This is a genomic window from Bdellovibrionota bacterium, assembly GCA_040386775.1.
Taxonomy (GTDB): domain Bacteria; phylum Bdellovibrionota; class Bdellovibrionia; order Bdellovibrionales; family JAEYZS01; genus JAEYZS01.
In genome coordinates this window covers 214,886-272,556 of sequence record JAZKEU010000008.1, presented here as the reverse complement: position 1 = coordinate 272,556, position 57,671 = coordinate 214,886, and the positions used below count along the sequence as shown (strand labels likewise).

Annotated in this window: 60 protein-coding genes and 1 tRNA gene (2 of these 61 running past the window's edge); 30 read left to right on the top strand and 31 right to left on the bottom strand. The window is 37.4% G+C overall.

The window, feature by feature from the left end:
* From guaA to V4596_04240, 4 genes are all read left to right on the top strand, one after another.
* Positions 1-186 carry the 3' end of a glutamine-hydrolyzing GMP synthase gene (guaA, locus tag V4596_04255; protein MES2768336.1) on the top strand. Its footprint begins 1,344 nt before the window's first position, so the window shows 186 of its 1,530 coding nt (coding positions 1,345-1,530); its start codon lies off the left edge, out of view; the stop codon is at positions 184-186.
* A 12-nt stretch (positions 187-198) separates the two neighbouring features.
* The gene (dnaE, locus tag V4596_04250) at positions 199-3,708 is read left to right on the top strand and encodes a DNA polymerase III subunit alpha (GenBank protein ID MES2768335.1); all 3,510 of its coding nucleotides are present in this window, start codon (positions 199-201) and stop codon (positions 3,706-3,708) included.
* A gap of 5 nt (positions 3,709-3,713) precedes the next feature.
* Entirely contained in the window at positions 3,714-4,397 is a 684-nt protein-coding gene (locus V4596_04245) for a pseudouridine synthase (protein MES2768334.1), read from the top strand.
* A gap of 103 nt (positions 4,398-4,500) precedes the next feature.
* Entirely contained in the window at positions 4,501-5,679 is a 1,179-nt protein-coding gene (locus V4596_04240) for a hypothetical protein (protein MES2768333.1), read from the top strand.
* Here the strand turns inward: V4596_04240 and V4596_04235 are convergent.
* Positions 5,669-6,709: a metal-dependent hydrolase gene (locus tag V4596_04235; GenBank protein ID MES2768332.1), complete on the bottom strand. Its 1,041-nt coding sequence runs from the start codon at positions 6,707-6,709 to the stop codon at positions 5,669-5,671. The genes V4596_04240 and V4596_04235 overlap by 11 nt on opposite strands.
* A gap of 123 nt (positions 6,710-6,832) precedes the next feature.
* Here V4596_04235 and V4596_04230 point away from each other — a divergent pair, with 123 nt between their 5' ends.
* The 3 genes from V4596_04230 (at position 6,833) to corA (ending at position 11,296) form a co-directional block, all read left to right on the top strand.
* Positions 6,833-9,424, top strand: a complete 2,592-nt coding sequence (locus tag V4596_04230; protein MES2768331.1) for an ATP-binding protein — start codon at positions 6,833-6,835, stop codon at positions 9,422-9,424.
* Positions 9,425-9,615: 191 nt separating this feature from the next.
* Positions 9,616-10,074: a response regulator gene (locus tag V4596_04225; GenBank protein ID MES2768330.1), complete on the top strand. Its 459-nt coding sequence runs from the start codon at positions 9,616-9,618 to the stop codon at positions 10,072-10,074.
* Positions 10,075-10,222: 148 nt separating this feature from the next.
* Positions 10,223-11,296: a magnesium/cobalt transporter CorA gene (gene corA, locus V4596_04220; protein ID MES2768329.1), complete on the top strand. Its 1,074-nt coding sequence runs from the start codon at positions 10,223-10,225 to the stop codon at positions 11,294-11,296.
* A gap of 46 nt (positions 11,297-11,342) precedes the next feature.
* On the opposite strand, the gene V4596_04215 is transcribed toward corA, so the two are convergent.
* On the bottom strand, positions 11,343-11,996 hold the full coding sequence (locus V4596_04215; GenBank protein ID MES2768328.1) for a hypothetical protein: 654 nt from the start codon (positions 11,994-11,996) through the stop codon (positions 11,343-11,345).
* Positions 11,997-12,387: 391 nt separating this feature from the next.
* Positions 12,388-12,792, bottom strand: a complete 405-nt coding sequence (locus tag V4596_04210) for an acyl-CoA thioesterase (GenBank protein ID MES2768327.1) — start codon at positions 12,790-12,792, stop codon at positions 12,388-12,390.
* Positions 12,793-12,866: 74 nt separating this feature from the next.
* On the opposite strand from V4596_04210, the gene V4596_04205 reads away from it, so the two are divergent.
* Positions 12,867-13,454, top strand: coding sequence for a peptidoglycan DD-metalloendopeptidase family protein (locus V4596_04205; protein ID MES2768326.1), 588 nt, complete (start codon positions 12,867-12,869; stop codon positions 13,452-13,454).
* Here V4596_04205 and V4596_04200 read toward each other — a convergent pair.
* Entirely contained in the window at positions 13,432-13,986 is a 555-nt protein-coding gene (locus tag V4596_04200) for a hypothetical protein (protein ID MES2768325.1), read from the bottom strand. The two genes, V4596_04205 and V4596_04200, sit on opposite strands and share 23 nt — an antisense overlap.
* Positions 13,983-14,504 carry a sigma-70 family RNA polymerase sigma factor gene (locus tag V4596_04195; protein MES2768324.1) on the bottom strand — a complete coding sequence of 174 codons (522 nt, stop codon included), beginning with the start codon at positions 14,502-14,504 and terminating at the stop codon, positions 13,983-13,985. Before V4596_04195 ends, V4596_04200 begins: the two co-directional genes overlap by 4 nt.
* A 142-nt stretch (positions 14,505-14,646) precedes the next feature.
* On the opposite strand from V4596_04195, the gene V4596_04190 reads away from it, so the two are divergent.
* The 3 genes from V4596_04190 to V4596_04180 are packed head-to-tail and all read left to right on the top strand — an operon-like array spanning position 14,647 to position 15,986.
* Positions 14,647-15,303 carry a hypothetical protein gene (locus tag V4596_04190; GenBank protein ID MES2768323.1) on the top strand — a complete coding sequence of 219 codons (657 nt, stop codon included), beginning with the start codon at positions 14,647-14,649 and terminating at the stop codon, positions 15,301-15,303.
* A gap of 32 nt (positions 15,304-15,335) precedes the next feature.
* Positions 15,336-15,611, top strand: coding sequence for a cation transporter (locus V4596_04185; protein MES2768322.1), 276 nt, complete (start codon positions 15,336-15,338; stop codon positions 15,609-15,611).
* A 6-nt stretch (positions 15,612-15,617) separates the two neighbouring features.
* Positions 15,618-15,986, top strand: coding sequence for a hypothetical protein (locus V4596_04180; GenBank protein ID MES2768321.1), 369 nt, complete (start codon positions 15,618-15,620; stop codon positions 15,984-15,986).
* Here the strand turns inward: V4596_04180 and V4596_04175 are convergent.
* From V4596_04175 to V4596_04155, 5 genes are all read right to left on the bottom strand, one after another.
* On the bottom strand, positions 15,983-17,941 hold the full coding sequence (locus V4596_04175) for a hypothetical protein (protein ID MES2768320.1): 1,959 nt from the start codon (positions 17,939-17,941) through the stop codon (positions 15,983-15,985). The genes V4596_04180 and V4596_04175 overlap by 4 nt on opposite strands.
* Before the next feature lie 139 nt (positions 17,942-18,080).
* Complete coding sequence (locus V4596_04170) at positions 18,081-20,375, bottom strand: hypothetical protein (GenBank protein ID MES2768319.1); 2,295 nt, start codon at positions 20,373-20,375, stop codon at positions 18,081-18,083.
* A 283-nt stretch (positions 20,376-20,658) separates the two neighbouring features.
* The gene (locus tag V4596_04165; GenBank protein ID MES2768318.1) at positions 20,659-21,417 is read right to left on the bottom strand and encodes a lytic transglycosylase domain-containing protein; all 759 of its coding nucleotides are present in this window, start codon (positions 21,415-21,417) and stop codon (positions 20,659-20,661) included.
* 235 nt (positions 21,418-21,652) lie between these two features.
* The gene (locus V4596_04160) at positions 21,653-22,945 is read right to left on the bottom strand and encodes a DNA polymerase (protein MES2768317.1); all 1,293 of its coding nucleotides are present in this window, start codon (positions 22,943-22,945) and stop codon (positions 21,653-21,655) included.
* A gap of 36 nt (positions 22,946-22,981) precedes the next feature.
* Entirely contained in the window at positions 22,982-23,428 is a 447-nt protein-coding gene (locus tag V4596_04155) for an AgmX/PglI C-terminal domain-containing protein (protein ID MES2768316.1), read from the bottom strand.
* 421 nt (positions 23,429-23,849) lie between these two features.
* On the opposite strand from V4596_04155, the gene V4596_04150 reads away from it, so the two are divergent.
* Together V4596_04150 and V4596_04145 are read left to right on the top strand one after the other, a co-directional pair.
* A complete protein-coding gene (locus V4596_04150; protein MES2768315.1) occupies positions 23,850-24,218 on the top strand; it encodes a BON domain-containing protein in 369 nt (122 codons plus the stop codon).
* 62 nt (positions 24,219-24,280) lie between these two features.
* Positions 24,281-24,865 carry a DUF3341 domain-containing protein gene (locus V4596_04145; GenBank protein MES2768314.1) on the top strand — a complete coding sequence of 195 codons (585 nt, stop codon included), beginning with the start codon at positions 24,281-24,283 and terminating at the stop codon, positions 24,863-24,865.
* 82 nt (positions 24,866-24,947) lie between these two features.
* On the opposite strand, the gene V4596_04140 is transcribed toward V4596_04145, so the two are convergent.
* Positions 24,948-25,184: a hypothetical protein gene (locus V4596_04140; protein MES2768313.1), complete on the bottom strand. Its 237-nt coding sequence runs from the start codon at positions 25,182-25,184 to the stop codon at positions 24,948-24,950.
* Positions 25,185-25,360: 176 nt separating this feature from the next.
* Here V4596_04140 and V4596_04135 point away from each other — a divergent pair, with 176 nt between their 5' ends.
* The 4 genes from V4596_04135 to V4596_04120 all read left to right on the top strand — a co-directional run bounded on the left by V4596_04135 (position 25,361) and on the right by V4596_04120 (position 28,833).
* The gene (locus V4596_04135) at positions 25,361-26,605 is read left to right on the top strand and encodes a M64 family metallopeptidase (GenBank protein MES2768312.1); all 1,245 of its coding nucleotides are present in this window, start codon (positions 25,361-25,363) and stop codon (positions 26,603-26,605) included.
* 111 nt (positions 26,606-26,716) lie between these two features.
* Complete coding sequence (locus V4596_04130; protein ID MES2768311.1) at positions 26,717-27,643, top strand: hypothetical protein; 927 nt, start codon at positions 26,717-26,719, stop codon at positions 27,641-27,643.
* Between the two features lie 103 nt (positions 27,644-27,746).
* Positions 27,747-28,274 carry a lipoyl(octanoyl) transferase LipB gene (gene lipB, locus V4596_04125; protein ID MES2768310.1) on the top strand — a complete coding sequence of 176 codons (528 nt, stop codon included), beginning with the start codon at positions 27,747-27,749 and terminating at the stop codon, positions 28,272-28,274.
* Positions 28,275-28,287: 13 nt separating this feature from the next.
* Complete coding sequence (locus V4596_04120) at positions 28,288-28,833, top strand: YdcF family protein (protein ID MES2768309.1); 546 nt, start codon at positions 28,288-28,290, stop codon at positions 28,831-28,833.
* Positions 28,834-28,852: 19 nt separating this feature from the next.
* Here V4596_04120 and V4596_04115 read toward each other — a convergent pair.
* Positions 28,853-28,929, bottom strand: a tRNA-Val gene (locus tag V4596_04115).
* Positions 28,930-28,997: 68 nt separating this feature from the next.
* Between V4596_04115 and V4596_04110 the strand changes: the two genes are divergently transcribed.
* A complete protein-coding gene (locus V4596_04110) occupies positions 28,998-29,468 on the top strand; it encodes an OmpA family protein (protein ID MES2768308.1) in 471 nt (156 codons plus the stop codon).
* A gap of 395 nt (positions 29,469-29,863) precedes the next feature.
* Here V4596_04110 and grxC read toward each other — a convergent pair whose 3' ends face one another.
* Together grxC and V4596_04100 are read right to left on the bottom strand one after the other, a co-directional pair.
* Positions 29,864-30,115: a glutaredoxin 3 gene (gene grxC / locus V4596_04105; GenBank protein MES2768307.1), complete on the bottom strand. Its 252-nt coding sequence runs from the start codon at positions 30,113-30,115 to the stop codon at positions 29,864-29,866.
* A gap of 50 nt (positions 30,116-30,165) precedes the next feature.
* Entirely contained in the window at positions 30,166-30,621 is a 456-nt protein-coding gene (locus V4596_04100) for an EVE domain-containing protein (protein ID MES2768306.1), read from the bottom strand.
* A gap of 92 nt (positions 30,622-30,713) precedes the next feature.
* Here V4596_04100 and fumC point away from each other — a divergent pair, with 92 nt between their 5' ends.
* The 5 genes from fumC (at position 30,714) to V4596_04075 (ending at position 36,638) form a co-directional block, all read left to right on the top strand.
* Positions 30,714-32,123 (top strand): class II fumarate hydratase, encoded by a 1,410-nt coding sequence (gene fumC / locus V4596_04095; GenBank protein MES2768305.1) that lies wholly within the window; start codon positions 30,714-30,716, stop codon positions 32,121-32,123.
* Complete coding sequence (locus V4596_04090; protein ID MES2768304.1) at positions 32,123-33,031, top strand: hypothetical protein; 909 nt, start codon at positions 32,123-32,125, stop codon at positions 33,029-33,031. The genes fumC and V4596_04090 overlap by 1 nt, the downstream gene beginning before the upstream one ends.
* 36 nt (positions 33,032-33,067) lie before the next feature.
* Positions 33,068-35,086, top strand: coding sequence for a UvrD-helicase domain-containing protein (locus tag V4596_04085; GenBank protein MES2768303.1), 2,019 nt, complete (start codon positions 33,068-33,070; stop codon positions 35,084-35,086).
* 286 nt (positions 35,087-35,372) lie between these two features.
* The gene (locus tag V4596_04080) at positions 35,373-35,693 is read left to right on the top strand and encodes a BolA family protein (GenBank protein ID MES2768302.1); all 321 of its coding nucleotides are present in this window, start codon (positions 35,373-35,375) and stop codon (positions 35,691-35,693) included.
* Positions 35,694-35,723: 30 nt separating this feature from the next.
* A complete protein-coding gene (locus V4596_04075; protein ID MES2768301.1) occupies positions 35,724-36,638 on the top strand; it encodes a serine protease in 915 nt (304 codons plus the stop codon).
* A 24-nt stretch (positions 36,639-36,662) separates the two neighbouring features.
* Here V4596_04075 and V4596_04070 read toward each other — a convergent pair whose 3' ends face one another.
* The 3 genes from V4596_04070 to V4596_04060 are packed head-to-tail and all read right to left on the bottom strand — an operon-like array spanning position 36,663 to position 38,775.
* The gene (locus V4596_04070; GenBank protein ID MES2768300.1) at positions 36,663-37,502 is read right to left on the bottom strand and encodes a hypothetical protein; all 840 of its coding nucleotides are present in this window, start codon (positions 37,500-37,502) and stop codon (positions 36,663-36,665) included.
* Entirely contained in the window at positions 37,502-38,509 is a 1,008-nt protein-coding gene (hemH, locus tag V4596_04065; protein MES2768299.1) for a ferrochelatase, read from the bottom strand. The genes V4596_04070 and hemH overlap by 1 nt, the downstream gene beginning before the upstream one ends.
* Positions 38,510-38,520: 11 nt before the next feature.
* Positions 38,521-38,775 (bottom strand): hypothetical protein, encoded by a 255-nt coding sequence (locus tag V4596_04060; protein MES2768298.1) that lies wholly within the window; start codon positions 38,773-38,775, stop codon positions 38,521-38,523.
* Positions 38,776-38,870: 95 nt separating this feature from the next.
* Between V4596_04060 and V4596_04055 the strand changes: the two genes are divergently transcribed.
* The 4 genes from V4596_04055 to ahcY all read left to right on the top strand — a co-directional run bounded on the left by V4596_04055 (position 38,871) and on the right by ahcY (position 42,297).
* Positions 38,871-39,407, top strand: a complete 537-nt coding sequence (locus V4596_04055; GenBank protein MES2768297.1) for a DnaJ domain-containing protein — start codon at positions 38,871-38,873, stop codon at positions 39,405-39,407.
* Positions 39,408-39,676: 269 nt separating this feature from the next.
* Positions 39,677-39,976 (top strand): SWIB/MDM2 domain-containing protein, encoded by a 300-nt coding sequence (locus V4596_04050; protein ID MES2768296.1) that lies wholly within the window; start codon positions 39,677-39,679, stop codon positions 39,974-39,976.
* 125 nt (positions 39,977-40,101) lie between these two features.
* Complete coding sequence (gene map, locus V4596_04045; GenBank protein MES2768295.1) at positions 40,102-40,875, top strand: type I methionyl aminopeptidase; 774 nt, start codon at positions 40,102-40,104, stop codon at positions 40,873-40,875.
* Between the two features lie 129 nt (positions 40,876-41,004).
* Positions 41,005-42,297, top strand: coding sequence for an adenosylhomocysteinase (ahcY, locus tag V4596_04040; protein MES2768294.1), 1,293 nt, complete (start codon positions 41,005-41,007; stop codon positions 42,295-42,297).
* Positions 42,298-42,351: 54 nt separating this feature from the next.
* Here ahcY and V4596_04035 read toward each other — a convergent pair whose 3' ends face one another.
* The 5 genes from V4596_04035 to V4596_04015 form a co-directional block, all read right to left on the bottom strand.
* Complete coding sequence (locus tag V4596_04035) at positions 42,352-43,038, bottom strand: hypothetical protein (GenBank protein ID MES2768293.1); 687 nt, start codon at positions 43,036-43,038, stop codon at positions 42,352-42,354.
* Between the two features lie 4 nt (positions 43,039-43,042).
* On the bottom strand, positions 43,043-43,570 hold the full coding sequence (gene orn, locus V4596_04030; protein MES2768292.1) for an oligoribonuclease: 528 nt from the start codon (positions 43,568-43,570) through the stop codon (positions 43,043-43,045).
* Positions 43,571-43,639: 69 nt separating this feature from the next.
* Positions 43,640-44,524, bottom strand: a complete 885-nt coding sequence (locus tag V4596_04025; GenBank protein ID MES2768291.1) for an alpha/beta fold hydrolase — start codon at positions 44,522-44,524, stop codon at positions 43,640-43,642.
* Positions 44,525-44,586: 62 nt separating this feature from the next.
* On the bottom strand, positions 44,587-45,165 hold the full coding sequence (locus tag V4596_04020) for a hypothetical protein (protein ID MES2768290.1): 579 nt from the start codon (positions 45,163-45,165) through the stop codon (positions 44,587-44,589).
* Between the two features lies 1 nt (position 45,166).
* Positions 45,167-46,114, bottom strand: coding sequence for a hypothetical protein (locus V4596_04015; GenBank protein MES2768289.1), 948 nt, complete (start codon positions 46,112-46,114; stop codon positions 45,167-45,169).
* Between the two features lie 207 nt (positions 46,115-46,321).
* Between V4596_04015 and V4596_04010 the strand changes: the two genes are divergently transcribed.
* Positions 46,322-47,728: a hypothetical protein gene (locus V4596_04010; GenBank protein MES2768288.1), complete on the top strand. Its 1,407-nt coding sequence runs from the start codon at positions 46,322-46,324 to the stop codon at positions 47,726-47,728.
* An 11-nt stretch (positions 47,729-47,739) separates the two neighbouring features.
* Here the strand turns inward: V4596_04010 and V4596_04005 are convergent, their stop codons facing one another.
* The 7 genes from V4596_04005 to V4596_03975 all read right to left on the bottom strand — a co-directional run bounded on the left by V4596_04005 (position 47,740) and on the right by V4596_03975 (position 53,992).
* Complete coding sequence (locus V4596_04005) at positions 47,740-48,540, bottom strand: helical backbone metal receptor (protein MES2768287.1); 801 nt, start codon at positions 48,538-48,540, stop codon at positions 47,740-47,742.
* Positions 48,540-48,746 (bottom strand): hypothetical protein, encoded by a 207-nt coding sequence (locus V4596_04000; GenBank protein ID MES2768286.1) that lies wholly within the window; start codon positions 48,744-48,746, stop codon positions 48,540-48,542. Before V4596_04000 ends, V4596_04005 begins: the two co-directional genes overlap by 1 nt.
* 122 nt (positions 48,747-48,868) lie before the next feature.
* On the bottom strand, positions 48,869-50,746 hold the full coding sequence (locus V4596_03995) for an acetyl-CoA hydrolase/transferase C-terminal domain-containing protein (GenBank protein ID MES2768285.1): 1,878 nt from the start codon (positions 50,744-50,746) through the stop codon (positions 48,869-48,871).
* Entirely contained in the window at positions 50,736-51,716 is a 981-nt protein-coding gene (locus V4596_03990) for a succinylglutamate desuccinylase/aspartoacylase family protein (protein ID MES2768284.1), read from the bottom strand. Before V4596_03990 ends, V4596_03995 begins: the two co-directional genes overlap by 11 nt.
* Before the next feature lie 23 nt (positions 51,717-51,739).
* The gene (locus tag V4596_03985; protein ID MES2768283.1) at positions 51,740-52,105 is read right to left on the bottom strand and encodes a hypothetical protein; all 366 of its coding nucleotides are present in this window, start codon (positions 52,103-52,105) and stop codon (positions 51,740-51,742) included.
* Positions 52,105-53,259 (bottom strand): PQQ-binding-like beta-propeller repeat protein, encoded by a 1,155-nt coding sequence (locus V4596_03980; GenBank protein MES2768282.1) that lies wholly within the window; start codon positions 53,257-53,259, stop codon positions 52,105-52,107. Before V4596_03980 ends, V4596_03985 begins: the two co-directional genes overlap by 1 nt.
* A 46-nt stretch (positions 53,260-53,305) precedes the next feature.
* Positions 53,306-53,992: a tetratricopeptide repeat protein gene (locus tag V4596_03975; GenBank protein ID MES2768281.1), complete on the bottom strand. Its 687-nt coding sequence runs from the start codon at positions 53,990-53,992 to the stop codon at positions 53,306-53,308.
* Between the two features lie 114 nt (positions 53,993-54,106).
* On the opposite strand from V4596_03975, the gene V4596_03970 reads away from it, so the two are divergent.
* Together V4596_03970 and V4596_03965 are read left to right on the top strand one after the other, a co-directional pair.
* Positions 54,107-54,856 carry a pseudouridine synthase gene (locus V4596_03970; protein MES2768280.1) on the top strand — a complete coding sequence of 250 codons (750 nt, stop codon included), beginning with the start codon at positions 54,107-54,109 and terminating at the stop codon, positions 54,854-54,856.
* 42 nt (positions 54,857-54,898) lie between these two features.
* A complete protein-coding gene (locus V4596_03965; protein MES2768279.1) occupies positions 54,899-55,672 on the top strand; it encodes an enoyl-ACP reductase in 774 nt (257 codons plus the stop codon).
* A 13-nt stretch (positions 55,673-55,685) separates the two neighbouring features.
* On the opposite strand, the gene V4596_03960 is transcribed toward V4596_03965, so the two are convergent.
* Together V4596_03960 and V4596_03955 are read right to left on the bottom strand one after the other, a co-directional pair.
* Entirely contained in the window at positions 55,686-56,810 is a 1,125-nt protein-coding gene (locus tag V4596_03960; protein MES2768278.1) for a glycosyltransferase family 4 protein, read from the bottom strand.
* A gap of 15 nt (positions 56,811-56,825) precedes the next feature.
* A protein-coding gene (locus tag V4596_03955) for a serine protease (protein MES2768277.1) crosses the window boundary here: on the bottom strand, positions 56,826-57,671 show its 3' portion. 141 nt of this gene lie beyond the right edge of the window; only the last 846 of its 987 coding nucleotides appear in the window; its start codon lies off the right edge, out of view; the stop codon is at positions 56,826-56,828.

Here is a 57,671-nt window from a genome sequence, read left to right as displayed (position 1 = left end):
TCCTATGAAAAATCAGTTGCACTGAGAGCTGTGACATCACGGGATGGCATGACGGCAGATTGGTTTGATTTTCCTCATGACTTTTTAAAGAAGGTTTCTGGGAGAATCACGAACGAAGTAAGAAAAGTGAACCGAGTGGTTTATGATATTACATCAAAGCCTCCGGGCACTATTGAGTGGGAATAGAGGGAAAATATTTTGGGTAACTCATTTGTACATTTGCATGTTCACACAGAATATTCTTTGCTCGAGGCTAGCACGAGAGTGAAGTCGCTCATTCAAAAAGTTTCTGATTTTCAGATGCCTGCAGCTGCGATAACGGATAACGGAAATATGTTCGGTGCTGTGGATTTTTATCTTGGCGCAAAAGCTAAAGGCATCAATGGAATCATTGGTCTTGATGCTTATATTGCTCCTGCAGGAAGGTTGGTTAAGCAAGAAGAATCCAGGAACGCAGGGCGAGCGCAAAATAAAAGGATTGTTCTGCTAGCGCAAAATTATGAAGGTTATCAAAATCTCTGTCAGATCTCTTCGATCGGTTATCAGGAAGGTTTTTACTATAAACCCAGAATCGACTATGAAGTTTTAGAAAAGTTTAATAAAAATCTTATAGCGCTTTCTGGCGGCCTTCGTGGTGATATCGCGATAACCTATTTTGATCATGGTCCTGAAAAAGCGATAGAACAAATCAAATTCTATCAAAAAATATATCCAGAAAGTTTCTATCTTGAAATGCAAAGACCGGGAATTGAAAAGTGGAAAGAATATAATGCATTTTTGCAGGAAGCTTCTAAAATCACAGGTGCTCCACTTGTTGCTACAAATGAAGTGTTTTACTTAGAGAACTCTGATGCCTTCTCTCAAGAAGTTTTAATGTGCATTGGAAGTAACAAAACTCTTCAGGATGAATCTAGACTAAAACTTGGAAGTGATCAGCTTTATCTCAAGCCTCCCGAGCAAATGAGAGCGCTTTTTAAGGACATTCCGGAAGCTTGTGACAATACATTGGTGATTGCTGATCGCTGCAAAGTAAATTTCAAATTGAAAGATGAAAATGGAAAACCGATTTATCATCTTCCAAGTTTCCCAACTGAAAATGGAAAAACTCTTAAGCAAGAAATCAAAGATAAATCTTTGATTGGACTCGAGGGCAGGTTCCAAGAACAAAAAGCCCGTAATGAAACGGTCTTAGAAGAAAATAAACCGGAATACTTTGCAAGATTGGATTTCGAGTTGGATGTCATCGACAAGATGGGATTCAGCGGTTACTTCATGATCGTACAAGATTTTATCAACTGGGCCAAAGAAAATGGAATACCCGTTGGACCAGGAAGGGGATCGGGAGCGGGAAGCTTGGTCGCTTACTCTCTTAACATTACTGATCTTGATCCTATTAAAAATAAATTAATTTTCGAGAGATTCTTAAATCCTGAGCGTGTATCTATGCCGGATTTTGATATCGACTTCTGTCAAGATCGTCGTGGTGAAGTGATTAATTATGTAACCAATAAATATGGTGCAGCTTCAGTTTCTCAGATCATTACTTTCGGTAAACTTCAGGCTCGTGCTGCAATCAGAGATGTCGGGCGCGTGATGGGAATGAGTTTCCAGGAAGTGGATGTACTTTCCAAGCTCATGCCAGATAAGCTAGGTGTCACTTTAGAGGATGCATTGACTCTAGAACCAAGAATCCAAGAATTGATGGATCAAGACTCTAGAATGGCAAATCTTTTTGAGCTTGCGCGCAAGATCGAAGGCATTCATAGACATGCCTCGATCCATGCTGCGGGTGTTGTTATCTCTAATTTACCTCTTGTAAGTTACGCACCTCTTTACAAAGGCGCTGAGGGCGAAAACGTTGTTCAGTATGATATGAAGGTGTCTGAGAAAATCGGATTGATCAAGTTCGACTTTTTGGGATTAAAAACTCTTACACTTATTGATAATGCTTTAAAACTCATTGAAAAAAATAGAAGCAAGAAGTTTAAAGCGAGTGAAATCTCTATGACGGATGCAGGGATTTATGACCTGATGACTAGAGGAGATACGGCTGGAGTGTTCCAGTTTGAAGGTGGCGGTATGACCGAAACCTTAAAGCGTGTGAAGCCAACTTGCTTTGAAGATATCGTTGCTGTGAACTCACTCTATCGTCCAGGTCCTATGGATATGATTCCTGAGTACATTGCGCGTAAACATGGTCAAGTGAAGGTGACTTATATCTTTGAAGAACTCGAAGAGATTTTAAAAGAAACTTACGGGATTATTGTTTACCAAGAGCAGGTACAGCTGATTGCTTCGAAGATTGCCAGTTACTCTCTGGGTGAAGCGGATTTACTCCGTCGTGCGATGGGTAAAAAGATCAAAGAAGAAATGGATCAGCAAAGACAACGATTCATGGATGGTGCGAATAAGAATGGTCACGATGTTAAAAAATCGGGAGAACTCTTTGATTTGATGGCAAAGTTTGCCGAGTATGGTTTTAACAAATCCCATGCTGCTGCTTATTGTGTGGTTGCTGGACAAACTGCTTGGCTTAAGAACTACTACACTGTGGAATTCTACGCAGCTCTGCTCAACACCGAACTTTCAGATACAGATAAAATCGTTAAGTACATTAAAGATGCAAGAAAACACAATATCATTGTAAAACCACCAGATGTGAATTTCTCTGAGCATGGATTTACAGTGAGAGAAAGCGATGTTTTCTTCGGTCTTGGTGCGATCAAAGGTGTCGGGCAGTCTGCTGTGGAAGCTATTTTAGAAGCTCGTGGGCTCAAAGAAAATCAAAAATTTGAATCTATATCAGACTTCTTTATGAGCGTGGATTTAAGACGCGTAAATAAAAAAGTGATCGAGAGTTTAACTAAAGCCGGAGCCTTTGATAATTTTGGTGTACACAGAGCAAAACTCTTTGCAGGATTTGAAAAATTCATTGAGCGTGCGGAAGTGGAAAGAAACGATCGTGAATTGGGCCAATCTAGTCTTTTTGGCATGATCGAGGAAGAATCCTCTGAGAAAGAAATTGATTTGCCTGAAGTGCCCACATGGACAAAATCTGCAAAACTCAACTGTGAAAAAGAAGTTTTGGGATTTTACTTGAGCGAACATCCTCTCAATGGACTAGAAAATGTGTTCAGTAAAGTAGTGACTCACGATATCGTAGATCTAGATAAAGTGGAGCATAAGAAAAGAGCTATCATCGGCGGAATCGTTTCTTCTCATAGAGAAATCATTACAAGAAAAGGAACGAGAATGGCGATTTTGGTTCTCGAAGACCTCACTTCCTCAGTTGAAGTGGTAGTGTTTCCAGATGCTTATTCTGAAGCAGAAACACTTACAAAGTCCGATCAACCTTTGATCATTGAAGCTGTTGTAGAAAAAAATGAAGATAATGTTAAAACAATTGCTGAAAAAGTATTCACGCTAGAAGAAAGAATAAAAAAAGCATCACAAATAAAAATTGCAATGAAATCTCAGGGCATGGATATCGAGCCACTCAAAGACATTTTCAAAAGATATCCAGGAAAATCAAAAGTCTTTTTTGAATGTCAGCTGGATGATTTAAAGAAAAAAGTGATGTTTGAAGTGGAAGACGTGGCGGGTGTTTCTTTGTCTCAAGGATTTTTTGAAGAAGTTCAGTCTCAGTATAATGACACTAGCTTTATTCACATCATGTCGGGTCATAGTGCTCAATCGAACGAGCGCTAACAAATATGAATATTAAAATTCTTAAGAAAGCAAAAACATACATCATAGTCCACAAGCCTGCAGGCTACGTGGTCTATTCGGACTCTAAAGAAGACAATAAAATCAGTTGCCAGGTTTTGTTAGAAAAGCAACTTTCACAAAAAATTTATCCCGTTCATAGAATTGATAAGCCTACTTGTGGAGTTTTAATCTATGCACTCACTCAACAAAAAGCAAATCAGCTCTCGACACTTTTTAAAACAAAAAGGGTAGATAAAACTTATTTGGCATTTTGCCACGGAGAAATGGTTGCAAAAGCTCGGGCAGATTTTCCTTTAAAAAAACACAAAGAAAAATTAACGGAACTAGCTGCTACAAATCTTCTAAATTTAGAGACCATTGAGATTGATGCTAAGAATGAAAAGCGCAAGTATTCATTGGTGGAGGCTATCCCCGAAACTGGACGTTATCACCAGATTAGAAGGCATTTAAAAATGATGAAGTGCCCCATAGTTGGAGATCCAGTTTATGGGAACAGTTGGAATAACGATTTCTTTAAAGAAAAATACAATATAAACCGCACACTTCTCTCCGCTGTGTCTATTTCGTTTGTAGATCCAGAGACAAAAGAGAAGGTTTTTGTGAAGACAGCGCCCGATCAAGACTTTTCAAACCTCTTGAACAAACTGGGTATCAAAGTTAACATTTAAATATTCGGAACAGAACATCCTGTTCTGAAAGTTTGAAAATTCGCCCATCCATGGGTTCACCCCTTTGGGGCTAGTTTTCAATCTTCTAAATTGTGGAGAGAATATGAAGCAGCTTTTGTTTTTTGCCTTGGTAGCGTTACATAATATTTCTGCTCTTTCTACGGCGCATGCACAGTATACTGATTTTGCGGATATCAAAGAAGAAATGACAATCCAGGCAGAAAGCGCATCTGCGGCTCGCGAAAAAGCTATTCAGGAATCTCTCGAAAAAGTTGTCGCAAGATTTACGGTAGATCTCGTTGGCGAAAAAAAATATGAAGCCAGTAAAAATATTTTAAACGCTCAAACAGCAAAAGAAGCAGGGAAATTTGCTCCTGTAATAAAAGCTGATATTTTAGAGCAGAACGGAAATAAATTTAAAGTTTCAGTAGATATGAAAGTCTCTCCACAAAATTTAAGGCAAATGTTAGAAAAAACGGGAATTCTTACCTCGCAGTTTGATTCTGGAGTTGTTCTTCCTTTTGTAACTTATGTGGATCAAGTTCGAGCAAAAACTTACAAGTGGTGGGTGAGTGAACCTCTGAATGACGATACTTTGAGAAACGTAAATAAATATTTTAATACGGAGCTTAGAAAATCTTTAAAATCTCTTAATTTCTATGTGTTAGATCCTATAGATTGGAATTTTAGAAATTCTTTACCCATGCAATTCCAAAAAGATTACTTTAAAAAAGAAGATTATCAATCTATGGAGTCTTACTTTAAGTTTCCTTTGGCCATCAAAGGACAAGTAGATATTGCTCCTTCACAAAGAGTTTCGACAAGCTACAAAATTCAGGTGAAGCTTGAAGCTATTCTTACGTCTCAAGGTAAGGTGGTTGCGGAGAGTTCACGACAGCTTGAAACCGAATCCGGTGATCTTTCTTCGATTCTTCAAAAGAATGCTCCAAAGATTTTCTCTGAGGTTTCAAACGACCTTAAAGATCAATTAGAAGGTGCTTTAAGAAAAGGAATTCTAGAGTCATCAATGATTCAGATCGCAGTACGCGGGGATATGAGTTTTAAAAATCTTGAGAATTTTAAATCAACACTTCTTAAATCCATTGGAAGTATTAGATATCTTTCGGAAAGATCTATCGAAAGTGACAAAAGAATTTTTGATGTTGATTACGCGGGATCTATTCTGGATTTAACGAAAAGAATTCAAGCGCTGAAATTTCAAGGTTTCAATGTTACGACCAGTGGTGCCGCTCGAACTATCGACGTGACTATTAAAGACTGACCTGAGCTGGGTGAGTTCCTACAATCATTGACCAGTAGGTGGTCCAGTCCCTTTCTCCAATAGCTCTAAAACCTAAAAAGTTTGCGTGTTCGTCAGGTTTTGTAATGTCAATAGATATACCCCAAAGAGGCTTGATTTGGTTCGGCAAAAGTGAGTATCTCACATCACCAATGACATTCGGATTATCCGCCATAAGGATGACCATGCCTGATGAGAAATCTTCGAATCTGAAAATATCTTTGTATAAAGTTGATTGCGGATTCAAGTCAGCAAAGTGTTTTCTAGAATCTAGCACTGGAGCTGTTTCACCAGGATAGATTTTTGTATCAAATAAGAAAGGTATTCCTAAGCGTACTGCATTTACATTATAAAAAAGTTCTGCTTTGTTATTTTCAGTAACATAAATAGTTTTCCAGAGAACCAATTGTCCAATTGTAGGCTTGGCTTGTACTTTCATTGGAACTTGGCCATTACTTTGAGCAAAATTTTGAATCGTTTCAATGGCCCGGTTTCTCTGTATAATTCCTAAATACAGATAAACTACGCAAACTGCAAAAACTCCACGAACAGCAAGAGTATTTTTTGTTTTCAGTCCCCAAATCATTGCGATAAGCAGAGGTATTGTGAAAAATGGATCGATAATAGCAACGTTATCCCAAGCGATACGCTCGTTACTAAAAGGCCAAAAGAGTCTTGTCCCGTAACTTGTACAGGCATCAAGAATTCCGTGCGTGGCGTAACCGAGAAACGCAAAAAGATAGACCTGCTTAAAGTCCTCTTTGCGTCTAAGAAATAGCCAGATAATTAGGCTTACAATCAAAGCGCCAAAAGGAATAAAAAGGATAGAGTGAGTAAAGTGCCTATGGTATTCGATAGAAAGTAGCGAGTCTTTAGAAGACCGAATAAAACCATCGGAGTCTGCAGCAAGGCCCCCTAAAAAACCTGCAACAGTTGCGATCTTAATCGACTTTTTATTGCTAAAACTCTGGGCAAATGTTGCTCCGATTAGGCCTTGGGTAATAATATCCATGATTTCCTCTGCTATTCTAGAGTAACTCTAGATTCACTTTAACGCGCATTGATGTTAATTTATCTACATAATTTACTTTAACGCTTATGCTTACAACAATAAGTAGATAAAATTAACACAATAATGACAAAACAAAGAATAGCACTTTTAAAGGCTTTAGATAGAAAAGTACAGAAATACTTTGATCAAATTTTTCCTTTAAATTTGACGGTAAGATATATCCTTGGGCTAACAATCATTGGGTTACTATCATTAGCAGGACACCTTTTGATTCAAGTTTCTTTGGTTAAACTTTCTGCAGACGAAAGAACAATACGTATTCTAGAAAGCCAAGTTGATGATTCAGAGAGTTTTTATCGTGAAATCATCAGGCTTCAAACTATAGGAAGAGAAGCTGATTTCAAGAGACAGCTTGAGACCATAGACAAAGACATTATCCATCTCATTGAAAATCATAAAAATATAATTACAAGAATCAATCAAACAAGCGTTTTTGGTTTGGGTTTTCCAAAAAAACTTGAGCCTTACAAAAAGAGTGTATCTGACGCTTTTGATCAGCTCAGTAATGTTTTTGGTCGTTTAGGAAATATAAAGTATCTAGATGATCCTACGCTCAGATTGAATGATCCTATAGTGGTAAACTTTATTAAGTCAGAAAATCATTATAGGGATATCATATCTCAACTTGTAAAAAATTATGAGCAAGATAGTAGAGATACTATCCAATATTTTAAACATCTCGAGATAGCACTGTTACTTTTTACATTATTGATTTTGGTGATAGAAGGGTTATATGTATTTAGACCTGCGGTACATCGAGTAAATACCGCGATTCAGTCTCGATCGGATTTTTTAAGTCGATTGAGCCATGAAATTAGGAATCCAATGAATTCCATTTTGGGCATGACTCAATTATTATCCAAAACTAAACCGACGCCCCAGCAGAAAAATTATATTAAAATTTTAGAAAATTCCAGTGTGGGATTGCTAGAAATGTTGAATAATCTTTTGGATTATTCAACATTGGAGTCTTCAAAATTAAAATTAGAAAATATCAGAACGGATCTCTATAACGTAGTAGAGAAAACTTTAGATTTAGTAACTACAAAAATTCAAGAAAAAGGTTTGGAGTTAACACTGGATATCGCTTCCGATGTTCCTCTTAAGGTTTTGTCTGACCCTATTCGGTTTCAGCAAGTCTTGGTGAATCTTCTTTCGAATGCAGCTAAATTCACTGAGCATGGATTTATAAGTTGTAAAATTCGTTTGGTTCCAAATTCTGAAGGAAAAAGAATTCAATTTTCTATTATAGATTCTGGGGTTGGAATTGAGCAGTCTAAAATTGATTCTATTTTTGAGAGTTTCGTACAAGAAAACTCTTCGGTAAGAAGAAAATATGGAGGAACAGGTCTTGGTTTAACTATTGCTAAAGAAATTGTAAATCTCATGGGTGGAGAATTGACATTGGAAACGAAAAAAGGTGTGGGGAGTACTTTTAGTTTTTCAATTCCGCTTGAGATAGATGGAGAAGTTAAAACAATCAACGACTACATTCCAATAAAATTGACGGGTGGCCAATATCTTTTAATTGATAAGAATGACAAAGCCAGTACTCACATCCAATCGATCATCGAAGAGCAGGGTGGTGCGTGTGATAGAATCAAGAACTATAATAACTTCGAAGAGCTTTATGGATGTATGGTTAAAACCAAATACAGTAAAGTATTGTTGGATGCTTCTACACTCGGGGCAAATCTTGAGGATTTTTTTATTTTCTTGCGCGAAAAAAAATTCGATATGGATAGTATTTGTATCTTGTTCAGATACATCCATGCGAATTATCTCTTTGATCTGCTGCATACTTATGGAATTCATAGTTTCTTCCCTAAGCCAATTAAGCCCATTGAATTTGCAAATTATTTGAGTGGATACAATGTGGAAAGTGACACTCCTCTGGTGGTTGAGGACACATTATTAACTTCTAAACGTAGATATAAACTCTTGATTGCTGAGGATTCTGCGGACAATAGGACTTTGCTGCATGTCTATTTAGAAAAATATCCTCTGGATCTTTATTTTGCAGAAAATGGTAAAAGAGCTGTTGAGCTATTTGAACAGCAAAAATTTGACATGGTATTTATGGATATACAAATGCCAGAGATGGATGGTATAACGGCAACAACGTTAATTCGAGAATATGAAAATAAACAAAAAATAAATGCAACACCAATTCTGGCATTTTCAGCGCACAAGCGTCAGGATATTTTTCATCCTGGTAAAGAGAAAAATATATTTACTGATTTTGTATTGAAGCCAATCAACGCTAATATTGTAAGATCTAAATTGAAACAGTATTTAGAATTTACAGAAGAAATAAAAAAAGAGGATCTAAAAATGGAAATTTCGCTTAAGAAAAATATACCCACTAAAAAAGATGATTTTGATGTAACAGACCTTATTCCTTCGTATTTGGAAAGACGTACTAAGGAGATTGACCAAATGAAAGAATGCATCGAAAAGAATGATTTAAAAAACCTTATTCGTATCGGGCATCAATTAAAAGGCTCTGCAAAGAGTTATGGTTTTGAAGAACTAGGTCAATTGGGCGATGAATTAGAACAATTAGCAGGAGTAGAAAACATGGCAGAAATTAAGCTAGTTGTTGCAAAGATCGTCAATAGAATCACTGAATACAGAAAAATTTACCTGAATTAATTCTCAAAAAAGCTCAACTTACGTCTTATTTGGTGTCTCCTATCCAGACCAATATGTTCTCCTATATTCACATTTGCGCGACAAAGTTTTAGATATATTCACATCTCAGAATGAGGCTAAGCAGTTAATAAGAATCATGAGATACTCTCTATATAGACAGCAATCGAGATAATGTATGGAGGAGGTAACTAATGAGTGAACAGGAAGCAGTATCAACTTCTGAGTTAACACAGCATTTGGAAAACATTCTTAACGTAAAGGAATACAGACCAAAAGTTTTGATCGTAGAAGATGATCTAGACATGGTAGAAATTGTTGAAAAGATTTTAATGTCCATCAACCCATCGACAGAGGTGAGTTGGGCAAGTAGTGCAGAGGAAGCGCACTTTAGATTGCATAGTCAAAAAATACATAATTGGGATAGCCCATATGATTTAATTATTGCCGATATTTTCTTAGAAGGTGAGGAGACAGGTCTTGATCTTTTTAGAAAGTGTCAGGGATTGTATCCAGATATTCCTTTCATTGCGACATCAAGTACTTCTATTGACAAGTTCTATAGTAAGTATGGCTTTAGCAAGATTCCTTTATTCTTAGCTAAACCTGTGCAATACAGTGAATGGAAATCAATCCTACAGGATTTACTTTAACTTAGGTATCCTTACCCGCTAACACAACCCACGTACCTCATACCCCATTAATACGGATCCTACCCAAGGTCCAGTTAATACCCCAGAGAGGTCTCAAAATATGAGACCTCTCTTTTTATTTTATTGAAAGGATCCGATAACTTAATCAATGACGTCATCTAAGAGTCCGCAAAAAAATAAAGAACGAAATTGGCTCCCTCCGGGATCCCTTGTTTATGTTGGTTCGCATGTCGACACAAAAGTAAAAATCAACATTATAGATTACAGTGAAAATTTTTATTCGGAATTAGAAGTTCAAAATATCGAGCAATGCAAAAGCAATACGGAAGAAAAAGAAAATGTCACTTGGGTGGATATTAAAGGATTAAGCGATACTAAAACTATTGAAGCCGTCGGAAAGTATTTTGGCATTCATCGTATGTGGTTGGAAGACGTTTTAAATACTGAACATCAGCCCAAGGCCGAAGAAGTGGATGATTTATTATTCACTATTATTAAAGCGGCAAGATTTGATGATCAATTAAAGTATATTGAATACGATCAAGTGAGTTTGTTTTTGGGTCCAAATTTTGTAATTTCATTTACGGAAAATCCAAATGATATCTTAGAGCCAGTAAAAAATAGAATCAGGCAAGCCAAAGGAAAGATCCGTCAAGCAAAGGCAGATTATCTGTTTTACGCTTTAGTGGATTCCTTAGTAGATCAGTATCTGCATGTTGTAAAAATTCTGGGTCACAAAATTGAAGACCTGGATACAAAGATGAATGTCGAAGTGGACGACAAAGATGCCCAAGAAATTCGACATCTAAAAAACGAATTGATTTACATAAGGAAGGCTGCGCTTCCAATCAGAGATTCAATTGGACTCATCACGAGAAGCGAAACGGAAGATATTGAGCCTCGAACAAAAATGTATTTCAAAGATTCTTATGAACACGCGCTGCAAGTGGTTGCACACTTGGATTTTTATCGAGAAATGTTAAGTGGTTTATCAGAATCCTATGCACAAAACATGAATAGAAAATTGAACGAAGTACTAAGACTCTTAACGGTTTTCACATCCGTATTCAGTCCTCTCACATTCATTGTGGGAGTGTATGGCATGAACTTCAAAAATTTTCCGGAACTCCAATGGGAAAACGGATATTACATGATTTGGGCGATCATGCTTGCGATCACTACAATCATGCTAACTTTCTTCAAAAGAAAAAAATGGATCTAGTCTGGTCAACACTAGTCGCTGTGGCGACTAGTGGGCACCTTTTGGATTATTTGTAGCTAATGGCTAGGTTGGCTAGCTTTTTTAGGTATTCTTTTGAATCTTCTTTTTTAGCTATTTCGATCATTTCATTTCTGAATAGAATTTCCATTTCAAGCTCCGAAGCTCTTTCAAATAAAAGTTCATCGTCTCGGATTGGCCACCATTCATATAGGGCATATGAAATTGGGTGAAACATCGAATACCAACCTAGAATGTGAATCCCTTCATTGATGTACTTTAGAAATAATCCCTTGTCTGGATCAATAAATGAAGAGGCATAAATCGACAAAAATAAAAAAGTAAGACCAATAAACAGTGATCTAAAAGCCACTTTAAATATATGGCGTCTTTCTAATCTCTTCATATCAGATTCATATTCGAAAAATTTTCTAATCGCTTCTTTAATAGAAGAATCATTTTCAGAAACGCCTCGCGGTTGGGTGATATAAATCTTAAGTTGTGCAGGCTGATCGTCCGGCAATTCTCTTAAAGAAGTGATAATGTACTTCGCAGCATCTTCATCAAGATCTTTTTCTCTAAAAGGCGCTGGATCTCGGCCATCAAACAGATGGTCGGTAGTTTTAATATTCATCTCAATAGTATTTCTACCATTGATTTTTTTATAGCGCTTGCTGCGCGTGGGTTTATTGTTGAAAAACATAAAAGCTCCGTTTTTGAGGACGAGAGTTGAGCGCTAAGTAAACCTGTCTTATATGTAAGGTAAACCTATAACTCTAAATCTTATCGTTTATTATTTTTTTTGAAAATTCGAAATATACTTCAGAGGGGTAAGCTAACCACCAGAGTATATTTTAAGCATTAGAATGGATAACTTCATATAACACCATCCTGTTAAGGTTAAGGAGATCATAGAGTGATCACCTTGAGATACTACCAGTATATCATAATGAACTGCTTTTGGTAAAGCTATGTCTCAGTCTAGAAAATATAATGGTGAGACAGTTATAGTGACTTTTAGATCGTCAATATGAGATTGAAAATTTGATTTAAAAACGCGTTTATGAGTCTTGGAATTCATTCTAAAAGTGAACCTAGTATCCAATAGCTTTAAGCCACTCTGGCGTAGGATCAATGATTTTTCGTTGTGCTAAATCAAAAAGTGCGTAGGTAAAAACGGCAATTGCAGATTCTTCGCCTTTTTCATTTATTATTTTTTGCTCAATAGTTCCGATTTTTCCTTCATGTTTTTTGCAAGAAGTAAGAACTTTTATTTTTTCACGTAATTTTAATTCCTTTCTAAACTTTAAATTTACTTCTAAAATTACAGGTCCAATTTTTTTAGCCATAACTTCTTTTAAGCCATAGCTATTTTGTGTGATTAGATCCCAGCGAGCTTCTTCCAAAAGCTCGAGATATTTAGCGTTATTCACGTGACCGAAAGTGTCTAAGTGAGCTTCTTTTATAAGTAAATTGTATTCAAAAATTTTAGGTGTCATTCATAAAGGATATAGCTAAGATGTGTTCAAAGGCAAAGCCCTTTAGAGAAAAATTAAGGAAAAATGAAGCAAAAATGATAAATTTTAAAAACTTTAAATTTCATTCAGTTATAGATTTGCCTAAAGATTATGAAATATTCGATTTTACTCAAGGCTATGATGAAAATCGCAATCTTAAGTTTCCTTATGGAATAGGGAAGTACAATGAGAAAAGAAAAAACATGTACACGGGGCCACTTTATGTGGATCAAAGGGATATACATGTTGGAATAGATATTGGAGCTCCTGTAGGGACCCCCGTGCATGCCTTTTATGATGGTGAGATCTATATGGTAGGTTATAATTCTCAGCCTTTAGATTACGGTTATACTGTCATTACAAAGCATGTCCTTGAGAAAACAGATCTCTATGTTCTTCACGGTCACTTGAACAAAAAGTCCATTGAAACCAAAAAGCCTGGCCTAAAATTTAAAGCAGGTGAGGTCATTGCATGGCTAGGAGATAGAACTGAGAACGGTGGATGGAATCCTCATCTTCATTTTCAACTGTCTTACGAAAAACCAGAAACATGTGATATGCCAGGAGTTGTTCACGAAAAGAATTTAAAAGAATCTTTAGAAAAGTACCCTGACCCAAGACTTATCTTAGGGCCACTTTACTGATACCTCTGAATCTAAACGAAACTAAATTGAATAAGACTTGAGTGACAATGATTCCCGCCAAGATCCAGATCGCTTGAAATTCTGGTTCAAAAACCATCTTGTGCCCATCTGAGCTCAAAGAATTTCCAAGCATTGACAGAGCTATAAAGGAAGCAATCACCAATCCTGGTAAAACAGAATACCTGTTGCGAGCGATCCACCGGATTTCTTGATTAGATAAAATAATGAGAGAAAGAGTTTGTGCAATTGCAAAATAAAAAGTAGCACAGAAAATCGCACAAGCCCAAGTTCCAATGCTCATAAAATAGTGAGTAATATCATGCCCCCCTAGAGCCGGACCCAATCCAAACTGAGGACAGATTGCCAAAGTGAATACTCCGGCTGAAAGATTCAAAGCTGCAAATTTTAAAAGCAAATTTAAGGGTTTTGTTGGAGATAGATCTTTTTCTATATTTATATAAATATGATTCTCTAGCTCTTTGGGAACGGGAGTTTCTTTTGTGTTTAAAAAATCTATAAATTCTTTTTTCATCTTTCATCCTTTAAAAATTTATTTTTAAGTTCTGAAACTGCGCGGCTCACTATTTTTCTAATATTCTGTGGTGTTGTGTTTAAACTTTTCGCTATCACTTCAAAATCCAAATCTTCGGTGTATCTCATTTCGAGTACTTTCTGATAACGTGGATTCAATTCTCTTACAGCGTTGTCGAGATCAATGTGAATTTGTGGCTCTGGATCTTCCATAATCATCTCTTCTTTGAGTTCAAGATGTTCTTTCTTTTTTCGAAGCTCATCGGTCATCGTGTTTTTTATCAATACGAAAAACCAGGGTAAAAAAGGCTGCTCAGTATTGAATTTTTCTTTATTCACATGAAGTTTCATAAAGACAATTTGGAGGACATCCTTTGAAACCTCTTCATTTTTTAACTTCTTGAGTAGGTAACCATAAACCAATCCCGAGTGTCTTTTGAATAGAGTATTAAAGGCACTCTTGTCAGAGGCTTGGTAAAGCTCCATCAGTTTTTCATCCGTCATATTGTCGTAATTCACGATCGCTTTCCTTATTGCTATTACGGCTGCGCTCTTTATTTTGTGACAGCCACCAGATTTTTGTCACATAGGGACGGCTGAGTTCGTATATAGACTGTAATAAGCTGAAACATAATAAGTAGCTTAGATAAAATGAGGTAAAATGAAAATCTATTTATTCATTTTAATATTAGCAGTCATAGGATTTGTTCCTCGCCTGGTTGTTGCCCATCCCACCAGCTCCCAAGGCACTTTGAGTCTTATGGGAGAGCATTCTGAGGATATGTCTCATTACGATGTTATATACTCATTAAAGTATTGGTTGGGTTTAGGAGCTCGCATGCACCAACAAAGATATCTCTTGGGAAAAACGGATGTGGCCCTCGGAACTATGGGCTTCCTTTTGTACAGGTCCAACGGTGAAGAGCATCAGGGGAATGTTTACTTGGTGGGTGGGGCAGGGAATGCGTGGTTTAAAGATTTAGACAACAATACATTGAATGATGATTTTGCTTACTCCACAGGGATTCAGGCTGATTATGAAACTCGAAAAATATATACTCTCGCAAAGTACGAAAATATAAAAACCAAAAACGATATCATCAGTGAGTATTATGAATTGCGAGCTGGGTTTGCTCCCTTTGTAGCAGGTTACTATGATCTCAATGCCTGGTTTATTCTTCAAGCAACAATGGATAGAGCGGAAAGTGAGAGCATCGATCTCGCTCCGGTTATTAGGCTCTTCTACAAAAACGTATTAACAGAATTTGGTTCTACAATTGATGGAAATTTTATTTTTAATTTTATGGTTCATTACTGAGTACATTTTTAATTAACAAAATAGGAGAATTTATGAAAAAATTATTTTTAGTAGCTGCACTAGCACTATTGCCTCTTTCTGGTTTTGCGGGAGAAGCCAATGTAAAAGTGAATGGAATGGTTTGCAGCTTCTGCACAAGCAAGTTAGAGAAATCTTTTAAGGCCAAAGACGAAGTGAATGTTGTGCACGTGGACCTAGATAAAAAGAATGTGCATTTGGTATTTAAAGATCAAAAGAATCTTTCTGACGATGAAATCAAAAAAATTATAACCGAAGCGGGTTATAATGTTGTGAGGGTTGAAAGATAATTCAATATGAAAAAGTTTGTAAATTTTCTTACGCTCTTTACGTCCTTTTCCACATTGATCTGCTGTGCTCTGCCAGCCTTGGTAGTGACACTTGGGTTTGGCGCAGCGTTGGCGGGTTTTTTAGGCGACAATCCACAGCTTATTTTTATTTCTGAAAATAAGTCTGTGATATTTGCTTTAGGAGCAATCTTACTGAGCTTAGGCGGTTATTTGCAGTATAGGGTTAGATTTGAACCCTGTCCTCTGGACCCCGAACTTGCCCGTGCTTGCACAAGCTCGAGGGTATTTTCATTCAGAGTATACGTTGTTTCAGTGATCATTTATTTAGTGGGCTTTGTATTTGCCTATCTAGCTCCATATTTTCTAAATGATTAGTTAGAAAAAAGTCCTACGCACAGAGATCCACGTTGTGGTGAAGAGATTTTAGTAGTCTCTAAAGTAGTTCTTTCGCTTCTTGATGGATTTGTTTCAGCCATTACTTTTTGGCTAAGGCTATTGAGAGTATTAACAATCTTTTTTGTGCCGGCAGTGATCGTATTAAAAACAACTTTTCCTGGCCAATAAATAATTGAGGTTGCATTTCTGCCCACCATTCCCATTTCTTTTATAAATGAGATAAATGCTCCAGCGTAGAGTACTGGAATTTTATGTCCTTTGTAAGTTGGGAATTTTCCATTCCAGCTGAGGTACATCGCTTTATTCCATTCTTCCCTTAATTCTTTACTGGCCTTGAAGTCTTTTTTCTCTGCATATCTCATAATTGTATAGTGAAGAACCGGAATGGTTGCGATCATGGCTAGGCGAGATGCAGAAAAATCTAAATACATAATGCTAAATAAAACATCCATTGCCAACAGATCGGCAGTTCTAAATATATTGCTACCCAAATACCAAGTCTGTTGCTCAAGCATTGATTGGTCGATCTTAGTTCTTAATTTTAAAGTATTAATTTCTTTTAGATTTAAGCCAGCGTTCTCCCTCATTTGAGGAACTTTATACCACCAAGTTTTTCCAAAGTTGTTGATCATAGCATTTGCGATATTCAACATTGAAAGTTTAAAAGCAACTTCATTCAAAGAAAACACCGTATCAAATCCATGAACAGCTACAAGTAAGATATAGTTAAAGACAACGCTATTTAAAAAAGATTTAAATAATATGGAGGATTTGCTGGAGTTCACGTTGATCCAATTCCTAGCCGTTGAAGTAATACTGAATGCAAAAGCCCAGCCTGCGACCAAGAGGACTGAGAAAGGATCTACGCTATCGCCTTGAAGTTGTTTAAGAGATACGAAGATTCCTGTTTGTATCCCAGTTGAAAATAAACTGATTAGAGCATCACCAGTTAAAAAAGTTAAAGGCTTCTGAAAAATATTTCCATTGTCCCAGTACTCCCAATTAAGGCGAGTTCCTTTTTTAATACTTGTCCAGTAAAGTGCAGCTTTTTGAAGAGGAGAATAGCTTTCGTATCTTGGATATTCTTTAACAAATCGTAGGGCATTTGCACGACCACTGTAACCAATCACTTTAACTAGTCTTCCGGTTTTAATTTTTCCGTATTTGTCATACTTCTTTTCTGGCTTACCTTGTTTGGCTGCATTGACAAGTGCATCCACATATTCCTTTGCATCTGCGGGATTGATTTCTTCTAAGTTAGGAAAAGGGTTGTATTCTTCTGGATGAACTTTTGTATGCATCTGTTGTAGAGCGATGTATCTTTCATATTCTGAGAGAACTTCTTTTCGAGTTCTTGCCTCATTGTTTGCTGCAATTTCACCCAATTCCAATCGTTCTTCAGGAGTTAAGCTTTCAAGAGGAACAAGGTCTGTGTCGATAAAAACATAAGACGTGTCTGTTCCATAGTGTACAAATCGAGTAAAGATTCTTCCGCTATCCTTAAATCCAAAACTATTGAATTCTGCTTTTCCTAAACCTTTGATTTCGACAGCAACTTCGCGCTCTTTTTGGCGAGATCTTACATCATCGGCTAAGTTGACGCTCTTTTCTGCTTTTTCTGCAAGTGCTCTTGCAAGTACAATCAAATCCATTTGAACTTTTGCAGGCTCATTGAATAGATTTTCGATAAGTAACTTTGAATCTTCACTGAATTGAGATGCGTCTTTTAGAAAATTTTCTTCTGCAAGTTTCTTAAATTCTTCAGGTAAGAAAACAGAGTATTCTTTTTTTGTGCGCGGTGCTTCACCAGAATCTGCTGTAAAACCTAATGTTGATCCGAAACTAATTTGAAAGATGATCGCGAACGCTAGAACCTGTCTAAAAAGACTTACCCAAAGTAAACTATTACCTGCCCCAAGGAATCGTTTAACCACTATTTACCCCACGTAAAAAGATGAAGCCCATATGTAAACGAATTATGTATTTTTATTAACAACTTGCTGGAAATTGGAAAACATTACAGCTTGCGGGCCGAGTTATGATTAATGATTAAGCGACACGGAAAGAATACTTTTATTGAAAGAGGCGAGCACACATAGCGTGCTGTGCTCTTTGGTGTTTTTTAGAGGCTTGAATGATCTGGACCGGATGTGGCTTTCCACCTTCAGTTTGTACGGTCATGGCCAGTGCGAAGCGATCTTGAGTTTCTCTAACTCGCTCTCTAGTGTCTTCTTGATTTTTAAAGTCTTTCAGAATTCCTTGGTAAGTTTCGAATGTATAATAAGCCACTTTTCGACTCAGCCATGCAGAAAATTGCTTTGCACTATCCCAAACTTCAAGTGGAACTTTTTTAACCGCATAACCTACGAACTGAGAACCAGGAATACCGAATATTCTTAATCTATTCCAGCGCTTAATTTCATCTTGAACATATTCGTTGTATCTTGAAATTAAAGTGGGATTTTCACCAATTTCAGCAAGCTTTTGGCCATATTTTATTTTGTAACGGATTTGTCTTACTTCGCTAATAGGTCCCAGGACCAAATAAAGTAAATGTCCTAAAGGAACTCCTGCGACCATGTAACCAAATCGTGAGAGAAGTCCTACAGGAGTTGTAATAAATTGTACAGCTTGGTTCTCATAGTTTTGTCTTGGGATGTAGGTTTCGTGCTCTGTAGGAACAAGCCATGGTAATGTCATCTTGATGTCTTTATGGAACTTAAGAATAAAATTCTGTTCCCAGGCTTTAGGATCACGTTGTTGAATCGTAAATTGTTCTCTGATCCATCTAAAAACTTTAAGAGTATCGATCTCTGTTTCCACGACTTCGAACTCCATAAATTTCATATTGTGTTTCCACGGCAGCACAATATTGAAATCTTTGACCTTCATTGTGCCTTCTGCTTCACCAGTTCTTTGTCTTTCTCTAGCAACTTCTGTAGTTGAAGTTTTGGTTACGCTCTTAACCCCAATATTTACCGCGTTGTCTGCTGTATTTCTAAAACCTTCGCCGGTATTTAAAGCTAAGGATTCTGATGAAAGTCCTAGGAATGAATAAGTTTGAGTGACACCAGGAAGAGCGGCTTTCATAAACCTTGAGAAGTCATTTCCGGTATAAGCAATATTTGCCCAAGTTTTACCGAAGATTCCAAAAAACAAACTCCATGCAAATGAAACTTGCGCCACTTTGCCAGCAGTGAGCCCTGTAGGTAGTGCGTCTGAAAAAACCCATCCTGTGCCTAAAGCTAACGTTGCTAAAACAGTTGCAAAGAAACCACCCAATAAATAGTCTCCAGTTCTTAAAACTCTTAATTTTCCTAAACCTTTATTTTCATCCCATACCGGAGCACCATAAACAGGGGGTTCCCATTTCGATCTCCAAAAAGATTTCCAATAATCCAAAGTGAATTTTTTTGGTTTATGAATCATGGTTTTGCTTTCAACTTCCCCCGTGGATCCGTCGTAAAGAATAACCATGACATCTTCATTGCCTTCTCGAGTCTTTGCAATTTCAGTTTCTTGTTTTGCGAGATCAACCCAAGCATCATATTTTCTGTCGACCAATTGTCTAAACCAACCTTTGGTTTTCAATTCGCTGAAAGGTTTATTTAATACATCATCAATGCGAGATTTAATTTCTTCAGGAGGAGTTTCGATAGTGTCCGTTTCTTTAGGTCTTTCAAACGCTTCGCTCAAAGGTTGGTATTGGAATTTTGGATTCCATGCGGAGTGAAGCATTCTTGCGTACAGAGTTCTAAAATGCCTGAGGATAAATTTACGATGATCGAGTTCGAGTTGGAGTTCTTTTTTCGAAAGACCTTGCAGTGTAGGATCTAAATATTCCATGCCTAGCTTTACACGCTTTTCAGATTCTTCTAGAAATTCTATATCAATTTGACTTTTGTCTAAGAAGAGAATTGGTATTTTCAGTTCGTTGTGCCTCACTTTTGTAAAGTAATAGGGACCACGTTTTGTATTGATAACTAAAGGTTCTGCTTTTCCAACATTCTTAAACTCGTACTGGATGCTTTCGGAGTCTTTTCTTTTAGAAATAATTTTACCAACCGCTTCTGCACCTAAAGTCTGTTCATTCATTTTTACTTTATGATATAAGTTTTTTAATAGGAACAAGACTTCTTGCATATTTCTTGTTGGGATATCGATGATTTTTTTGAGTTCTTTTTTTTCTTCTTCAGTAAGTTCTTTTTCATTTTGAGTGAACTTATCTGGATCCATTTGGGTGAAGATAGAAGGATCAAGTGCGATGGGGGTTGGATCGAATTCTTGACCAAACGCAGGAGATACATCCGTTATTAAAAAACAGATTAATAGGAGCGACGTTACAACTTTTTTACCAGCATTGCTCACTTAGAAACTACCTCAGCTCTTGACCCTAGAGTGCATTCGTTTTGTATGTTTGGATAATACGACAATTGTGTATAAAATTACACTCATACAATCATTCGTTACTTTTTTACTTGATATGTATAAAGTTTGAACGACGATTGTTAGAAATGGGTTTGTTTTTGATGATTCATTTGATTTTGATTAGTCCAAATGGTTTATATCAAAGACTCGGCCTGAGGGATGACCATACAAAAAAGCCCCTGTTTTTAGCAGAGGCTTTCCAAATAATTCGATAAGATATAAATCAGTTGTAAGCTAAGTGTTTCGCCGGGATTCCGTTACAGAGTTGAGCTGTTCTGATCATCATTTCTGCTTCTGACAACTGAAGTGATTTTTCTGCCGCAACTTCTAGGCGTTCCATATATTTCACATAGTGTTTCATCACATGGCCTACGTATTCCTTAGGTTTTACGTTTTCTTTTAACTTCTGTCTTAATTTTGCTGCTCCCATATTGTATGCAGACATGTAGTAACGGCTATTGTTGTCAAACTTTCCTCTTAATTTGTTCAAGAAGAAAGCGCCCAATTTGATATTTGTAATTGGATTCTTAAGATTCACTTTTTTTACGATTTTATATTTATCGTTCAACCATTTTGCGGTAGTTGGGCGGATTTGCATAAGACCAATTTCACCAACTAATCCAATGGATTTTGGATTGAAAGCAGATTCATGCTTGATGATGGACGTTAAAAATAATGGGTCCATTTCATATTTATTGGCTTCTTCAATGATGGTTTTTGCTACTTTCTCAGACTGATTTTTATAATTTTTTGGAAGTGACTCGCGCACAATTTCCAATACCAATTGAGAAACGATTTGTTCTGCATTTTTGTTTTCTTGAAATGCACTCGGCAGTCTCTTTGAACCAACAAGTTCTTTTTGATGTTCAAATACTGAAGCGAGATCAACTGAAGGCATTGCTAAAATAGTTTGGTATGACGTGCTAGGTACGTGAAATAAACCAATCACAATCGCTGTAATATATAGTTTATTGAATTTCATAACTAGTAACTCCCTTTTGGTTCCATTTAAATTACATCCAGTAACTCTACGTCCCGTTGTGTTACATAATATAAAAGCAAGGGTGATGCCAAAATCGAAGTGCTTAGAATCACTAGTTAATCTATTTATGAGAATGTAAAAAGCGTTATATCCCAGATGAGGAGAACAGGTGTAAAGAAGTTTGCATACATGTATAACGCGTGAATATCAGAGTGAGATTTTAGACAGTTCTCCTCTAGTCTTTTTCTTCGTCTATTGAGAAATCTGGAATATTAGAGAAGGCAATGCGTGTAGGGGCGCCTTTTTTGGTTTCATGCATTCCAGCGAGGTATATGAGGTTTTTACCGTACTTTAAATTGAGGGCATCCATGGCGTGGGAGAGCTTGGTGCGATTGGTATTCTCAAAAAAAGACAATGTCCTCTCTTCGTTTGTGATGAGATTGGAAAGCGTTATAGAAACTTTTAAAGGTGTTCCTCGTTGTTTTCTTCTCGACCACATATCTTGTAGGATGTGATTTAGACCATGTACATCTTGGCAATCATCCATGCGAGTTTCTTCCGACCATTTTGTGCGATCGGTATAGCGTATAGAAACATACATGGCGCGAGCCCAATAGTTGTCTCGCCTCATAGCAAGACCTGCTTTATGAAGCAGTTTTTGAGCAATACCAAAAGCACTGGCCTGAGTTCTCAACTCTGGTGAAAGCACATGGGATCGATTGAGGGATTTGGTATTTTCAGTTTTTGCATCCCCAAGATCTTCGCCGCGAATCCAATGATAATATCTTTGGCCCACGATTCCGCCCCAAATGTTTTTCATCGATTTCTCATCTTGATTGAACATATCTTGAACGGTGCGAATGCCTTTGAGATTCAAGCGCTCTTCCATGCCGCCACCAATTCCTGGGAAATCACGAAGTTTTAAGGATAGAAGTTTCTTGGGAATGTCCTCTTTCAAAATGACGGTAAGTCCATTAGGTTTTTGCATATCACTTGCGACTTTAGAAAGAAGTTTATTTGTCGAAAGGCCAATGGAGCATTTGAGTTGTGATCCTACAGAAAAAATCTTGGCACGGATTTCTTCTGCTAATTTTAAAGCATTTTCTAATTTTTGATCGCGGCCGCCCAATTTCAACGCCACTTCATCAATAGACATAACGGCATGAACCGGATGGCAACTCTCTACGGCTTCCACAATACGATTATGATAATCTACATAATGCCTGTGGTTTGCTTCTACAAAAATAATTCCAGGACACATTCTTCTGGCGTCACTGACACGAACATTGGTTTTAACGCCAAATTTTTTAGCCTCAATACTTGCAGCGATAACACTTGTGGTTTCTGCCATAGTTGGAAGCACAGCTAATGGCTTTCCACGATATTTTGGGTTGAGTTCTTGTTCAACGGCAGCAAAGTAAGAATTAAGATCTACAAAGATCCACTGAACTGTAGATTGAGAGGCTGTCGGTTGAGAGTTCATTTCAGGCATAAAACTAGATTTATCAGTTTCGAAAACAGTTGTCATGAGACATTTTTAGGTAGCAGTTCAGGTATGTCTAAACTACTCTACAGTGGAGGCAGTTTGACGATCGCCTTTTTCTTTTTGTTTTAACTTAAAGGTATAATTAATTTTAAAATATATTCCTTCAGGGAAACGCCACTTGCTGATGGCGTGAGAACTACAGTCATAAAGCTCTGTATCATTCAATTCATTGTCAGATTCATTGAAATTTGAGGCGATACCGATTTCATTGATATCCCAAGAAATTTTGAGCTTACCATTTTTATCCAATCCATCTTCTAAGCGTTGATTATAACAATCTTGAATGTCCTTAAGGTTTTTCTTGATAATATTTCTAATTTTATCTTCCTGTGAAAGCTTTGGAATTTTAGAAACAATCTTTCCGCCACGTTTTTCAAAGTGGTCATAATAGTACTTCATTCCGTATGCTGATCCTGCAACTGCAAATACAGATAGAGACAATAAAATTATCTTTTTCTTATTCATATACCCTCTAGAAAAAACCGTAGACAATCAAATAGACAGTAATAGGAAGATAAATTTTGGTTTTTTGATTATTATTTAGATATTTTATAGAACTTTTCATGAAAGGTAAATTCTCTAAAAGAATACGGAAATGCTAAGGAGGGGTTCTTGTTCAGGAATACGAATTTTTCTTAAAATGATACATCCCAATCTGATTTTTCAATTTTAAGGAGTTGCCTCAAAATGAGATGGGGTAAAAATTCATTAGAGTGTGGAATTTGTCCGCACGATATTCACTCAAATCTAAATCCTTTAGTGCAGACCTAGGTACAAAATTTGCGAATAGGAACTGAAGAAGCAGATAGGCACTCACAATCAATTTCTTAAGATTCTTTAGGGTAGATAAAAGCTCAAAAGTACTTAAGGTAAACAGGAGAGAATTATGAATAGAACATCACTTAAATTATCAGCAATTGTGCTATTGGGTTTTTCAATAGGCGGCTTTAGAGTAGGCGCACAAGCATACACAACTGCACCGACAGAAGCATCTAATCCCAGCGTTTTGGATCAAAGCTCAGGAACTACTCAAGATGTTGAGGTTACTCGCTTGATTCGTGAAGAACTTGGTAAAAACGATAGTTTTTCAACGTCAGCTAAAAATATTGAGGTTATTACACTTAATAATACAGTAACTTTAAAAGGTAGTGTTGCAACTCAAAATGAGAGAACTCAATTGATTAATGTAGCACAAAGAGTTGCAGGGAACAGAGCTGTTCGTAATGAGATCACGGTAGATACAACTAGAAGATAACTTACTGAGAACAGAAGTTTTCAGCACAATAATTACAGCGCAACAAGCGGAGGAGGATTTTAATGACAACATCTCAATACCAAAAAGCAAAAGCAGTATTCGGTGTTTTTGAAACTCGAATGGAGTTGGAAAAAACGGTAGATAACCTCAAAGCCCAAGGATATAGAAATTCAGATATTTCTGTTTTGATTCCCGGCGAAAGCGATGAATTTTTTGAAAAGGATCAAAAAGAAACTAAGGCTTCGGAAGGTGCTGCAACAGGTGCCGTTGGAGGACTTGCATTTGGCGGAGCTTTAGGATGGTTGGCAGGTGCAGGTGCACTAGCTATTCCAGGAATTGGCCCTTTTGTAGCAGCAGGTCCTATTATGGCAGCCATTGCTGGAGCAGGGATTGCCGGTACAGTAGGAGGAGTTGCAGGAGCACTCGTAGGGTCAGGCATCCCGGAGGATGAAGCAAAAAAATACGAGAGCTATGTTAAAGAAGGGGCCATGCTTCTCTCTGTTCATGCTGATGACATGAATTGGATGAATAAGGCGAGATTGATTCTTCAATCAGGCGGAGCCAAAGACGTAACCGCAGTATCAGAGAAAGACAGTAAAATAATTAGAAAAGAAATTAACAGGGGAGAGATGGAATCTCGTTTCTAGTTATTTCTTAATTCTCTAATTATTTTAGAAAAGCGCATGGGATTTTTTCCATGCGCTTTTTTTATTATTAAATTGAATGAGTTCAATTGAATTTATTAGATGCAGGAGCATCACTTGCCGGAAAGGATTGCCAAGACGTTTCGTCTATAATATCTCTTTTGCCTTTGGCATATTTTCTTCCTGAATCAGGTTTATCAAAATTATTACTATTTTTGTCTTTTGATTTTTTATAAGCTTCCCATACAGCAGCGGCAATCGTTATTGCTTGCAGAGTGACTACACCTATTTTAAAGAATCGAATAGCTTTAGTTATAATCATAAATACCTCTTTTCAAATCAATAAATTGCAACCCACATTCCAGTTCATATGAATTAAAAGCTGCTCCGAGCCTAGCACTTTGTCTGTTTTGCCCCAAGGCATGGGAAATATGCGACATTTTTCTAACCTACTTACCGATATAAAAAGTCATAACTCATCGGTGAAGTGGAGGCTGTTTGAAGGGTCTAGTTTGCTTATTATTAAGCGCATTTATCCTTACGGGATGCGGATTACAAAAAACAAAAACTAAAAATATTTTAGAAGTAACAGACGATGGAGATGTTCATTACGAAGGAACAAATGAGTTTGGTGAATTCAATGATCATCAAATTTTTTTAGATCCTTTAGCTCAAGAATATGAAAAAGGTATTGTGATTGCCAACCAATTAAGCTCAGTAAAAACAATTTTAAATAATGGTTTAGAAAACAGAGTCAATGTAGTGTTGATCGGTGATGGTTACACGAAATCTCAACTCTCACAATATGCAGAAGACGCTCAAAACATTTCTAATAAGTTTTTAGATCAAGAACCTTTAAAATCCTATAAATCTTATTTTAATGTTCATAGGGTAGATGTGATTTCTTCTCAGTCAGGTGTGGATAATGATCTTTCTAATGGTCGTAAGAGAGACACCGCTCTAGATATGAATTATTGGTGCAGTGGAATAGAGAGACTTCTTTGTGTAAATATTCAAAAGGCAAAGCAATATGCAGCGAACGCCCCGAAGGTAGATCAGATTCTTGCCATTGCAAATTCCACGAAGCATGGGGGTGCAGGATACTGGGGAGATGGCGTAGGAACGTTGGCTTCAAGAAATCCAAGTTCTATAGAAACCGCAATTCATGAATTTGGACATACTTTTGGAAAGCTGGGAGATGAGTACAACTATGTAGGATCGAATTCTTCTGAATGTCTAGCCAAAGCCAATGGATCAAGCCTGACATCCTTACAAATGCTAGCTAATAAAACCAAATGGTTTCGCTGGCTGGATCTGAATCATATAAAAACTTTTGAAGGAACTTGCTATACAAATTCTGGATACAGACCTACGGAAAACTCCAAGATGAGGACTTTGGGTTTGCCTTTTTATGAAGTGAACTCAGAGCAATTGATTTTTTCAATTTACAAAAAAGTAAAACCGATTGAAGCAGCGACTGCTCCAGGAACTTATCCAAAAGATCGAATTCTGAGAGTCACACCAATGCAACCTATAGGGCACACTTTGGATGTAAGATGGTATCTCAATGGAAATGAAATTCTGAATGCTGCTCAGAAACTGAATTTCTCGGTTGCTAGTTTAAGGCTAACTTCAGGAACCCATAAAATAACTGTGAAAGTAATAGATAAAACCTCCAAAGTCCGCGATGAGGTTCAAAGAGCCCAGCTTATGACTGATTCTAGAACATGGACGATTCAATAGTGTTTTATTGCTTTAGTGGATTCCATGAAGAAGTCCTTTTCCTAGACCAAGGTTGGCTACATAGTAGTTTTGGTCTTCATTTTATCTATATAACTTTGTTATCCTAAGAGTATGAAAATACTCTCAAAACTTCTATTGATTCCAGTACTTGTTTTAACTTCGTGCACATTGCCTCAGAGAGGTCCAACAGAAAGAAACGTTCCCATCAAAGCTAGAAATTCTAATGAGCCGATGAAGCGTGTTTTTGTTTTGCCTTTCGTCGATGTCGCAAATCAAAAATCAAAAAATGTTTTAGATGGTGCACGTAGAGTTTTTGTTACAGAGCTTTTAAGAACAGGAGAGTTTATTGTTCTTAAGAACTCGGATTTTCCGAAAGATTTTGAAACTTTTAAAAAAGGCCCTGAAAGTGGCTACGAATATGATCTCGGAAAAGTGAGTGAGCTTTCTCAGGGGCAAGGTGTTACTGGAGTTATTGAAGGTCAGATCTTAGAAGTGAAAACGAAAAGAGTTGGTGATGACGTTGGAATCGTTAGGAAAATCAAAGTTATCGTGGAAGCAAAAGTTAGAATCAGAGCTTTTGCTGTGGACGGTAAGAAAGAGATTTTCAACGAAATTAGATCTGCAACAGTAGAGGCGACGACAACAAGATTTGCAGAGCGTGGATATAGTAATTTGGATTTAGAAGATGATCCGGTTCTTGTTAACGAAGTTGTTCAAAAAGCTTTTGAAAGTTTGATTCCCGGTTTAACTGCGGCAATGAGAAAGCTCTCCTGGGCAGGTCGCATAGCCATGGTTCGTGGTGAAAAAATCTACATCAACGCAGGTAGAGTATCTGGAATCCAAGTTGGGGACCTTTTAAAGGTGATGGATCAGGGGCAAGATATCTTTGACCCACAAACAGGAACTTTTTTAGGACGCGCAGAAGGTCGAATGAAAGGAACTATTGAAATTGTTAGCTATTTTGGTAAAGATGGCGCCATAGGAGTAGTTCATTCTGGAGCCGATTTTAGAGAAAACGACAAAGTCGAACTGTACTGAGTATCCGGCTCCATCAATACGATGGCTAGGAATGCTGTCTTATTCCATAGCCCTTGAACTCCAGCATCAATTTGTTAATCAAGTCGAATTCAATCCAAAATCCATGACTATATTAGGAGTGGAACATCCTTCTGTGATCACCTTAGGAAAACGTGCCGAGCCCTCAGAAGAAATTAAAATCACTTTGGATTCTCTAGAAGACCTTAATATTCAGTATTATAAAGTCGATCGCGGGGGACACGCCACACTTCACTCTCCTGGGCAGCTTGTTATATATCCAATCTTAAATCTTTCGGAATATGGTTTAACAGTAAGAGATTATTTGTGCGCACTTCAGAAGTCGACAATCGCATTTTTTGATCAATTGGGAATTAAAACTTTCGCGAAAGAAGATTCTCCGGGTATCTATACAAAAAAAGGCAAAATTGCTTTCTTTGGAATTAGAGTTAAAAAAGGCATTGCTTTTCATGGTCTCGCAATCAATGTTTCAAATGATACCGAAGATTTTTCTTTGATCCGTTCATGCGGAGCTAGTCTTGAAACCTTCGACAGAGTGGCCGACCATGGTGTTAAAATGCCCCTGGCGGACTTATATTCTAGGTGGACTGATGCATTTTTAGAGAACATATAAGTTGGGATTGAAAATGTTTATTTTAGGATTACTGGTACTCGTTTTGGTTACAGAATATATCGTTTATTATTTTGGAAGAGACGTGAACTTTCAGAATCCTGAACTTATTGTCGTCTTAGGCTGTGGTGATCGTGTGAGTAGTCCTTTGTTGAATGATAGATTGGAAGCTGCAGTTCGTGCGTACATCGCATTTCCTGGTATTCCTATTCTTCTTACCGGTGATGAAAAGAATAAAAATGAAATCTCGGCCATGTCAAAATATTTAAGAGGGAGGCTGCCAAAAGCAAATATCCTTCTTGATCCTAATTCTCTAAACACATGGGATTCTTTTGTTTATATAAAAAATAATTTTTCAAAAGCTCATTTATTAGTAGTGACTAATGAATTTCATCAAAAGAGAGCAATCTTCTTTGCTAAGATCCTTAAGCTAACAGCCAAAAGCTATGGAAAAGACTTAAATTTTTCAAACAACTGGTATCTTTTCATAAGAGAGAGGCTTGCAAGGTTGCTGATATATAAACACTTAGTGATATCAAGCCACAAAAAATCACAAGCTTAGGCTCATCTTCGGTTAATATTGGTGCGCTCGCCCTGACTCGAACAGGGGACCCTGTGGATGTCGACCACATACTCTAACCAACTGAGCTACGAGCGCACTAGGATAAACTTTTAGATGATTCTGGATGGATTGACAAATATTTTTCGCTATATAGAATGTCTCAGATGAAACTAATTGGGTTATTTGCACTTTTATTACTCCTTTCTTCATGTGCGGCGAAAAATATCGCAGTTCAAGGGCTGCCTAGTCCTGAACAAAGCCCCAAAAACAAAGAAGCGACTGTTTTGGTTATGACTGAAAGAGTTTTCAATTTTGCTCCTAATTCTTCAGAGTTAGAAGCGGAAGACCAAAAGTCTTTCCAAACAATTATTTCAGACATTCTCAAAAACCAAAAAAAATACCATCGTATAGAAATCATCGGTCATAGTGACCAGACAGGTACAGAAGACGATAATTTAGATATTTCAAAGGAACGTGCCTTGGCTATTCTAGAAGCCATGAAAGACTCTGGTATTGATCGTAAGAAGATCAGAACGTCATGGCTTGCAGGAACTGAGCCTGTGGAAGAAGCTAGGGAATCTTCTGTAAATCGCAGAGTAGAAATTCGCCTTTTTGTATCAAAAAATAATTTTTAATAAAGAAAGACCTTCTGCAAACAACTAACTCACGTTTGCAGAAGGTCTTGAATTTTGATCTGTACCCCTAATCATAGTTTTAAATCCCTGAAATCTAAAACCACTACCCCCTTGAACGCCCACTCTCATAAGCCCCACGATTGATGACCGTTTCCGGTCTTTGCACCTAACTAAACCACATTACTAACCAACACTTACCAACCAATATTCCGACCCCTCGGAATACTTATGTTTTATGAAGAAAGCCTCACAAATACAAATCGAAAGATTTTATTTTTACTATAAGTAATTATTTGTTTGCGAATAGTTCTTGGGGCTCCAAAGATCCCATATTTGATTTGAGTGAGAGCGGTATATGTTTTTTTAATACTATGTTGTAAATATTCAAAAAATATTTATTTCAAAAGAGCATCAAGCTTTCCCAATTTGTCTAGAGCATTCATGTCATCGAATCCACCTATCAAATTGTCATTGATAAAAATTTGAGGAAGAGTTTTCAATCCTGTTTTCTCGACTAATTTTTTTAATTCTTCTGCGTTCCCGTCAATATTTCTCTCTTCAAATTTCGCACCTTTTCTATTTAAAAGATTTTTTGCACGATCGCAGTAAGGACAAAAGTTTTTTGAGTATACAATGATATTTGCCATTTCTTATTTTAGTAGTTGCTGTAGCGACTACTGTCTCCTTTGGTTTCTCTCTATGAGAGCATCTTTACTATGTACTCGAAATCTTTTTTGTCAACTGGGTTGATGGACAGGCGAGAGCCCTTTTGAATAACAATCATGTTCTTCAAATTCTTGTCATTTTTTATTTCACTCAGAGAAAATAGGTTTTTAAATTTTTTTTTGAATTTCACTTCTACGCAGTACCATATGGGCTTTTCTTTGGTGGCTTTGGGATCAAAGTACTCACTTTTTTTGTCAAATTGAAGAGGATCAGGTAGAGGAAGTTTTGATACCTCCGCAATCCCTGCGATGCCTGGGGGTTCGGCATTTGAATGGTAAAAGAGTACTTGATCGCCCAGAGCCATATCTTTCATCATAAAGTTTCTTGCTTGGTAATTGCGCACGCCCTCCCAGAGAGTGGTTTTGCTCTTTTCTAGGTTGTCTATGGAGAATACATCAGGTTCAGATTTCATTAGCCAATACTTCATATGACGCTCATTCTATAACTCACTTTTTATATTGTCACGCTGAAGAGGGGTTACTATTGTACTTATGTACAATATAAAAATCAGGGGATATTATGAGTTTTAGAACTGAAAACGATTCAATGGGTGATATTCAGGTTCCTTCAGACAAGTATTGGGGAGCACAGACACAAAGGTCATTGCAAAACTTTAAGATTGGTAATGACCATTTTCCAAGAGAGATGATCAGAGCTTTAGGAATTTTAAAGAAATCTGCGGCTCGTGCAAATGCAAAGTTAAAACTTCTTGATGAGAACAAATTAAAGTTTATTCAATCTGCTGCAGATGAGGTGATTGCGGGAAAACTTGATGCTCACTTTCCCTTGGTGGTTTGGCAAACAGGCAGTGGTACACAAACAAATATGAACACGAACGAAGTGATTTCTAATCGTGCAACCGAACTGATGGGTGAAAAATTAGGTTCTAAAAAAATTCACCCCAATGATGATGTAAACAAAGCCCAATCCTCTAACGATACATTTCCAACGGCAATGCATATTGCAGTGACTGAACAAGTCCATCACAAGCTTTTGCCTGCTCTTAAAGACATCGAAAAAAGTTTAGATAAAAAAGTAAAAGAATTTGATAAAATTATAAAGATTGGGAGGACGCACTTAATGGATGCAACTCCATTGACTTTGGGACAAGAATTCTCAGGATACCTTGTGCAAGTTAAAAATGGTATCAAGCGTGTAGAGCAGAATCTCCCTTTCTTATATGAATTGGGAATTGGCGGCACAGCTGTAGGGACAGGATTAAACACCCATCCGAAATTTGCAGTGACGGTGTCGGAAGAAATCGCTAACGAAACAAAACTACCTTTTGTGAGTAGTCAGAATAAATTTGAATCACTGGCTGCTCACGATGCCTTGGTGCAGCTGAGTGGAACCTTAAAAACTCTGGCTGTGAGTTTTATGAAAATTGCAAATGACATTCGACTTTTAGGTAGCGGTCCTAGGTCGGGCTTTGGAGAGTTGATTTTACCTGCGAATGAGCCTGGAAGTTCCATCATGCCAGGAAAAGTGAATCCCACACAGTGTGAGTCTCTTACGATGGTTTGCGCACAAGTGATTGGAAATGATATGGCAGTCACAGTTGGTGGGCTTCAGGGACATCTTGAATTGAATGTGTTTAAACCGCTTATTGTATTCAATTGTTTGAACTCAATTCGCATTTTGAGTGATGGTGTGAATTCATTTAGAACAAATTGTTTAGATGGAATTGAGGCCAATAAAAAGCAAATAAAAAAACATTTAGAGAATTCATTGATGCTTGTGACGGCTCTTAACCCTCACATCGGTTATGACAATGCTGCGAAAATTGCAAAAGAAGCTTACAAAAACGGAACTACGCTCAAAGAAGAAGCGGTGAAGTTGGGTCTTATGGATGAAAAGAAGTTTGATGAGGTCGTTAGACCTGAACAAATGATTGCACCACAAGAAGGTAAGATTGGCTCTGGTGGATGATGCTCGAAAATATTCCTAAGCCTGAATGGCTCTCAGATAAAAACATAAAGCCCTATGTCTTTGTTAGACAAGAAAATAGGATTCTTCAACCAGGATCTCTTCATGAGTTTCCTTGGTTCAGTAATAATTTTTTAGTTAAGGATTCATTAAAGATGAAAGAATCGCATTTTGGGCATGCGATTATGAATCTTGATGCGATTGCTTTTGGCAAACAGCAAATGGTAACTCCGCCATGGGTATTTTATGATTGCGGAGTTTTACCAGGAATCATTGCTGGTTTTGCTGCGAGAACGGAATCTCTGCCTGTAAAATTAAAAAGAAAACTAAGAGTTAATCCGTTGGAAGAATGGACTCCTATCTCTTTATTTATAGTAATTCCAACGGTTCAAACGGGAACATGGATGGCCCACAATTTAGCATCGGTGAATTCTATTTTAGATAAAAAAGAGCAGTACAAGTCTTTGGGTTTTTTATCAAAGGCTTTTGGTCTTTGGTATGCAAATATTGAAAGACTGTATGGCGTAACTCAGTGGCACTCGCCTGCGTTGAAACTACATCCGAGCTATGGAGAGTTTCAATTGATTACTACCTTTACACCTCTTCATGATTACTCCAATAGCGTAACATATTGTTGTTTGGTAGACTCAAAAATGTGGCCGCAGATTTTAGATAAAAAAATGATTTCAGAAAAAAGTTTCTTAAACAATTATAAATCTATTGGCACTTTAGATCCAAAAGACGAAAAAGCGCTTAAGAAATTGCAAAAAAGATTAGAAGATCAAAAAGAGAAAATTTATCTCTCGGGCATTGAAATTCTCAATAAAGGAATTGGTGAATCTATTAACCTCTACAAAAGAAAACCTAAGGCATCAAAGACCATAAAAATAAAAAGTAGTTCTCGAAAATAATCGAAGTGGAAAAATAGCAATGAATTGGTGTTCTATATGAATTGGTACGATGGACTCAATGAAGAACAGCAAAAAGCTGTGGCACATGATTTTGGGCCCATGTTGATTTTGGCAGGTGCAGGGTCCGGCAAAACCACAACGCTTGTGGCAAGAACAGGAAGATTGATTTCTGAACGTATCACTAGACCTGAAAATATGTGTGTGCTTACTTTTACAAATAAGGCTGCCAGGGAACTCAAGCATAGAGTTGAAGTTAAGCTCAGTAAAAATTTTCCTAAAGTGAACAAGCAGCTCTATACAGGGACTTTTCATTCTTTTGGTGTGAGAACGCTTAAGACCTATCATAAAGAAGCTAATCTTCCGAAGCATTTTGGAATTATGGATCAGCAGGATTCAGCTGGAGTTATTAGGGAAATTTTAAAAGACTACAATCTCTACAAAAAAGATAAATTCGATCCAGATCTTTTGATCGCACAAATGTCTCGTTGGAGAGAAGTAAATCAAAAAGAATCTAAGACAGATCAAGAATACGACATTACAACGGAGTGGTTGCTTCCAAAATATTTGAGAAAAAAGGAATTATTAGGAGTTGTCGATTTTGATGATTTGATTTTAAAGGTGATTGATCTCTACAAATCTCATCCCGCTGTACTCGAAAAGGAACAAGATACTTGGCAGCAACTGATGGTGGATGAATTCCAAGATACGAATATTGGCCAGATGAAACTTGTGCAACTTCTCTCACAAAAAAATAATAATATTTCAGTTGTAGGAGATGATGATCAATCCATCTATGGTTGGAGAGGCGCTCAAGTTCAAAATATTTTAGATTTTCCGAAAAAATACAAAGACTGCTTGGTGGTAAGATTAGAAAAAAACTATCGTTCAACGGAGCATATTTTAAATTTAGCTAATAATGTGATTTCTAAAAATGATAAGAGACATGGTAAAATTTTAGTTAATCCTAAAAATAAAGATATCTCTGTTGGAGCTCTTCCGGAGGTATTTAAATTTGATTTGGATATGGAAGAAATTGAAGGCGTTGCTAGAGAAATTCAAAGCTTCAAAGAAAAGGGTTATAAAAATAAAGAGATTGCTGTTCTTTTTAGGGCGAATGCTCAAGGAGCTTTGTTAGAATCTACAATGAGAGAAAAACAAATCCCTTATAAAATTTCTGGTGGGATGAGTTTTCTTGAAAGAAAAGAAGTCAAGGATGTTCATGGGTACATGAAATGTGCTTTTAAGCCAAACGATGTAGATTTTCGTAGAATATTCAATACTCCATCTCGAGGCTTAGGAGAAACTACTTTAGAAAAAATCGTAGAAAACTCTAAAGCCCTCAATTCGACTTTTTATAAATGCGCAATGAACTGGGCACTGGCAGGTGTGAGTCCTAAGGCCGGGGAAACAATCGATTCTCTATATAACTTTTTAGAGTCTTTAAAAAAAGAGATGTTAACGAATACAAGTTTCACTCCTGGACAATTACTTTTGAAGGCCATGGAGCAAGTCGGATACAGGCAGCTTTTAAATGATATTTCTAAAGATCAGTTGATGGGACAAAAGCGTTGGAATTTGGTTGAAGCTTATGCTCGTTGGATGGATCGATTTATTGAAAAAAGAAAACGTGATCTGCCAACTTTTGATGATTTTATTACGAGTTTGGATTTAAGAGATCAAGAGGATGAAGATCGAGAAAAGGATGAAGTTCAGTTGATGACCCTTCATGCGTGCAAGGGGCTAGAGTTTCCTTGTGTGATATTAATAGGCTTAGAAGAAGATATTTTACCTCACAAAAGATTGGGTGGAGATATTTCAGAGGAGCGCAGGCTTTTTTATGTAGGGATTACTCGGGCTCAACAGCACCTTATTATGACCTACTCTCAAAAACGCCAAATCAATGGGAAGTGGGTTTATAGAATTCCTTCAAGGTTCCTCGAAGAGGCAAATCCCAAGTACTATCAACGATTCAACACTGGACATCGCCCTCTGGCGGTCGATCAAAGAAAGAAAATGCTCTCGGATTTGATGAAGCAACTTGATGGAAATAAGTAGTTTGATTCCTTGGCTGCTATGATAATAACCATATATATGGCGTTTTTTTCATACGAACTAATTTCATAAGACACCATTGTAAGAGTTTTGTTTTTGAAATTTGAGTTCGCCATTTCAAAAACAGTGCTCTATCTTTGAAGCTCGTGGGGAATTTAGTAATTGGGATTTTTAAGGGGATACTTGTATTACTGGCGCTGGGTGGGGTTTTAATATACTTAGCTCACGCCGGTAATACGTCATTTCTATAAATTGATTTTTACTTAAGCTTCTGTTACATAATATCTCTATGGCGATTCAAGGGAAAATCCAAAATAAAATCGAAGACAAAATTCATTCATTAAAACCTTCCTTTGTTGAGCTAATTAATGAAAGTCATAACCATTCAGTTCCTCAAAACTCGGAAACACACTTTAAGCTTTTTCTTGTGAGTGATCTGTTTGTGGGTTTGAACAGAGTCCAAAGGCAAAGAAAAATTTATGATTTGCTTACTGAGGAGCTTAAAAACGGAGTGCATGCACTGACGATGAGACTGTTGACTCCAGAAGAGTATGTCAAAGAACAAGCTGCTTTCGAATCTCCAGACTGTCATGGTGGTAGTAAAAAATAATTAAAATGAGATGAATCAAAGGGGATTGCTATGTTTAAAAAATTATTACTTTACTTATTTCCTGTTCTTATAGCAGGTGAGGCTTTTGCTTTAGTTTTTGAAAAAGACAAACGCCTTGATTTTTATGAAATCCAGAATCCTTCCATTCAAGAATTGGCTAAATCAGTTTTTACGTTTATTCCTAAAGCAAATCTCACGAAACGCAGTGATGGTCAGTTTGAGTTTTCAAATAGAACTGCGCTAAAGGATGCAGTTGGTCTTTGTCCCGGAGAGCCTTTTGCTGAGCAGTTTTCAGTCGGAACTCGTTGTTCAGGGTTTCTTATTGAATCGGGTTTGGGCGTAACAGCTGGTCATTGCGTGAGTCCCGTTGCTGTAAAAAACTTTTGTGAAAATTACTACATTATATTTGATCACAGAATGACTTCTCAGAACCAAACTCAAATCATTTTGAGTGAAAATTCAGTTCATGAGTGCATTAAACCTGCAAAATTGGTATTCGATCCGAATAGCTCTTCGGATGATTATGCAGTTTTAAAATTTTCAAAGTTAGTTAAAGATAGGAAACCGTTAAAATATAGAAAGTCCGGAAAAATTGCCGATTCAGAAAAAATATTTATGCTAGGTTTTCCGCGGGGACTTCCTCAAAAAATTTCTCCCGACAGAAATGTATTGGGAAATGGTGATCCTTCTTTTTTCTCTACAAATCTGGATTGCTTTCATGGAAATTCGGGTAGTCCTGTTTTCAATGCTAAAACCTTAGATGTCGAAGGTATTTTTGTGAGAGGGCAAGGAGACATTCCTAATAACAATAGTGCAGATCCAAGAATAATTGGAGATTTTACTTTCGATGAAACCCAAAAATGCCATCGTACTTTGGTTTGTAAAAAGTCTGAAGGATGTACGGCCACTATGGATGCGAATAGAATAACTCGTATTAAATTTTAAATTTATTTTAAATACAAACCAAATCTAATTGCTAGGACTTGAGCTTTTGAAGCCCACCATAGTGTCGTTTTGTATACGAGATTTTGGCATTATCACGGTATGAGGGGTAACCATTACATTCTCTCCGATGATCACATCCCCCATTACGCTAGCTTTCAACCCGATCGTTGTTCCTTTTTTAATATGAACGCGGTCTACGATCAAATAACCTTTCATTCCGTAATGAGCAAAGATCGTAGCGGAGCCGCCGATGGTGACGTAGTCTTCGAGTGTGATCAGACATGGATCGGAAATATTAGATGTATTTATCACGACACCCTTTCCAATTTTCATTCCCATCATTCTATAAAACAAAAGATTGAGTGGCGTTGGAGTTACAAAATCCAGCACGGTGTATCTTGCAAGTTGAGCTAAGGCATTATGATAATACCAAGGAATCACATTTAAAGAAAACCAAGTTCCTTTTTGTGGCTGTACCAATGGTAAAAAAGGGAGATTCACAAGTGGAATGATAAAAATCATTGTCGTCCAGAAAGAAATAATTCCTGCTGCAATCGAAAACCCAAGAATAAAGCTTTGTTCTAAAACAGGATAGGCAGCTGCGTATTCGTTCATTTCTTTGAATATCAAAATTCCAGGCGTGATAGAGACACCAATGCAAAAAATGTAAAGAACAGCAATAGGCGCAAGCATCAAAAGAAATGCAAAATTTCTAAATTTTCTTAAAAAGCTTTCAATGGTACCTAAAACACCCTTGCGGTCAGATTTTGTACTTAAAGGGTCTTCTTGTTTTTTCTCTTTACGAGAGGGAGTGTCAGTTCTTTTGAATTTACGTTTTGTCTTTGTGGTTTTAGTAGATGCCACTACAGTTCACCTAAGGCTGTAACCCATGAATCCGAATCGTTCACACATGGAATATAATAAAATTTCTCACCGCCAGCTTGTAAAAAGCGTTCTTTTTCTCCAATTTTAATTTCCTCCAGAGTCTCTAAGCAATCAGAGACAAATGAAGGACAAACGACGGCTAAGTTTTTAATTCCGTTTTTTGACATATTTTCTATAATTTGATCCGTGAAAGGTTCAATCCAACCTCTCGTTAAACGAGATTGAAAACTCACGGACCACTTGTCTTTAGAAAGATTTAGGCCTTGAGTGAGTAGTCTTGCGGTTTCATAGCACTGAGCTCGATAGCAGTATCTGTTCTTTTCAGAAATAGCTTCACAGCAGGAAGCTTCAAACTTGCAAACACTAGATTCTACCTTCTCACCTAGATGACTTTTAGGGAGACCGTGAAAGCTAATTAATAAATGGTCGTAGTCTGCATTTGTTAAGTGCATTTTTGTAGTCTCAATTAGAGGATTAATAAATTTTTTGTCGTTAAAGAAATCCTTTACGAAACTAAAATTAAAGAATTGGTTAAAGTCCTTTGTATTCAGATCTTTGAGTTTTGCTTCCACAGTTCCAGTCGAGGACATTGCATACTGTGGATAAAGAGGAATAACTCGTACATCACGGATATTTTTAGAGCGAAAGACATCTAGAGCTTGGGTAAAGGAGGGATCGCCATACCTCATAGCAACTTCCACGTGCATGTCTGAATCTTTATTATAAAAATGCTTTTGAAGCTTATTTTTGAGTTTTATACTCTCAACAATGAGCGGTGAGCCTTCGTTTGTCCAAATTTTTAGATAATTTTTTAAGGTCTTTTTTGGTCTAAAGGGAAGAATAATTCCGTAGACTAGCATAGCTCTCAGTGGCGAAGGCATTTGCAAAACATAGGGATCCATCAAAAACTCACTCAGGTATTTTCTAATAGCAGGGATAGTGGGTTCTTTGGGACTGCCTAGGTTAACGAGTAAAATGCCTCTCATGGAAACCTCGATTATTCAGAGAGTTCTTCGATTTGATCTTTGAGTTGATTGAGTATTACTCGAGCCTTTTTTTGAAGCTCCTTTTCAAGGACCTCTCTGTCGTGCTCAAGTCTAGACTCTTCGCTGGATATATCTGGTTGACCGTCTGGGGAAATCTTTTCCCACTCTGACAAAGTCCCCTCAAGTTGTATAAGAGTATCCTTCAAATTAGAAGGAATCTGGATGTGTTTGGCAGGATTGCTCTTAACGTTGTTTTGACGACTCATATATTAAGCTTGAGATATTTTGGCAATGAATACAAGTAAAATCATTTCTAGAAATCCTGGCCTCATTACCAGAGGGGAAACTCCGAAAAAGAGGTATGAGTTCGTTCAGTAAAATACTTCAAGAAAAGCTTAAAAAAGAGGATCTTCACAGAAGTGAAATCGGCAGAGAAACCGAAGAAGAGACCTCCGCTCGCTCTGAAAATTCAGGTTTGAGTGCGGAGTTGTTGAGATGGTTGAGCTCTCCCGCAGATATATCTCCGGATGTCTCTCAAGGACAAAAGCATTCCTCCAAAGTGGGAGAGTTTTCTTATTCTATATATAAGAAGGATCCAAAAGTGATTGCAGCACGAAGACTTGAGAGGGAGAAAATCGAGTTGAATGAGTTCTTAACTCACATTCTCTTGGAAAAAGACAAGACTGCTGTAAGGTTTTTTTACGCACAGGGTGCAAGATCATTCATGAGCATGAGCGGGTCAGATTTGAAGAAAGACTATAAAAAACTTGCGATGAAGCTTCATCCCGATAGGCATTTTAACGAAATCCCCTCTGTGCAGAAGCAGTCACAAGAGGATTTCAGAGTGCTTTCAGAGAGCTACGACACTCTAAGAATGCTCTTCCGCCTCACAAAATGAATGCAAAATAAGCAAATTTTTGATCAATTCTCGAGGGAAAATCCTCTTGTTTAGTCGATTTCTCGAGAGAAAAATCCTATATTTTTATCTACCCATAGAGACATGCTCTCGGGACACCACGAAAAAAAAGTGATTTTTTTTGTATTTTTCTTTGGACAACAGCTTTTAAATAGTTATGATTATCTAGCACGAACTAATAAACCAACCATTTATGGAGGAAATCACAAATGGCAAAGAAGAAAGCTACTAAAAAAGCTACAAAGAAAGTTATGAAAAAAGCAACTAAGAAGGCTGCAGCTCCTAAAAAAGCTAAGACTAAAAGAAAGCCGAATGCAGCTTTCATGAAGCCTTTAACTCCGTCTGCAGCTCTTGCTGAAGTTATCGGAACTAAAGCTATTCCAAGAACTGAAGTTGTTAAAAAACTTTGGGCTTACATCAAGAAGAACAATCTTCAAGATTCTAAAAACAGAAGAAACATCAACGCTGATAGCAAATTAAAGCCTATCTTCGGGAAAAACCAAGTTTCTATGTTTGAAATGACAAAGTTTGTTTCTAAGCACTTGAAATAGTCGTTTAGAATAACTTTTAATTTATTGAGGACCCGTATAGCAATATACGGGTTTTTTTATGTCCAAAAATTACTTAAAATCTGTATTTCATTGAATATTCAAAGTCGGTAACATAAAATTTCTCAATGACCTACGATAAAAAACCACAAGTATTAACCCTTGATGACATCAAGCAAATGAAAAAATCTTGTCAGTTGGCTGCAAGAACTCTTGATCACGTTTCTCCATATGTAAAACCAGGTATTAAGACTATTGAAATCGATAAAATCGTTGATGACTTCATGAGAAGAAACGGCGCCGTTCCCGCGACCATAGGCTATTACGGTTATAAGTGGGCAAGCTGCACCTCAATCAACGATGTAATTTGTCATGGGTTTCCAGATGAAACCATATTGAAAGATGGGGATATCGTGAATGTGGATGTTACAGCACTGCTTGGTGGCTTCTATGGAGACACTTCAAAGACTTTTTTTGTAGGTAACGTGAGCGATAAAGCAAAAAGACTTACGGAAGCGGCTGAACAAGCCATGATTAAAGGCATTGAAGCCATTACTCCTAACGGATTCACAGGCGACATTGGTTTTGAAACCAATAAGTATGTCACAAGAATTGGTTATGCTGCTGTTAAAGAGATCGGTGGGCACGGTATTGGTAGGAACTTTCATCTTGACCCGTTTGTACCTTCTTTTGGCAAAAAAGGCCGTGGCGAGATCTTAAAGCCCTTCACTTGCATAACAGTTGAGCCCATGATCAACGAAACAGATTCAGAGCTTATAGAATTCGACATTCCTGGGTCGAGTATAAAGTACTACAAAACAGGAGATGGTGCGCTATCCGCACAATTCGAGCACACAGTGTTGATCACCGACACAGGCTATGAGATATTAACGACACCTTAAACAGTGCTCACTGGAGTGAGCACTAAATAAAAAAACACCGGAGATAAAATGTTAGATACTGCAAAAACTCTTAAAGGACTACCTATGACTAAAAATAAAAAACCTGACTACAAAGTTTGTAAAGAAGCGATGAATGACCCCAAGAAGTTCAAAGAACTTGCTGAGTGGGGAAGAAAAGAAATCGAAATCGCAGAAACAGAAATGCCAGGATTAATGTCGTTAGTGGCTGAATTCGGAAAAAAGAAACCTTTAAAAGGTGCAAGAATCGCAGGTTGTCTCCACATGACAATTCAAACAGCAGTATTAATCGAAACATTAATTAAATTAGGCGCAGAGATCAGATGGTCTTCTTGCAATATCTTTTCAACACAAGATCACGCAGCTTGTGCCATCGCAGCAGCGGGAATTCCCGTATTTGCTTGGAAAGGTGAGTCTGAAGAAGAATTCGTATGGTGTATCGAACAAACTATCACCGGTTGGGGGCCAGAAGGTTTTAACATGATCCTCGATGATGGTGGTGATCTTACGAACATGATGCATGAGCCACGTTTTGCAAAACTCATCAAAAAAATCATCGGTCTTTCTGAAGAGACAACAACAGGTGTTCATAACCTTGAAAAATTGCATGCAGCTGGAAAATTAAAAGTTCCCGCTATCAATATCAACGATTCAGTAACAAAATCAAAATTCGATAACCTCTACGGTTGCAGAGAATCTCTAGCGGACGGTATCAAAAGAGCAACAGACGTTATGCTTGCTGGTAAAGTTGTAGTTGTGGCTGGATATGGAGATGTTGGAAAAGGTTCTGCATATTCAGTAAAAGGTTTTGGAGCAAGAGTTCTCATCACTGAAATCGATCCGATCTGTGCGCTTCAAGCGTCTATGGATGGATTCCAAGTTGTAACAATGGAAGAAGCTTGTAAAGAGGCTGACATATTTGTCACGGCAACAGGTTGCTGCGATATCATCACGGAAAAACATTTCAAAGCGATGAAACCCGGAGCTATTGTTTGTAACATTGGTCACTTCGATATCGAAATCGATATGGCGTGGCTTAACAAAAACTCTAAGAAAGACACAATCAAACCACAAGTTGATAAGCACATCTTAAAAGATGGCAAATATGTAATTATATTGGCTGAAGGTCGTCTGGTGAACTTAGGTTGCGGTACGGGACATCCATCCTTTGTAATGAGTAACTCATTTACAAACCAAGTTATGGCGCAAATGGAACTTTACAATAATACGGCTAAGTACAAAGAAGTTAAAGTTTACAGACTTCCAAAAGAGCTTGATGAGAAAGTGGCAAAGCTTCACCTTGGTAAACTCGGTGTTCATTTGACTGAGCTTTCTGATAAACAATCGAAGTATCTTGGAATGAATAAAAACGGTCCTTATAAGCCAGAGCATTATAGATATTAATTAGAATTTACATTCTGATTTAACGAAAACCCAAAGTGAAAGCTTTGGGTTTTTTTATTCTTTCACGTTGTGGAATGTTGCGCAGGTGCCGATGGATTTAACTTTATCTCCAGGTTTTTCCCAGCTAGCAGGTATGCCTTTGTAATGTTGACAACCGATTGTTCCATCCGGAAATTTCTTACCTTTGGGCGCTGATTTATCAAAATGCTTTGAAAAAAAATAATGGCGAACCGTTGGGATAGGATTTTTTGCAGTCTTTGTTTTTGCCCAGGCTTGAGAGGCTTTTAGCCATACAGCTTCGAACTCCTTATCTTTTGTAGGACAAAAGAATTCAGTTCTCTTTGAAACATCGCATGGGCCGGTGCTGGAACTAAACTGTTGGGGTTTAAATGCAACCGAACGGTCATCATTATTTCCTCCATACATTTTTTTTCTAGCGAGTCTGTTTCTTAAGGTCCAAGCAATGCTTTCAAAAATTTCTGGATCATTGATATTGCAACCGGAAGCTAAGCTTTCCGCAAAAATGAGTCTCGTAAAGAGTTCATCAGTATCAACTTTATTTTTAGAATCATTTAGAGTGGCTGCAATTTTTTCGGCTCCGCCAACTTCAGCGATACATTTTGGTAGAGCTTCGTCGCAAATCTCTTCAATGCCGGCAATTTTTTGTGGAGTGGTCGAACATGCGGGAGTTGCCTGTACAAAATTAGATAAGGTCAATAGAATCGAAATCAATATAGTCATGATTCTATTTTGAATCAGTTTTGATGAATTTCATATAGTGTTTTAATTCATCGATGCTTTCACGAATATCGTCCAGGGCGCGGTGAGTATTTTTCTTGTCGTGTTTGATTTTAAGCATGTCTTTGAAGACTAGTTTCCATGAAGTCACGTCCAAAAGTCTGTAATGTAGGAGCTTTGCAAATTCCTTAAAGTGATGGGTTAAGAAAAGCTTGTCATGTCCTATGGAATTACCAGCTATTACGACTTTCTCTGTGCCGAAATGCTTTTTAGCGAGCTCTACGAGTTCTTTTTCTACGACACCTGGATCTTTTCCATTAGGTATTTGCTCTAAAAGACCTGATTCTTTGTGAGTTTTTGAATTCCACTCGTCCATCTTGTCTAGATAGGTCTTTGGTTGTCTAACGACGGCGTGGTAGGTCTCGAGTTCGTTGAATTTATAGTCTGTTACAATAACAGCGGCTTCGATAATGACTTCTTTTTCTACATCAAGGCCGGTCATCTCAAGATCAATCCAGAATAATTTCGAACTCATAAAAACCCTCGCCTGTAGATTAGCCAACAGCTCTTATTATGAGTTAAAGAGGGTACTGCGGACAAGCTTCTATTTTAGGAATTGGATAATTCTTTGACCCATTTGATCAAACTGGGGGTTCTTTTTTTTGGCAAGAGGGTCGTTTCTAAAAACCAAATCAGTGTGAGAGGTTTTTAGATTTTTAATATAAAATAATTTTTTGTCATTTGAGGACATATCTCTGAGTGTTTCTATTGCCGCTTGCGTATTTATGGTTTGATCACCATCTGTAACCACCATAAAGACAGGGGTAGATATGGACTTTGCATTTTTTCGCACAATTGCACTGAGGTCCGTTAGTTCGCATACAGAGTAAAAAGGCATTTGGTTGTAACGAATAGGAGATTTTTCGGGACTATTCGCGGCCCAAGTTTTTAAGCGGTAAGCACCCGAAGCACACATTACTATACCTAAGTTTTTTTTGATTTTAAAAGCAGGAGCCATAAGAATCAAAGTGGAGATCTTGTTTTTCCAATAGGGATCTTGAGCCAGAGAGGAGATCAAAACTCCGCCCATGGAAAAACCAGAAAGGGCAACTTTTTTTACGCGAGAATTTTTTAGAGCAAATAGAATTGCTTGTTCAATATCCATCAGCCATTGTTGTGAAGTGATTTCGAAAAGTTCTTCCACCTTAGTTCCGTGGCCAGAGAGAAGGACAGAATAAACATTATAGCCGTTCTGATTTAAAAGCAGGGCAAGGTCTTTTGTGAAATAAGGGGAGTCTGTCAGGCCATGAACTAAAACCACTGCTTTAGTATTTTGAGGTGAATTTATATAAAAAGATGAATAAGGGGAATACTGCGCAATACATTCTTCAATGAAAGAAGAGCAGTCTTTGAATTCACCAGCTTGACTTAAGCTAGCAAAACTACCAAATAGCATTACCCCAATTAGAATCCCCACAATTCTTTTCATGACAGAGTTATACTTGATTTTTTTTGAAAAGGATTAAAATTGTATATTGTTCATGAAGAATTTTATTTAAAGAAGAAGATGATTTTCAGCCAAACGATCTTTTCTTTGTAAGAAGAATCTTTAGACAAACCGGTTTCAGTTTTACTTAAGTCAGCAAAAGAGTATGAAGCTCCAGGACCAATCTCAATCATATTTCCATAGGGAACCGTATAAGACAATTCTGCGGTAATGGGATTATATTTGAACTCATCCAATGCTGAAACATTTCCAGAGCTTTGGTGAGTAGCTTTCATAATAGAATAATTAACGCCTAGATAAAACCCTGAGACCTTAGCAAAGATCCCCACCCCAACGCCCTTATGAATGGCCGTCTCAGAAACAGTGGATTTTTTTGTATTATCGAGCTTTAGGTATTTATAATGAAATGAAAAGCCATAGGCAGTTTCACTTCTGTTATCTGAAAAGTTATAATGAAAGGCGGTTTTGAAAGCGAAGCCGTCATAGTAAGCCATGGTCCCATCAGGGTTTTCAATTGAAAGATCGAAAGGATAACCAAGGCTTCCATCTAAGAATGAATTATTAAAATTCGCAAAGGCAGGTAGCGTTGCTAAGAGTGTAATGATAGAGATTAAGATCTTCACCTTAATTTCCTCCTAATACTAGAATATCGTAAACATCATTGGTGTATGCAGACTTTGCAAAATTTTTAACGTAAGTACCATCTTCAGTGAATTCTACAATGGAATCTGTTCCGAAAGATGATACTAAAATATTTCCGTTAGGAAGCTCTGCCATTGCAAACCCATCTTGGAGAATGGTGATGTTGTTTGCAAAAAGAGACTGAGCATTTGCCCCTTGGGAGTCTGCTCTCCAAAGAGTTTCCTGTGCATTGGCTATCGTCACTACATATAAAGAGCCGTTACTGTGGGCAAGTAAACCTCTCGGGTTATTTCCGAAGGCTGTTTGTACCGCACATGTTGGTGTTGCTCCTAGATTATAAACACTGATAGTACTCGTAACGTTATTAGCAACTGTCAATTGGCCATTAGAATTAATGGCCATGGATGTTGGTGTGCTCAGTGTACATCCTCCTAAGGCGTTGTTGATATAAGCGGTGGTTGCGGAGATAGGAATTCTTTTTCCCATCGAATCAAACTTCTCTATCTGATTGTTAGACGCGGGCGTTACAACTTCAATAGCATACATATTGTTGGCGGAGTCTTGAATCATATCGTAAAAAGTTGCGGTCACTTGAGTGTGCGTAGACCATACGGATCTCGATCCATCAATACTCAGGATATCGAACTGGTTTAGACCATCAATAGCCGCAATAAAGCTGATCGCAGAGTGCTTTGCCAAACCTCTTGGAGTGCCGGCGATATCCGTATAATCATATAGAGTCTTAAGGTAATTCCCATCTTGATCAAACATAGTTATAAGTTGTGATCCAGCAATAGAAGAAGAAACAATAACCCGGGCTTCATTTAAACCCAAAGCTCCATGGAATATTTCTCCCTCTTGAGGACTGCACGAAACAAATAAAAAAACTGCCAGGTAAGATAAAGCCCCAACGAATATTAACTTTTTCATTCTAAAAATCCCTTTAAAAATGCCTATTTCCTTCTTGGAAAGGGGCAATTGTTGTCTCATTAATGTATCGGTTTTGCTTAATATTCCCTTAATGACAGCTTAATAAATCAAGCCCTACGAAGAGGTATAAATATGCCTCTTGGTCTGGTCATTGCTATGTAATAGTTACATGATGGTTTTAAAATGAAACTAACGGAGATGAGCTTTATGAAAATGCTAAACTTAGTTATATTGGTTCTGGCAGTAACATTTTTCGTCGCTTGTAGCAAAAAGAAAGACGGAAATTCGACCCCTCAGCCGCAACTTCCTTATGGAACGACGCCAACGGATCAAATGTACGGTAATGGGTATTACCCTAATGGTCCACAACCAATGCCAGGATATCAACTTCCAAGCCAAGCCAATTGCCAAGGCCCGGGTCAAATGTTTTCAGACCTCAGGTCTTATTGTGGTTGGTTAGCAAGAGATGGTGAAAGACTTTGTAACCCAATGGTTGTAAGACAAAATTTTATTCAATATTGTCAGAGCTTCGCGATGACATTTAATTACTGCGTTCCTGAAATCAGATCCAATTGTTACTACAAACAAGGTTGTGCTGTTCAGGTTAAAGGGACTTGGGAGAGATATTCCCATGCAAGCAAGAGAAAACGTGATTCAGGTTCATGGACATCTCAACAAGGTGGACAGGTAATAGTTGGTCCCATCAATCCGGTACCACCAAATGATTCAGAACCAGAAGAACAAAATGATTGTAAGCAAAACATTTCAGTGGACTGCAAAAAAGAAAATCCTAAAAAGCCAAAATTGATCTGTAAGCTTCCAGATGACTCATCTAGTGAAGAAAATTATGTTTATGATTTAGAAGATTACAAAGCATTAGCTTGTAAAGATTCTTCTTCCAAAGTGGCAGTTCGCGAGGCACCAAAATCTACGTCAACTCAATCCGTTGCCGTAATTCCTAAAGCGACAACATCGCAAACGACGAAGGCCGTTGATGCAAACACATCTACGCAGGACACCGTTCAATCTAGTGGAGCTATGGTACCTTCGGCTGATATGGGGAAATGTATGGATCTCGAAAAAATGAACAAATACATTTTGGATTCATCAAATCAAGTGAGTACATTGTCAGTATTTATAGAAGCAACTTTATTAAGTCAAAATCAATCAAAGAACGTCGTATCTCAATTTAATGAAATAGTGAAGTCTGATGAAATGGCTTATCGTGGCTCAATCTCTGGTAAAGAAAATAACAATACAACAGGAATTGGTGCAAACATTCAACAGCCTGTCAGCGGTGTTTCAAATTCTGGAAACATTCTTATCGTTAACGGAGTTAAAGGTAATATCGAAGAATGTACCGATAAACGTCTAACTGTTCGCGTAAGCAAACCTTATGGAATTGAGAAAGTAACTTATTCTTGGAATGGATTGTTGGACAATGATTTTGAAATGATTGTTTCAAGAAAAGGTGCATTCTTGGTTCGTGGTAATGATGCAAGTTCTTTTACGGCTTCTCGTTATATAGGTCTGGCTAAAGGCGAAATCAATAATCAGGCTGTAAGTACTAAAATCATGAATGATATGCAAAGAAAAGGGTACTCACTTAAATAAAGATTTAAACTTCACCGAGAAACGATGTTAAAAAGTCGTTTCTTGGGTTTAAAGAGTTGCTCTTGAGTTTCTAAGAAAATCAAAGATCTCAATCCAAACCAACTATAACACTCCCCATTCACGATCAGCGAAGGAAAGGGGAGCATTTTTATTTCCGCCACTTTCTTTTCAAAAGGATATGGTTCTGTAGAAAAAAGCAATAATGTCGTATCTGAATTGAAATCCTTTAGATCTATTTCTGGATATTTTTCTTCAAAATCCACTAAGTATTTTTCGATTCCAAGTTTTGTCAAAACCGAAGAAATAAAGGTTTCTCTATTTACCGTCATCCATGGATTTCTCCAAATAACGTAGAGAATTTTTTGAATTTTCTTTTCAGGATGTCGAATCCATTGAATAAGTCCTGGAAGTTTATTTAAGTCTTTCACCGCAAAATTTGGAGTTTGTGCGAGAGCTTGCCATCGGCCCGCAAGGTTGAATAACTTTTCGTTCTCAAGCTTCTCACTCATAGTTAAAAGTGCTACGGAGACATCATTCAATGACTGAACATGCGTGAAAATCGTAGGGCAGGGACACTCGTCTGCCATTTCTTTGGTATTTTCTTCTTTATCCATCAATACAAAATCAGGTTCCATGGATTTGATTTTGTCCCAGTCAGCTTCTTTGGTGCCGCCGATTATAGGAATGTCTTCGACTTCAGCTGATGGATGAATACAGAAACGAGTTCTGCCAATCACATTAACGCCGCACTCGAGAAGAGTTTCAGTCCATGAAGGAACTAGTGAAATGACGGTAATGTTTTTTTTAGTCACTATTTTATTTTTTTAGATTTCAATTGAGGTACACCTTTGGTACCTGAATGACTTCTCCAATTGTAATCTGGGTTTTGACGGAATCTATTTTTCCAATCTTCCCATTTTTTTTCAGGATGGTCATGACAGACACGTCCATTTTTAGTGAATTCTAGTTTAGGTTTTTTTCCAAAGACAAAAGAAGTAATTGCTGAAATTAAGCCCATATGATCCTTGCTGAGGTATTTTAAGATTTCGCCTGTTCATTAAAATTTACGTGAGGATCATAGTAAAATCAACTACATACTAACTCATTGTGTAACATAATATAACTTATCAGTAATGTGTATTAAGACCACTTGAGCATTAATAATAACAACTTTTGATAGGCTTTTTCTTTAAAGCTTTTGGTTTGCAAAAGATCCATTCTTGTCAGTTCCTCTTTGTACTCTGTTGGATCTATGCGGCTGAATAAGGACTTTGCTAACTCAATCACCAATCCTAGTTTTGATTTGTTCTTGAGCTTTTTTAGCGCAAATACAATACGTTCTTCTACATCTGTGAAATCTGAGCCAAAAGGAAATGGCTTATAAAGACCTTCTTTTTTAATAGATTCAAAAGCTTTCGAAATATTTGCTGGAAGATTTTGTTTAAATATTGGGTCTAAATGGTAGGTTTTTGATAGCTTTCCGTACTTTTTTGCAGTTTCAATTAATTCATCTTGAAATCTAGAGTCCGCGATTTGGATTAAAGAGATAATAACATCCTCATCGTTTTTACCTCGGATATCGCGAGCGCCATATTCTGTGATAACGATGTCCCTTAAATGTCTTGGGATCGTACAATAACCATAACCCCAGACAATATTAGAAGATGTCTTTCCATTTTTTGTACGAGTCGATCTCAACATTAAAATAGATCTGCCATTTTCAAGTTCGTGAGCCATGGCTACAAAATTATATTGTCCCCCAACCCCACTGACAATTTGCCCCGACTCAAGTCCATCTGAAGCCGCAGCACCAAGAAGACTCATATTCATGCATGTGTTGAAGAATCTTGCGTTCACGAGCTGTTTTCTTAGCTTTTGTTCTTCTCCGTAAAGATCATTAATTTTGGTCACCCGGGTCATTTCAATTCCCTGGAAATCCTCTTGAGATAAATTCTTTAACCAAGAATAGAGCTCGCTCGAGCCCAAGAAAAATGCACCTCGAAGATAGCATTTATCCTCCACGGTTCTTTTTAGAATTCCAGCTTTACGTAAATGCATGAATCCATCCATGACCATTTCGCTTGCCCCAAATAGTCCTTCTTTAAAAGAATCCATTCCTCCAACTTTTGAAATTAGGTTTTTATGTTTATCTGAAATGATAAGTTTATTTGCTAGGTCTTTATAAACATGAGTCTTTTGATGTCTGATGATCGTGCTATAAACCAAGCTATCAGACAAAGATCCAATGCCAATTTGTAAAGTACCATTGTCTTTGATCAATGTACTTGCGTGAAATCCGATCGCAAAATCGGTATCGCTCACTATGGCCTTTGGAATAGCAAAAAGTTTGTGGTTACTTTGATTTTCTAAGATAATATCAAAAAGATCTTCCGAAACATGAGCTTCTCCTTCTAGAAATGGTAAATCGGGGTGAGTCACGCCGACGACGAGAGGAGGATTGTTTTTTAAAGCATCAAGTAAATCTAAAGTAATATCGGGATTGCAGCTTAAGCTGAATTCTTTTTTACCGTTAACAGTTCTTTCGGCAATCAAAAGTAATAGGGCATTCACTCCCCGGCTCGCCATATCTCTTGGAACATGAGTGTAGTTCACGCTGGTCAGATGCCTTTGTGCTTGCTCAATATTTATCATAGCTCCGGATTGAAAGTAGAATTCGTTGACAGAGATATTTTTGGGAAGGTTATTGGATTTTAAGTCTGAAACATATTCGAGGTCTGGGTAGTCTTTTCCAAACTGCCTTTCTATAAAAAGTTTTATAAACTTGGCTTCTAGATCACTTTTTGGTTTTGGGCGAGCCAGCGATAATGCTGTATGAATTTCCAATTCGAGCGAAGGATTATTTTTTACTTCATTGTAAACAGCATTGAGTAGTACGTTGGGTTTTCCCAGGCCCAATGGAGTCGCTACTATGATTTTATTTTTAGAAGACTTTAGAATTTGGCCAACAATTTGATCGACACAGGTTTTTAAGTTGTTGGTGTATTTATTATTTTGCATCTTTAGGTTTTTTTAGATCTTCAAAGCTCAATACCGACTGAGCGATGGTGAATACTTCTTTGGTTTTTAGAGCGATATCTCCGTATTTAGGAAAAAGCATTACGCCGTCATAGGGAGATGGATAATCCGCCTCACCTTTTTTTCCAAGAACTTCACCTTTTTTAATCATAGAAAAATTATTGTATCCGGGATGGAGTGCTATTCGGTCATCAAACCAATAGATCGTATCTGCAACACGATAAACATTCTTAAAAGGTTCTTCTTTGTGAAGATCAGGTAAAGTTAAGAAATTGGATAAATAAGCTACTCCAAAGTCTGCTTGTTTTTCATGAAAGCCAGTTTTTCCTAACTCCAGCGTTGTGCTAATAATATTGTGTTTGTAGCAGTAAAAATCCAATGTGGATCCATCTTTATGTCGTTCTTCTACAGAAACAATAACTGGAATTTGCGCATCCATGTGTCTTGAAAAATTCATTTTCTCTGACGTGTAAATAAAAATCATGAAAGGAGTCACTGCATCCTGATTGGTCTGATGAATGTCGATACAGTAAGCGCAGTCTTTTACATAATTGCTGATTCGAACTGCTAATTTTTCTTCTAATAACTCTGTGGAAGGTGCTAAAAAAGATCTATTCAGGTCTCTTTCAATAAAGCGTACACCTTTTTGAGCGGCTTCGATGTTGCCTAGACAAAAGAAAAAAGAGTGAGGGATTTTAATTTTGTCCGTAATAATTTTTTTAGCAAAATGATTTAGAACTTGGATTCCGCCCACTTCATTTCCATGTAAAAGTGCTGATAAGAATAATTCATATTTTTTTGTTTCTTTTTGGGCATTTTGGAAAGGTTTAGGAAATTCTTCTGAACTCACAACAAAAGCATAGTCATCTTTGGATACAACAAAATAGCCGTTCTTGCGGAACTCATTGGGTAGATTTTTAAATTCTGCTATTTCCTGATTTACTCTTATCATTATCAACTTCTAATGTGTGCGTGCTAAAATTTCCAAGGTAAAAAGCCATAAGATTTGGCTTTGCTTACGTCGGCATCTGAAATTTCGTAAACGTTGGCGTGCCCCGTGGGTGCCCCGCAAACTTGGATACGCATCATTCCGTCATGTTTTTTGCTCATAGAAATAATTTTAATGTCTCTCATTTGTCTGCTCATAGCATCCAAAGTAACTTCTTGGCCTTCACCACATTGTTTTGTTCCGTCGTACTTATAAACCAAAACATTCTTTGCAGCACTTGTTACTTGAATGCTTTCAGGAACACCGCTCATATTCACTTCACGGCATGGCTTTGAAGAACACGCAGCTGTTATTAAACTTAAAGTTATTGCTGTAAAAAATAATTTTTTCATTATTCTTTTTTCTCCCATGGCCATTGATTGGAAGGCTTTTTCCATTTGAGGTTCACAGAATAAATATTGCCGTAGTTAGACATAATAAAAATATCTTCGGTGACTGTATTTATAGTGATGGGAGCCGAAATTCCCCACCCAGTGGCAAACTGCTTAACCAGTTTGCCATCGATCATAGAAAGAATTTCTACGGGACCTTCTGACGTTCCAATGATCACTAAGTCTTTGTATACGAGAGGCTTTGTTCCAACGCCTTCTTTGATTGCATATGCCCAAAGCTGTTTTCCGGTTTGTTTGTCCAAAGCAATGAGTTTTTTGTTTGTCGTTGAATAATAGATTTTATCGGCAACAGTTGTTGCCGCAGATGAACTGCCTTCATCTGATTTCCAATTGATTTCTCCACTGGTTTTTTTAATTGAAAATAAACTTCCGCCGTAAGTTGATACGTAAATGTTTTCACCGCTGATTGTCGGTGATGATCCAACGTCCTTAAAGCGGTCTTGTGGAGCCGCTATATTTCTTTCCCATTTTAAAAAACCATTCTTTTTATCAAAAGATGAGAATGTTCCATCGCTAAATCCAATATAAAGAAAGTTTCCATCCACAACTGGACTGGAAGCCGCACGAATATTGATGCTGGAGTTGTCCCTTTGAGCGTAAGACCAATTCATTTTGCCAGTGACAGCGTCTAAAGAATAGAGTGTTCCATTGCCTGCTAAAAAGTAAATACTAGATCCATCAAGAACAGGTGCCGATAAACTTTCTGATTGAGTTGGAAAAGTCCATACAAGTTGGCCGTTAGAGGCCTTTAAAGCATAGAATTGGCCATCGTTTCCGCCAAAGTAAACATTGTCTTTGTATTGAACAGCACCAGAATTCACACCGTTCTTAATGTCTTTTCTCCAAAGAATATTTCCAGATTTTTGATGGATAGCTACCAGTCCATCTGCGGCATTGCCTTGAAAGATAGTGTCTTCAATTAACGTAGGTGACATCGAGTGAACTAGTTTTGGTCCAAGATATTCTTCGCGAAGAGTTGATCTTACCCAGTTTGTCTTGGTATCTAAAAAGTAAGATTGCTTAGAAGTAAGAGTCGAACATGAAACACATAAAAATAAAAATGCTAATAAGTATTTTGAAAATTTCTTATTCATGATCCTAACCTGCCTATCCCTGATGTAGTAGTCACTGTTGTGACTACTACAAAATTTTAAGAAACTTTTGAGCTTGTTGTCCTTGGCTTGTGTCAGAAAATTCTGTCGCAAGTTTTTGGTATGATTGTTTGGCCTTGTCTGTTTGACCAAGAGTTTCTTCGCACAGAGCTGTTCTGAGCAAAGCTTCAGGTTTCAATTCTGAAACTTTAGATTTATAAATTTTGTCTAAGACAGGAAGAGCTTTATCACACTGGCTGTTTTGCTCGTAAACTCCAGAAAGTTTTAGCGCAAGCATTGAGTCTAACAAATGTCCCGAGTAGTTTGAAAATTCTTTTTCTAGTACTCCAATAGCCTTTGCTGAGTCTTTTTTCTGTAAAAGAATATCTGCAAACAAGATGGAAGCTTGTACACTGGCTCTTGATTTTGGGAACTCTATGATAATAGAGGTTAACTTTTCTTCAACTTGCTTTGTATCTACATTTGTTGGAGGTGTATCTTTCGCTGTTTGATTTTTAGTAGGCTGAGCTGCAACTTGGTTAGCAGCATGCAATCTTTCTGCATCAAAAAAAGCAGACTGAGCTTTTTCTTCGTACTTGTGATTATAGGTGGAGTAAATTGAGTAGCCACCAATTCCTACTAAAACCAAAACAAGAAATCCAATGACAACCGTTTTGTTTTTGTTGATTTGATTGTTAACTTTATCGATGAGTGATGTGGGTTGAATATCTTTCACGAGTGAATCCTTTTGATGTTTAAGTGTCTATAGAACAAAGTTAGGTCTTTGATGACTCAATATCAAATAAAATATAGTTGATTACTACTCTTAATAATGCATAGTATAAACACCATGACGGCGGAAAGTAAAAATTCAAAACAAGAAAAAATGAGACTAAATAAAGCAATGGCTCTTAAGGGGCTGTGTTCTCGTCGTGAAGCAGATGAATATATCGCAAAGGGGCTGGTTCGTGTCGATGGTGAAATCGTTCGTGAATTGGGAGTCAAAGTTTATCCCACTCAGCATATTGAGTTAGTTGAAAAGGCACAAAAAAAACAATCTGAAAAAGCCACAATCATTCTCAACAAACCTGTTGGTTATGTTTCTGGCCAACCTGAAGACGATCACAAACCTGCTGTGGTTTTAATTACCAAGGAAAATCAATTTTTAGGTGAGGAAAAATTAAAAAGAGAACACTTTGACGGTTTGGCTCCTGCTGGGAGACTGGACATTGACTCTAGAGGACTTATTGTTTTTACGCAGAATGGAACAATTGCAAAACAATTGATCGGGGAAGACTCAAATATCGAAAAAGAATATCTGGTTCGCGTCAGTGGAACCGTGACACCTGAGATCATTAAAAAGTTAGAATTCGGTCTACATTTAGATGGAAAGCCTTTAAAAAGAGCAAGAATTAAGCAGACCAGAGAAGATTTTTTGGTTTTTGTATTAACAGAAGGCAAAAAAAGACAAATCAGAAGAATGTGTGAGCTTGTAGGTTTGCAAGTGCTTAGTCTTTTGAGATTAAGAATCGGTAATGTACTTCTTGATGATCTCCCTGAAGGTAAATGGAGATTCTTGACACCTGAAGAAAAATTTTAGTCGTCACAATAACGACTACTGAATTGGGAAAAGGACAAAGTTATGACAACAGAAAAAAAAACAGAAAAAAAACGTGCAATTATTTTTGGCGTAGCAAATGAAAGAAGTTTGGCTTGGGCAATTGCCCAGTCTCTTCATGCCCAAGGGTTTGAATTGGCCTTCACTTATGTGAATGAAAAAATGGAATCCAGAGTTCGCCCATTGGCAGAGAGTCTTGGCTCCCCGTTCATTTACCCTTGCGATGTCTCTTCAGATCAAGAAATCGAAAAATGTTTTTCAGAGTTAGGAAAAAAATGGGATTCACTAGACGCCGTCGTGCACTCTGTGGCTTTTGCAAATAAAGAGGACCTTGAGGGTCGATTCATGGATACATCTCGTGATGGTTTTAAATTGGCGCTGGATATCAGTGCATATTCTCTTGTTGCTTGTGCAAAGTATGCACACAAGTTTATGAATGCTGGGGGATCAATCATTACTCTTTCGTACTTAGGAGCTCAAAGAGTTGTTCCAAATTACAATGTGATGGGTGTTGCTAAGGCCGCCCTTGAAGCTTGTGTTAGATATTTAGCGTATGATTTGGGGCCTGAAAAAATTCGAGTGAACGCAATCTCTGCAGGTCCTGTAAAAACATTAGCAGCTGCTGGAATTAGAGATTTTAGAACGATGTTAAAAGCCGCAGAAGAAAAAACTCCACTCAAAGAAAACATCACTCAAGAAAGCGTGGGCGATCTCGGAGCCTTCCTCTGCGGTGATCAAAGTAAATTCATCACAGGCGAAGTCATCTACGTCGATAGCGGCTACCATATAACAACTTAAAGGTAACTGGTACCTAGTAAGTGAGTTCTTTGATTTTTGTGAAGATGTCTTTTAGGCGGTATTTTTGCTGTACGCGGTTGCGGGCTTGTTTTGCTTTTTCTTCGTATTTCTTGAGGTTTCTAACGATTTCTGTAATTCCATCTTCGATTGCTTTTGAAGATTGGGGCTCTATAAGTAATCCATAAGTTCCATTGTCTAAAATCTCGACTGGCCCACCGCTATTTGTGGAAATACAAATTTTTTCGCAAGCCATTGCTTCTACGAGCACAATCCCGAAAGTTTCTTTGTATGAAGGCATAATAAAAACATCGAGCGCTTTCATAATTTTTTGGACCTCATTAGAAAAACCTCTGACCTGCACATGGGAGTTCAGATTGCTCACTAGAATTTCATTTAGTATTTTCTTTTGGAGAGGTTCTTCCCCATAAGTGTCTGCGCCCACCAAAACGTATTTTACGTTGGGATGTTTGTCTTTGAGGTTTTTAATGGCTTCGATAAATTCAAGCTGACCTTTCTGGCGATCAAATCTGCCGATGAGTCCAACCAAAATGTCGTTTTCTTTTTCTACGCCTAAGGCTTTTCTAGTTTTTAATCTTTCAGGATCTTTTCTGTCTTGAGGCAAAAATTTTTCGCTATCCACACCATTAGGAATCACAACGTATTTTTCTGCCGGAATTGGTAACATTCCTAATAAATGTTCTTTTTGAATATTTGTCAGAGTGATCATTTGATCAATTTTTCCGTAAACCAATTTATGGAAAAATCCTTTTTTGGGATAGTCCACAAACATTTGGGTAAAGCCGATCACTTTTACATTTGGAAACTTTATTTTGATCCAGTAAGTGAGCCAAAGATCCTTGAGTCTATGAACAAAAATCACTTCAAAGTTGTGTTCTTTGATGAGCTTTTTAAGATGTCGAATGTTTTTGAAGGAAAAATAATCTTTACCAGTCATAGTGATGGACTTTAGATTATTTTCTTTTAATTTTCTCTCAACGAAAGAACCTGGGCGACAAAGACAATAAGACTCATAACCATCTTTTTCGAAAGAATCTGTGAGTCTTACCGCGTAAAGCTCAAGGCCTCCTTCCGAAGGCGATAAGCATATGTGCAGGATATTCTTTTTGTCTTTTCCCATCCGGACAGTATTCTCCTAGTTGAGAATTTGTCTGATAGTCTTCTCGGTGTCAACTGACAGTTCTTTGTCGTCTAGGTACTTTGATAGTACTTCTTTAATTTTGAAAGCTGGAGCACTGTATGAAAGTTGTTTCCAAACGTCTTCAGAATTTTGATGGTAAATGTCTGACAGATAAGTTGAGTCTTGAACCTTTTTGTCTTTTGGAATTCTGCCTGTCCATATAATCCCCACCATTTCACCGGTGTTGCGATCAACCATTGCTGATCCTGAGTCTCCGTGAGAAACATCGCAGCCATTCGCAAATGACCATACTTTGTAATCCCCGGGATTCACATCGTCTGGATCAGCCATAAATCTTACGTCTGTTTCTTCAGAGTAAGTCATGCAATCTTCATCCTGGTTTGACACTAGTTTTTGAGATGGGTTGTTTGCAAAGCCGTGACCGATTGTAAGAAGCTTTTGACCTTTGTAAGGCTTAGAATCCCAAGCCATGTTTTGGCCGAGACCTTCAAGAACAGCTTCATCTTCAGGTTTAACTTTGATTGCTACCAAAGAGTAGTCCACATCGGACCACGAACCTAAGAATTCCGCACATGAAAAGATCTTTCCGATCATGGTGAACTCTGCTCTACCATTCTTGCAATCATCAGCAGTGGTAATAACGTGATAATTTGAAGCCATAATGTGCTTCCCATTGAATTTTCCAAGGTAAAAAGCTGTTCCGCTGCCCATGAAGGAACCAAACTTTGCGGTTCTTAAAGCTGTTTTTTGGAAAACATCGCTTTCATTTTTTAATGAATCTTTTGTAACAACTTTTTTTCCCCACTCAGAACCAATTTGATATTTATCTGTTTCACTAGA

What these genes read in the sequence shown, in the direction of transcription:
- V4596_04075 (MES2768301.1), top strand. Translation starts at nt 35,724, where the DNA reads ATGTTTAAAAAATTATTACTTTACTTATTTCCTGTTCTTATAGCAGGT.
- V4596_04180 (MES2768321.1), top strand. Translation starts at nt 15,618, where the DNA reads ATGAAAAAGTTTGTAAATTTTCTTACGCTCTTTACGTCCTTTTCCACA.
- V4596_04015 (MES2768289.1), bottom strand. Translation starts at nt 46,114, where the DNA reads ATGAAAAAGTTAATATTCGTTGGGGCTTTATCTTACCTGGCAGTTTTT.
- V4596_04215 (MES2768328.1), bottom strand. Translation starts at nt 11,996, where the DNA reads ATGTTTTTCAACAATAAACCCACGCGCAGCAAGCGCTATAAAAAAATC.
- V4596_03995 (MES2768285.1), bottom strand. Translation starts at nt 50,746, where the DNA reads ATGCAAAATAATAAATACACCAACAACTTAAAAACCTGTGTCGATCAA.
- V4596_04185 (MES2768322.1), top strand. Translation starts at nt 15,336, where the DNA reads ATGAAAAAATTATTTTTAGTAGCTGCACTAGCACTATTGCCTCTTTCT.
- fumC (MES2768305.1), top strand. Translation starts at nt 30,714, where the DNA reads ATGAGTTTTAGAACTGAAAACGATTCAATGGGTGATATTCAGGTTCCT.
- V4596_04120 (MES2768309.1), top strand. Translation starts at nt 28,288, where the DNA reads ATGTTTATTTTAGGATTACTGGTACTCGTTTTGGTTACAGAATATATC.
- V4596_04245 (MES2768334.1), top strand. Translation starts at nt 3,714, where the DNA reads ATGAATATTAAAATTCTTAAGAAAGCAAAAACATACATCATAGTCCAC.
- V4596_04055 (MES2768297.1), top strand. Translation starts at nt 38,871, where the DNA reads ATGAGTTCGTTCAGTAAAATACTTCAAGAAAAGCTTAAAAAAGAGGAT.
- V4596_04150 (MES2768315.1), top strand. Translation starts at nt 23,850, where the DNA reads ATGAATAGAACATCACTTAAATTATCAGCAATTGTGCTATTGGGTTTT.
- hemH (MES2768299.1), bottom strand. Translation starts at nt 38,509, where the DNA reads ATGAGAGGCATTTTACTCGTTAACCTAGGCAGTCCCAAAGAACCCACT.
- ahcY (MES2768294.1), top strand. Translation starts at nt 41,005, where the DNA reads ATGAATGACCCCAAGAAGTTCAAAGAACTTGCTGAGTGGGGAAGAAAA.
- V4596_04035 (MES2768293.1), bottom strand. Translation starts at nt 43,038, where the DNA reads ATGACTATATTGATTTCGATTCTATTGACCTTATCTAATTTTGTACAG.
- V4596_04140 (MES2768313.1), bottom strand. Translation starts at nt 25,184, where the DNA reads ATGATTATAACTAAAGCTATTCGATTCTTTAAAATAGGTGTAGTCACT.
- V4596_04225 (MES2768330.1), top strand. Translation starts at nt 9,616, where the DNA reads ATGAGTGAACAGGAAGCAGTATCAACTTCTGAGTTAACACAGCATTTG.
- V4596_04025 (MES2768291.1), bottom strand. Translation starts at nt 44,524, where the DNA reads ATGAAAAGAATTGTGGGGATTCTAATTGGGGTAATGCTATTTGGTAGT.
- V4596_04165 (MES2768318.1), bottom strand. Translation starts at nt 21,417, where the DNA reads ATGAAATTCAATAAACTATATATTACAGCGATTGTGATTGGTTTATTT.
- V4596_03990 (MES2768284.1), bottom strand. Translation starts at nt 51,716, where the DNA reads ATGATAAGAGTAAATCAGGAAATAGCAGAATTTAAAAATCTACCCAAT.
- V4596_04010 (MES2768288.1), top strand. Translation starts at nt 46,322, where the DNA reads ATGAAAATGCTAAACTTAGTTATATTGGTTCTGGCAGTAACATTTTTC.
- V4596_04110 (MES2768308.1), top strand. Translation starts at nt 28,998, where the DNA reads ATGAAACTAATTGGGTTATTTGCACTTTTATTACTCCTTTCTTCATGT.
- V4596_04230 (MES2768331.1), top strand. Translation starts at nt 6,833, where the DNA reads ATGACAAAACAAAGAATAGCACTTTTAAAGGCTTTAGATAGAAAAGTA.
- orn (MES2768292.1), bottom strand. Translation starts at nt 43,570, where the DNA reads ATGAGTTCGAAATTATTCTGGATTGATCTTGAGATGACCGGCCTTGAT.
- V4596_03980 (MES2768282.1), bottom strand. Translation starts at nt 53,259, where the DNA reads ATGAATAAGAAATTTTCAAAATACTTATTAGCATTTTTATTTTTATGT.
- V4596_04085 (MES2768303.1), top strand. Translation starts at nt 33,068, where the DNA reads ATGAATTGGTACGATGGACTCAATGAAGAACAGCAAAAAGCTGTGGCA.
- V4596_03970 (MES2768280.1), top strand. Translation starts at nt 54,107, where the DNA reads ATGACGGCGGAAAGTAAAAATTCAAAACAAGAAAAAATGAGACTAAAT.
- V4596_04160 (MES2768317.1), bottom strand. Translation starts at nt 22,945, where the DNA reads ATGACAACTGTTTTCGAAACTGATAAATCTAGTTTTATGCCTGAAATG.
- V4596_04000 (MES2768286.1), bottom strand. Translation starts at nt 48,746, where the DNA reads ATGGGCTTAATTTCAGCAATTACTTCTTTTGTCTTTGGAAAAAAACCT.
- V4596_04080 (MES2768302.1), top strand. Translation starts at nt 35,373, where the DNA reads ATGGCGATTCAAGGGAAAATCCAAAATAAAATCGAAGACAAAATTCAT.
- V4596_04240 (MES2768333.1), top strand. Translation starts at nt 4,501, where the DNA reads ATGAAGCAGCTTTTGTTTTTTGCCTTGGTAGCGTTACATAATATTTCT.
- V4596_04145 (MES2768314.1), top strand. Translation starts at nt 24,281, where the DNA reads ATGACAACATCTCAATACCAAAAAGCAAAAGCAGTATTCGGTGTTTTT.
- V4596_03960 (MES2768278.1), bottom strand. Translation starts at nt 56,810, where the DNA reads ATGGGAAAAGACAAAAAGAATATCCTGCACATATGCTTATCGCCTTCG.
- V4596_04050 (MES2768296.1), top strand. Translation starts at nt 39,677, where the DNA reads ATGAAAAAAGCAACTAAGAAGGCTGCAGCTCCTAAAAAAGCTAAGACT.
- V4596_04100 (MES2768306.1), bottom strand. Translation starts at nt 30,621, where the DNA reads ATGAAGTATTGGCTAATGAAATCTGAACCTGATGTATTCTCCATAGAC.
- grxC (MES2768307.1), bottom strand. Translation starts at nt 30,115, where the DNA reads ATGGCAAATATCATTGTATACTCAAAAAACTTTTGTCCTTACTGCGAT.
- corA (MES2768329.1), top strand. Translation starts at nt 10,223, where the DNA reads ATGACGTCATCTAAGAGTCCGCAAAAAAATAAAGAACGAAATTGGCTC.
- V4596_03965 (MES2768279.1), top strand. Translation starts at nt 54,899, where the DNA reads ATGACAACAGAAAAAAAAACAGAAAAAAAACGTGCAATTATTTTTGGC.
- V4596_04155 (MES2768316.1), bottom strand. Translation starts at nt 23,428, where the DNA reads ATGAATAAGAAAAAGATAATTTTATTGTCTCTATCTGTATTTGCAGTT.
- V4596_04060 (MES2768298.1), bottom strand. Translation starts at nt 38,775, where the DNA reads ATGAGTCGTCAAAACAACGTTAAGAGCAATCCTGCCAAACACATCCAG.
- V4596_03985 (MES2768283.1), bottom strand. Translation starts at nt 52,105, where the DNA reads ATGAAAAAATTATTTTTTACAGCAATAACTTTAAGTTTAATAACAGCT.
- V4596_04205 (MES2768326.1), top strand. Translation starts at nt 12,867, where the DNA reads ATGATAAATTTTAAAAACTTTAAATTTCATTCAGTTATAGATTTGCCT.
- map (MES2768295.1), top strand. Translation starts at nt 40,102, where the DNA reads ATGACCTACGATAAAAAACCACAAGTATTAACCCTTGATGACATCAAG.
- lipB (MES2768310.1), top strand. Translation starts at nt 27,747, where the DNA reads ATGACTATATTAGGAGTGGAACATCCTTCTGTGATCACCTTAGGAAAA.
- V4596_04235 (MES2768332.1), bottom strand. Translation starts at nt 6,709, where the DNA reads ATGGATATTATTACCCAAGGCCTAATCGGAGCAACATTTGCCCAGAGT.
- V4596_04200 (MES2768325.1), bottom strand. Translation starts at nt 13,986, where the DNA reads ATGAAAAAAGAATTTATAGATTTTTTAAACACAAAAGAAACTCCCGTT.
- V4596_04190 (MES2768323.1), top strand. Translation starts at nt 14,647, where the DNA reads ATGAAAATCTATTTATTCATTTTAATATTAGCAGTCATAGGATTTGTT.
- V4596_04090 (MES2768304.1), top strand. Translation starts at nt 32,123, where the DNA reads ATGCTCGAAAATATTCCTAAGCCTGAATGGCTCTCAGATAAAAACATA.
- V4596_04210 (MES2768327.1), bottom strand. Translation starts at nt 12,792, where the DNA reads ATGACACCTAAAATTTTTGAATACAATTTACTTATAAAAGAAGCTCAC.
- V4596_04130 (MES2768311.1), top strand. Translation starts at nt 26,717, where the DNA reads ATGAAAATACTCTCAAAACTTCTATTGATTCCAGTACTTGTTTTAACT.